This is a genomic window from Arthrobacter oryzae (genome assembly GCF_037911235.1).
GTDB lineage: Bacteria > Actinomycetota > Actinomycetes > Actinomycetales > Micrococcaceae > Arthrobacter > Arthrobacter oryzae_E.
Window position 1 is genome coordinate 1 of the sequence record NZ_JBBLYW010000018.1, and the last position, 55,375, is coordinate 55,375.

Below are 55,375 nucleotides of genomic sequence, written 5' to 3' on the forward strand. Positions count from 1 at the left end.
CCCAAAACCCCCGGGAAAACGGAAGAAAAAGGATGCAAAATTTGAAACCAGCTGTAAAAACCAGACCACACCACGGGGTGGCACAATCCAGTCAATTCAACCAATTAATAATAAATTGGTATCAACAAACTTGGCACACTATTGAGTTCTCAAACAACAGACACACCCGGCACCACCACAACCAACATCCAGCCAGTCGCAGCTCGCTCCGGAGCAACTTCCCAAACTTACCTGAACTCAAGACTCAAAGCAAATTAGCGTTTCCGCGATCTGCCGGTCATCGAGACCATCCCCGCCTTCACACAGCACGCCAAGTGGCGAACCGTTTTTCAGGCTGTTTAGAAGGGGTTTTGGCCGCCTTCGGTAACCAGCGTCTCGCCGGCCCCCTCTCGGCGACTTAGAAAACAATACACCCACTTTGGCTTCACCGCAAACCCTCCCCCGTATGGCCGCCAAACCCCGCCAATCCGGGCCAAAACCGGCACCCGAGGCACTTTCCGGGGCGCCGACGTCGTACTTGGATTCTGTGTGCTGCATCACCGCACGGATCCAGGGGGAACACCCGAGCGGTTAAACGCAAGAAGGGCCGGCAACCGTGAGGTTGCCGGCCCTTCCTAGACCACTGGCATCAGCAGTGCTGGCTTAGCAGCAGTGTTGAATTACCAGGAAGACTTGGTGATGCCCGGGAGCTCACCGCGGTGAGCCATGTCGCGGAAGCGAACACGGGAGATACCGAACTTCTGGAAGGTACCGCGGGGACGGCCGTCGATGATGTCGCGGTTACGCAGACGTACCGGGGAGGCGTTGCGGGGCAGCTTCTGCAGGCCGAGGCGTGCAGCTTCGCGTGCTTCGTCGGTTGAGTTGGGGTCAACCAGGGCCTTCTTCAGTTCGAGGCGCTTTGCAGCATAGCGCTCGACGATGACTTTACGCTGTTCGTTCTTAGCGATCATTGACTTCTTAGCCATAGTGCTTAGCGCTCCTCTCGGAATTCGACGTGCTTACGGATGCGGGGGTCGTACTTCTTCAGAACCATGCGGTCCGGGTCGTTACGACGGTTCTTGCGCGTGACGTAGGTGTAACCCGTGCCAGCGGTCGACTTGAGCTTGATGATCGGACGTACGTCCTTGTCCTTTGCCACTAGAGCTTCACTCCTCGTGCCAGGATGGCGGCTACGACAACGTCGATGCCACGTACGTCGATGGTCTTGATGCCACGTGCAGAGACCTGCAGGGTGACATTACGGCGCAGGGACGGAACCCAGTAGCGCTTCTTCTGGATGTTCGGGTCGAACCGGCGCTTGTTGCGGCGGTGCGAGTGCGAAATGCTGTGTCCAAAGCCCGGCTCGGCTCCGGTCACCTGGCAGTGTGCTGCCATGACGACTCTCCTCATGAAAATAAATGAAACGGTCCGCAGAGTTCCGCGTCCCGTGCGACAGGCGGCGTCCGCATCCAGCGTCCACATCAGGATGTCCGCAGGCGTGGACAGTCGGCGAAAGCCGGCTGTTTCCGTCCTTATGGGCGAACATGAGTGGCCACGAGTACCGGGCAGCGGAATCCACTGCGAAGTACCGGGATGCTGGGCGAATACAGGAGTGCACGCAACTTGAGCCCCTAACTACCGGCCTTGAGGACTGTCAAATTGAAGGACAGATCCCGCCAACCGGAGCAATTGCACACGCTCCGCGCCACCTAGCGCCTACCAAGTCTACGAGCTTGACTAATTAAAGGCCAATCGGGTAGCCGCGGTTGCCCGCCGCGGGTGTATAAGCGCTCAGGCCTCATCGTTCGAGGGCGCCTTGCTGAACATCTTTCACAGGTCACATCCGAGCCGCAGTCTTTTCACAGCAGAACGAAAGCAACGGGCCGCAACGTTGAAGCATGAACACACAACTCCTCCCGGCGCTGCCCGCCGGATCCCGGGACCCGGGTAAGGGCCCGGGCAGTTTCACGGCGCGGCACCGCCGGCGCCTGGTCCGTGCGGACCTGCTGACGACGGCGGCCTGGGCTTCCATTGCGGCCGCCGTGGCGTTGTGGCTGGCCGACGGCGGCGCAACCGGATTCTCGACACCCGCCGGAGCCTTCACCGCCTTGGGCGTTGTAGCCGGGCTGGCCGGCATGGACCTTGTCCTCCTGATGCTGCTGCTGGCGGCACGGGTTCCGCTCATTAACCAGACCGTGGGCCACGACCGTGCCCTGGAATTCCACCGGAAGCTGGGCAAACCGACGCTCTACCTCCTGCTGGCGCACGGCATCCTGATCGCCACGGGCTACGGCCTGGCCGAGGGGCTGGATCCGTTCAGCGAAGCGGTGTCCCTGTGGGTGCTGGTGCCGGACATGTGGCTGGCCTATATTTCCATGGCACTCTTCATCGCAGTTGTGGTGACGTCACTGGTTGCCGTCCGCCGGCGCTTTCCCTACGAGTTCTGGTACGCCGTGCACCTGCTGACGTACGCCGCCGTCGTCACTTCACTGCCCCACCAGTTCAGTGTGGGCGGGCTGTTCGCCGAGGGTACCTGGCAGCGCTGGTACTGGCTGGCCGTATGCATCGCCACGGGTGTGGCGCTCCTGCATTACCGCGTCCTGGAGCCGCTTGTCGCAACATTCCGGCATCAGCTCACCGTCAGCCGCGTGGTCCAGGTGGCGCCCGGTGTGGTCAGTATTGAGATGCACGGGCTGCGGCTCAACGAGCTGGCCGGAACCGGCGGGAGGTTCTTCATCTGGCGCTTCCTGGCTCCCGGCCTGTGGTGGCACCCGCACCCGTTCAGCCTCTCCGCCGAGCCGCTGCAGTTCGATGCGTCAGGGCGGGGCTTGTTGCGGATCACTGTCCGCAACCTAGGGCGGGGATCTGCCCAGCTTGCAGCGCTGAAGCCCGGGACGAAGGTCGCGGTGGAGGGACCGTACGGGATTTTCAGCACTGCGGCGCGCAGCCGGGACAAGGTGGTGATGATCGGTGCCGGCATCGGCATCACGCCGCTCCGCGCCCTCCTGGAATCGACGCCTTTCGCACCGGGAGAAGCCACCGTGATCCTCCGGGGCCGCAGTGAGCAGGAACTGTACCTCGGCGACGAAATCCTGGAACTCGCCCGGAACCGGGGCGCCACCGTGTTCCATCTGACGGGCGCCCGCTCGGCCCGGCAGACGGGAAGCTGGCTCCCCGGCAGTGCCACCGACGCCGGCTATCGGCTGACGGATTATGCCCCCGACATCGCCGGCGCGGACGTCTATGTCTGCGGCCCGGCGGCGTGGGCACGCAGCGTCCTCGACGATGCCCGCGCCGCGGGTGTCAGGGAAGAGCAACTCCACTACGAAAGGTTTGACTGGTGAGAATACGGGCAGCAGTATCAGCGGCACTCGCCTCCGCGGGCATCCTCCTTGCCGGGTGGCAATCAGGAATCCATGTGGAGAACGCGGGGAGCGCCGCGGCCGGTACGTCGGCCGGGACCACCGGGACCGCCGGCGCCGCGGGTTCCTCCGGTTCTTCGAGCTCCAGTTCGGGAACCAGCGCCGGATCAACGACTGGATCGACCGGATCCGGCGCCACCGGGACAGGCTCGGGCGCGGCCGCAGAACCCACAACCGGTGCCGCCGCTAAGGCCGGCGGGACCTACGCCGGAAGCGTGGTCCAGACCCGTTTCGGCGCAGTCCAGGTCCAGATCACCGTGAAGGCAGGGGCGATCACCGATGTGGAGGCCCTGCAGCTGACAGATGACGACCGCAAGTCCATCCAGATCAGCAACCGGGCGGCGCCGCTCCTTAAGGCTGAAGTCCTCGCCGCCCAGTCAGCCGACGTCCAGACCATCGGAGGCGCCACTGTCACCAGCGACGCCTACCTGAGCTCCCTCCAGGCGGCCATCGATGCAGCGAATCTCTGATCACCGAACCCCGGCTGAACCCCTGCCGCTGAGGCCTGCCGCGTTGCGGGCCAGGACCTTCAACTGCATGGGGACAGTGGTCAGCCTGACCCTTCCCTCAACCTCCGGCGCGGACGAGCTGGTAGCGGCCACCGCCGTCGTCGAACAGCTTTTCGCGGGGCTGGACGAGGCGTTCAGCCTCTACCGCCCGGACTCGGAGGCCAGCCGGATCGCGCGGGCCGAAATCATGTTGCCGGATGCGTCCGAGGACATGCGCCGGCTTTACGCCGACGCCGCGGGCTGGCGGCTGGTGACCGAAGGAGCCTTCACCCCGGAACGGCCCGACGGCGTCCTCGACCTCTCCGGGATCGTCAAGGGACATGCCATCCAGGAGGCGGGCACATCCCTGCTGGCGCTGGGCCTCCGTGACTGGTGCCTGAACGCCGGCGGCGACGTGCTTGTCCATGGATCGCCCGCACCGGCGAGCGCGGGAGACGGGACCACGGAATCCGGCTCCCCGGCACCTGGGTCCGGTCAGCCGTGGCGGGCAGGGATTGTCGATCCTGCGGACCGCCGCACCCTGATTGCCGGTTATCCGCTGGGCGGCCGCCCGGAGGCGAAGCTGGCGCTGGCGACCTCCGGTTCCGCCGAACGGGGGGACCACATCTGGACGGCTGGCGCAGGGCGCGGATCGGGCCGCGGGTCGGGCACCGTCGCAGGCGGCGGCCGGGCAGCTCCGGCGTTCCGCCAGGTTTCCGTCGCGGCGGCGAACATCGTGACTGCTGACGTGCTGGCGACGGCGATTGTGGCCGGCGGGCTGCCAATGCTGAACCGCGCCACGGACGGCTGGGACATCGAAGTGCTGGCAGTCCGGACCGGCGGCGAACTGCTCGCGACGCCGGGCTTCCGGCGCTAGCTGGCGCCGCGATCCCCGAGAGGTCACGCCGTCCCTTTGGGGGTCACGCCGTCCGTCAGCCGTCCCCGGCGGGGTCAGAGGCGGGTGAGGTGGCGGTACCGCGGCTGGAGACCGTCGCCCGAGGACTTCCCGGTGACCCGGCGGACCACCCAGGGTCCCGCGAACTCCCGCACCCAGCGCGCATTCGCCCGGATGGCGTCGGCCCGGCTCAGTTCAGGCACAGGAGTCATCGGCGGCACATCGATGGAGTGATCGTGCTCCAGTACCGTCAACACCCGCTTAGCCATGTTCGCGTGCCCGGCGGCGGACATATGCATCCGGTCCTTGGCCCACATACCCCAGTCGTAGTATTCGCTGAAGCGCCAGTAGTCCACCAGCAGGGCGCCGTGGTCGCCCGCGATGCCGCGCACCAGCTCGTTGTAGATCGCTGTACGGCCGCGCATCGTGCCGAAAACCTTGGAACCCCGTGCGTCAAAGCCCGTGAACATCACCACGGTGGCGCCGGTGGCACTCAGCTTACGGATGCCGGCGTCGTACTCCGCCAAAAGGTCGTCAATGTCGATCTTGGGTCGGAGGATATCGTTGGCCCCCGCATAAATGGTCACCAGCGTGGGTTTAAGTTCGACGGCGGCATCCACCTGCTCTGCCATGATCTGCCGGAGCTTCCGGCCCCGGATGGCGAGGTTGGCGTAGCCGAAGGACGGGTCCGCGGCGCTGAGCTGCTCAGCCACCCGGTCCGCCCAGCCCCGGACTCCATTCGGGCGGGACGGGTCGTCATCGCCGACGCCCTCCGTGAACGAATCCCCAAGGGCTACATAACGGGCGGAAAAATCCATATCGATAGTCTGCCACCCCGTTGCCGGGAGCAACAAAGCGGCGGCTGCCCGTGGATCCGTCAGGCCGGTCAGGACTCCCGCAGGATCCAGTGGTCGGCATCCAGGCGGCCCACGATTTTCTCCCCGATCCGGGCAAGGTCCGCGACGTCGCGCTCAGTCAGGGCATCGAGGAGCAACGACCGGACGGCTTCCACGTGGCCGGGCGCCAGCTCCACGATGGTGGCCATGCCGGCGTCGGTCAGGTGGGCGGTGGTCACGCGTGCGTCGCGCGGATGCGGGCGGCGTTCCACCCAGCCGCGGTTCTGCAACTTGGTGACCACGTGAGACAACCGCGACAGCGAGGCGCTGGTCCGGGCGGCGAGCTCGCTCATGGGAAGGAAGCGGCCTTCCGCTTCAGAGAGCATGGCGAGTACGTTGTAGTCGAAGAGGGAGAGCTTGCCCGCTGCGTGCATTTTGGTGTCCAGTGCCGCCGGCAGCAAGGTGTTGATGCTCAGTTGGGCAAGCCAGGCGCGGCGCTCATCGGCGTTGAGCCAGCGGGGTTCGGTCATGAATACATCCTAAGAGAAAAAATCATTGACAGTTCAAGCCACGGCTGTCCGAACGGGAGGAGGCGTCATGACGGACATCACGATCATTGGCACGGGCAACATGGGGGCCGGCATCGCCGCCCGGGCTGCCAGCGCAGGCCGCAGCATCCAGATCCTCAGCCGGGATGCCGTGGCTGCCTCCGCGCTGGCTTCCGCAATGAACGCCTCCGTCGGAACTACCGGGAAGGAAATCGAGGGCAGCATCGTTATCCTGGCCACCCATTTCGAGGTGTCCAAGGAAATCGTCAGCCGCTACGGCACGGCGCTGGACGGTAAAACGATTGTGGACATCTCCAACCCCGTGAACACGGAAACTTATGACTCCTTGACCGTGCCCGCCGGAAGCTCCGCAGCCGAGGAAATCCAGGCGCTGGTTCCCGGCGCGAACGTGGTCAAGGGCTTCAACACGGTCTTTGCCTCCACCCTGGCTGCCGGGGAGGTGGCCGGGCAGACGCTGGATGTCCTGCTGGCCGGTGATTCCAACGAGGCCAAAGCCGCCGTCGCCAGCTTCATCAACGATTCCGGTTTACGTGCCATCGACGTGGGGCCGCTGCGCCGCGCGCGGGAGCTGGAGGCCTTCCAGCTGCTGGTGGTGGGGCTCCAGCGCGGCGACGCCCACCCCGGGTACAACTGGAACAGTGCGCTCAAGCTCCTTCCTTAGCCGCCCCGGGCCGGTCCGTGGTAACTCTCGCGAGGACGATTCTGGAACGGGTAGGCTGACCGCATGTACGTAGTCTCCCTGACTTACAAGGTCCCCGAAGAGATCGTCGATTTTCACCTCAAAGCCCACGTTGAGTGGCTTCAGGATGCTTTCGACCAGGGCATCTTCATTGTCGCCGGCCGGAAGATCCCGCGCACCGGCGCACTGCTGCTCTCCAACGCGGACCGCGCCAGCCTGGACGCGTCACTGGTCAAGGACCCGTTCTACACGAACGGGGTGGCTGAGTTCGACGTCGAGGAATTCCATGCCGGCAGGGTGGCTCCGGGCTTCGAAAACCTGCTGGACAGCTAGTTCTCCCGGGGTGCCGACCCGGGCATCTTCTTTACGAGTTTCTTCAGCCCGCCTTTCCGGGGCACTCTCACCGGTTCAGGCCAACGCGGGCTGAGCCTATCCCCGAGGGTCACGCCGCGGAGCTTGCGTCCAAAAAGCGGAAGCACCCAGTCGCGCACCCAGCGGCGTTGCAGCTGTTCCCACTCCCGCAGGCTCAGTTTGGACGGCGGATCCCATTCCAGCGGGCTGATCTTATGCGGCACGCCCAAATGGTCCAGGACCTGGGCGGCGAGGTATTTGTGGCCGGCCTTGGACATGTGCAACCGGTCGGAATCCCACATCCGCCGGTCGTGGAACGCATCGAAGCACCAGTAGTCCACCAGCACGGTGTTGTACTTGGCGGCGATTTCCCGGACGCGGCGGTTGTAGGCGGTATTGCGCTTCCTCAAGGGCTCCAGGACAGCGGACACCTTGACATCGAACCCGGTGAACAGCACCACCGTGGCGCCCGTGGCGGCCAGCCGGGCCACGAGGTTTTCGTACTGGGCCATGAGCACATCCACATCGGTGCCGAAATCGAGGATGTCGTTGCCCCCGGCGTACAAGGTCACCAGCGTGGGTTCCATCGCCAGCGCCTGTTCCAGCTGTTCGTCGATGACGTGGCGAAGCCTCTTGCTGCGGATGGCGAGGTTTGCGTACTCCCAGCCCGGTTCTGCCTTGGCCAGCTTCTCGGCCACGCGGTCGGCCCAGCCGCGCACCCCGTTGGGCAGCCGCTTGCTCCGGTCCCCCACGCCTTCGGTGAAGGAATCCCCCAAGGCAACAAACCGCCGTCGCCCTCCCCGGTCCGGAAGTAAAGGAAATGAACCCATCCCCGCACCCTATTCAACCCAAAAAGCCGTCAGGGAAAGGGAGGGTTAACCGGAGGTGAGATGAGGCACCGCCGGCGGCGCTGCTTTGCATGGAGCGCATCGCCGACAGGAGCCGAGTAAGGCCGCCAGCGGCCGAACGAGGCGAAGGGAGGTGTCTAAGCGACTGCAAAGCGGCGCCGACGGCGCACCAAGCCAACCAAAGGAACTAAAGCTCCGCTTTGCCCTGCCGCCAGTACCCCATGAAGGCGACCTGTTTGCGGTCGATCCCGACGTCGCGCACCAGGTACCGGCGCATCTCCTTGATGACTCCCGCTTCGCCGGCAATCCAGGCGTAGAACGGCATGGCGCCTGCGGGCATTCCGGGGTTTTTCGTGGCAGCAATGGCTGCGGTTTCCATCCTCGCGGGCGTCTCCCAGAGGATGTCCTGGTCCACGTCCACGTCTTCCGGTTCCGGACCGGCCCCGCCGGACACGGCCTTTATGCCCACCCAGCCCGGCTCGGGAACAGCGGCGCGGACGGCCTCCTGGAGCAGTTCACCGTGCGGTCGCGACCGTCCGATCGAGGCGCCGCGCGCCAGCCAGGTGATTTCGACGTCGGCGTCCGACTTCAGGTCCAGGAAGTCGCCGGCTTCGGGGACCTCAAGGAATGCGTGCCCGCTCATGTACGGCGGGAGGCTTTCCAGGATCGCGCTGATGGCGGGAACAGCGGTTTCGTCGCCCGCGAGAAGCACGCGCTGGGCCAGGCCCGGCCGCCATTCAATGCCGGAATAGATCTCGGCCGTGACACAGTGTGCGGCCCGGTTGTTGGGGCCGATGATGGTGAGGGCGTCGCCGGGTTTGGCGTTCAGTGCCCAGTTGGCGGCCGGTCCCCCGTTGCCCTCTGCGTCGAAGTGCATCACGAAATCCACGTCGATCTCGGGGTAGACGGCGTCTAGCCGTTCCTGCCGGACGGTGTAGGTCCGCATAGACCCTCGCGTCGCCGGGTCCATGGCGAGCCATTCCCGGTACCAGCCCGACTGTTCCATCTGGAAGACCGGCAGGGGCAGCTGGGTGCCGTCCGCGGCAAGGGACGGGATCATCAGCTTCACCCGGAGGTCCAGGGTGCCGCCGTGGACGCCGAAATCGCGCAGGGAGTAGCCGCCGAAGGTGATGCGGCGGAAGTTGGGGCTCAGTTCCTGCACGGCGGTGACCGTCACGTTGAACGCCAGGGTCATGGGTTCGGTGGTGGCAATGTCACGGGTTTTCATGAAACGAGCTCCAGTTCAGTTGCAGTGGTGTGGTGCCGGCCGAGCGGAATGATCAGCGGCGTGCCGGAAACGGGGTCGGGAAGCACCCGGGACTCCAGGCCGAAGACGTCCCGGACCAGGTCTTCGGTGACCACATCGGTGGAGGCACCCTCGGCCACGATCCGGCCGCCCTTCATGGCGATCACGTGGTCCGCATACCGCGCGGCGAGGTTCAGGTCGTGGAGGACGATGGCGACGGTGGTGCCGCGCGTGCGGTTGAGGTCCGTGATCAGGTCCAGCACCTCCACCTGATGGGCCAGGTCAAGGTAGGTGGTGGGTTCGTCCAGGAGCAGCACGTCGGTCTCCTGAGCTAGGGCCATCGCGATCCAGACGCGCTGGCGCTGGCCGCCGGACAGTTCGTCCACGTTGCGCCCGGCGAGGTCCAGCGTTTCGGTGGCTTCAAGCGCGCGCTGCACGGCGGCGTCGTCGTCCACCGACCACGACCGGAAGAAGCCCTGGTGCGGGTACCGCCCGCGTCCCACCAGGTCGCGGACCGTGATGCCGTCCGGGGCGGTGGGATGCTGGGGCAGGAGGCCCAGGGTCCGGGCAACGTCGCGGGCGGAGCGGGCGTGGATGTCCTTGCCGTCCAGTGTCACGACGCCGGCCGCCGGCTTCAGCAACCGGGACAGTCCGCGGAGCAGCGTGGACTTGCCGCACGCGTTGGCGCCCACGATCATGGTCACTTTGCCTTCGGGGATCTCCGCCTGCAGCCCTTCAACCACAGTGCGCTGGGCATACTTAAGGGTGAGGTCCGTGGCGCGTAGAACAGCCATTTCAGGCATCCTTTCGGTTGGAAGTGACCAGCAGCCACAGCAGGAACGGGGCGCCGAGTGCGCCGGTGATAACGCCTACCGGCAGGACGGTGCCGTCCAGCAGCAGCGGTGCAATGTTTGCGGCAAAGTAGTCCGCGGACAGCACGATCAGTGCCCCGACGAAGGCCGACGCCGGGAGACTGGCTTTCGCAGTGAAGCGGCGGGCGATGGGACCGGCCAGGAAGGCGACGAACGCAACCGGACCGGCTGCCGCCGTCGCCACTGCCGCGAGTGCCACGGCGACGACCACCACGGCCAGACGGGTGAAACCGACCCTGATGCCGAGACCGGCGGCGGCGTCGTCGCCCAGTTCCAGGATGCGCAGGGGTGCGGACAGCGCGGCGGCGGCCGGGACGAGGACCAGGAGCGCAAGGGCCAGGAAGCCGGCGCGGTCCCAGCTGGCGGAGTTGAGGGAGCCGTTGAGCCACACCAGGGCGTCGGCGGCGGTGCGGATGTCTGCCCGCGTCATGAGGAAACTGACCAGGGCGTGGAGCGCGGCGGCTATGCCCACGCCCGCCAGGATCAGCCGGCTGCCGGCAGCATTGCCGCTGTTTCCGCCGCCCGATCCCAGGGAGCCGCCGCGGGAAATGGCGTAGATGAGCGCGGCGACACCCAAGGCACCGGCCAGGGCGGCACCGGAGACCGCGGCGCCGGACGCACCGAAAACGACGATGGCCGTGACGGCGGCGGCGCTGGCCCCGTAGCTGATGCCGATGACATCCGGGCTGGCAAGCGGATTGCGGAGCATGGTCTGGAAGAGGCCGCCGGCGAGGCCGAACGCGGCACCGATCATGGTGCCGATCACCGCCCGGGGCAGTTTGCTTTCCATCACGATGAAGCTTGCGCCGGGGATTTTCTGGCCGCCGGTGAGGTGGGCGAACAGGATCTTGAAGAAGTCGGGGATAGTCACGGTGTAGCTGCCCAGCAGCACACTGACGGCGAACAGGACCACGACGGCGAACGCCAGGACGGCGGTCCGGTTCAGCGCGATCCGGTTCAGCACGGTTGTGGTCAGCACACCAGCGCGAACGGGCAGATAATGCCCTGTTTTCGCGGTTTTGAGGGCATTATCTGCCCGTTCGCGCCCGGCACCGCGCTCAGCAACAGGCCCGGCGCCGGGGGCGTTGTCACCGAGTTCGCGCCCCACGTGGGCCAGGTCAGACCTGCTCACAGCCCGGCCCCCTTCCCGCGGCGGACAAGCCACACGAAGACGGGGGCGCCGACGAGGGCCGTCATGATGCCTGCCGGGACTTCGCCGGGCAGGAGGACCACGCGGCCCAGGATGTCGGCGGACAGCAGGAGCACCGGCGCCAGGACGAGGGAAAACGGCAGGATCCAGCGGTAGTCGGGGCCTGTGAGGAAGCGGACGGCATGGGGAATGACGAGCCCCACAAAGCCGATCGGTCCGGCCAGTGCCGTGGCGGAACCGCACAGCAGCACGATGCCCAGGGCGGTGATGCCGCGGACCAGGCCCACCCGCTGGCCGAGCCCGCGGGCTATGTCGTCGCCCAGTGCGAGGCTGTTGAGGATCCGGCCCGTTGCCAGCACGATGCCTGCGCCAAGAATGAGGAACGGCACCCCGGGCAGCACCACGGACCAGTCGCGCCCGGCAATGCCGCCCACCTGCCAGAACCGGAACCGGTCCAGGGTGTCCTGGCTCGAGACCAGGATGACGTTCATCAGCGAGTACAGTCCGGCGCTCAGGGCGGCACCGGCGAGGGCGAGCTTCACCGGCGTCGCACCGTCCCTGCCCAGCGAGGCGACCAGGTAAACGAGGGCGGCGGCCGCCGCAGCGCCGATGAACGCGAACCAGATGTAGCCGGTCAGCGAGGAGATTCCAAAGACGTAGATACCGGTGACCACGGCCAGCGCGGCTCCGGCGTTGACTCCCATGATGCCGGGATCGGCCAGCGGATTGCGGGCCACTCCCTGCATGGCGGCGCCCGCCAGGCCGAGAGCCCCGCCGGCAAGCAGGCCCAGGACAGTGCGCGGGATGCGCGCGTGGACCACCGCGTGGTCGCCGTTGGCCGGATCGAACCGGGCCAGCGCCTCCCACACGGTTTCGAGGGGAAGTCCGCGGGCGCCGACGGCCAGCGATACTGCAGAAACAAGAACAAGTACGACGACGGCGGCCAGCAGCCACGCGGCCCGCTTCCCGGCAGCGCGAACGGGCACTTGCGGCCCTTTACCGGCCGCAGCTTCGGCCGCTTGCGGGGCCTCAAGTGTCCGTTCGCGCTGGGCGGGACGGCTGGAAGGCGAGCTCAACGCATGGTTCGGACCCGCCGCCGTCGTCGTACTTGTTGTCATAGCGGGGTTCTTACTTCACTGCATCCGCTGCGCTGGCCAGCTGCGGCAGGAACGTGTCCAGCGACCACGGCAGGCTCAGGGGCGATGACGCCGAGATGGACAGCGTGAGCGTGTTGTCCGAGTCGGCCACCAGGGCACCGTTCTTGATGGCCGGGATCTGGCCGAGCAGGGGGTCGGCCTTGATGGAATCAGTGTTGGCGGCGTCAGGGACCCAGGTTACGAAGATGTCCGATTCGAGCTCGTTGGCCTTTTCAGCGGACCACGGGATGAAGAATTCCTTGGAGCCCTTCGAGTTCTCCTCCACAACGGGAGCCAGCGTCATGCCGATCTCCGAGAGGAAGCGCGGACGGTTGTCGTTGGCCGTGTAGACGTTCACGCCGTCGCTCTTGGCAGGTTCCAGGTTGCCGTAGATGAAGCTCTTGCCGGCCAGCTGCGGGTACTTGGAGACCTTGTCCTTGATGGTGGCCTCGGTGTCAGAGACCAGCTTGGCGGCCTCCGCTTCCTTGCCCAGGGCCTTGCCGATGATGCTGGTGGAGTCCTGCCAGGACGTGCCGTAGGCGATTTCGGGGTGGGCGACAACCGGCGCGATTTCGCTGAGCTTCTTGTAGTCCTCTTCCGTCAGGCCGGAGTAGGCGCCCAGGATGACGTCCGGGTTGAGCTTGGCGATCTCCGTGAAGTTGATGCCGTCCGCCTCGGAGAACTGGACCGGCGCCTTCTCGGTGCCGAAGCCGGCGCCGAGCTCTTCCAGCTTGGCGTCCTTCCACGGCGTGGAGCCCTTGTCGTTGCCGCCCCACTCATTCTTGGGAACGCCCACGGGAACAACGCCCAGCGCGAGTGCGACGTCGTCGTTGACCCAGGACACCGTGACGACACGCTGCGGCTGGGACTCGATGGTGGTCTCACCGAAGACGTGCTTGATGGTGACAGGGAACTGCGAGCCGGCAGACTGGCTGGCCGCTGCGGTGCCGGCGCCGGATGCCGCCGGTCCGGTGGAGCAGGCGGAGAGCGAAAGGGCGGCGGCGGCCAGGACGGCCGTTGCCTTGCCGGCGGTCTTGAGCAGCAGGCGCCGGGACGGGCCGGCGGCCAGGCCGCTGCGGCCGGGGCCGGAGAAGAGGGGGGAAGTCACGGAACTCCTTAGGTCAATGATGCGAACCCAAGTAAGGCTAGCCTATCCTTCTGTGAATTACGGAAGGTTCGCGTAACGTAATTGTCTCAATCGGCCCCGGGAGGCCGGATGTGCATCAAAAGTGAGGAGATGCACGCCGGATATTGTTGATTGCGCGGGGTGAACAGTGGTTCACTTTTATGAGAGTAAACACGCGTTCACCCGTGGTGGCCGCCTCAGACCCCGAAGGTTCCATGCCCCAGTCCCGCAACAGATCCCTGTCCCCCGGCGCCATCACGGCGGTCCTCGCGCTGAGCGGCACCGTGGTGGCGTTGATGCAGACCCTCGTGGTGCCGCTCCTTCCGGATTTCCCCGGGATCCTCCGCGTAACGGCCGACGACGCCTCCTGGCTCGTCACCGCGACACTCCTCTCCAGCGCTGTGGCCACCCCTATCGTGTCCCGCAGCGCGGACATGTACGGGAAACGGAAAATGATGGTGATCTGCCTGGCCATCATGGTTGCCGGTTCCATCGTGGCAGCGGTCGGGGGAAGCTTCCTCTGGCTCATCGTCGGCCGGGCGCTGCAGGGTTTCTCCTCGGCCTTGATTCCCGTGGGCATCAGCATCATGCGCGACGAACTGCCCAAGGAAAAGATGGGCTCCGCCGTCGCCCTGATGAGCGCCACTCTCGGCATCGGCAGCGCCCTGGGCCTCCCGCTCGCCGGGCTGCTCTACGAAAGCCTCGGCTGGGAATCCATCTTCTGGGTATCCGCCGCAGCCGGCACCCTGCTGCTCGCCGCCGTCGTCCTGGTGGTCCCCGAATCCAAAGTGCGCACGCCGGGCCGGTTCGACTACCTCGGCGCAGTGATTCTCTCCGGCGCCCTGGCGGCACTGTTGCTAGCCATTTCCAAAGGCGGTTCGTGGGGCTGGGGTTCGGAACCGGTACTGCTGCTGTTCCTGGCCGCCGCGGTCCTCCTTGCCGCCTGGCTGCCATACGAACTGAAGGTCAGCCAGCCGATGGTGGACCTCCGCACGTCCGGCCGGCGCCCTGTCCTGCTGACCAACCTGGCGTCCCTCCTGGTGGGCTTCGCCATGTTCGCCAACATGCTCCTGACCACCCAGCAACTCCAGTTGCCCGCCTCCACCGGTTACGGGTTCCAGCTGAGCGTGATCACCGCGGGCCTCTGCATGGTCCCGTCCGGCCTGGCCATGGTGGTTTTCGCTCCCGTTTCGGGCGGGATCATCCGGCGCTTCGGCGGGAAGTCGGCGCTGATCGCCGGTGCCGCCGTCATGGTCGTCGGCTACGTGGGCCGCGTCTTTTTCTGGGATTCCATTGCGTCGGTGATCATCGGCTCCACGGTGGTGAGCATCGGCACCGCAATCGCCTACGCCGCGATGCCCACCCTGATCATGGGCGCCGTGCCCATCACGGAAACAGCCTCGGCCAACGGCCTCAACAGCCTGGTGCGGTCCATTGGAACTTCGACGTCGAGTGCCGCCGTCGCCGCTGTCCTCACCTCTGTGAGCATCACCGTGGGATCCGTCCGGCTGCCGTCCTTCGAGGCGTTCAAGGACGTCTTCTGGATGGCGGCCCTGGCGGCCGCCGCTTCCATGGTGGCGGCCGTGTTCATTCCGCGGGCCGCGGCCGCCGCCAAGGCAGCGCTCCCGGCGCCGGCCGCCACCGAGCTCGTGGTGCAGGGACGCGTACTGACAGCCGACCGCCGCCCCGTCACTCCCGCCGTCGTCACCGTCCTCCAGACCGGCGGCGAACCGGTGGACTGGAGCCGGGTGGACAGCGAGGGCAACTATTCCGTGGCGCTGCCCGGCGCGGGCAAGTACCTCATGGTGGCCAATGCCGCCGGCTGGGCGCCGATGGCGGAGGTATTCGACTTTGACGGCCGCACGCTGCAGCAGAACTTCCACCTGGAGGACCGCCTTGAACTCGCCGGAACCGCCTCAGCGGGCGGCCTTGTGCTTCCGGACGCGGTGGTGACGCTGCTGCAGGCCTCCGGTGAACATGTGGCTACCGTGCGGACCGATTCAGAGGGCCGGTATTCGCTGCCGCTGCCCTTGGCCGGCCGCTACATCGTGACCCTGCTGCACCCGGCGACGCACCAGGCCATGGCCCGGAAACTCGCGGTGGACAACCGCTCGGTGTCCGCGGACCTGGCCATGGACGCCCCCGCCGGGCAGCTGGTGGAAGCATGAGCGCGGCCGGGATGTCCAGCCGCGATGCCGTCCTGGATTCCGCCGGGAGGCTGTTCGGCGAGCGCGGCTACCGCGGCGTCACGGTCCGCGACATCGCCTCCGACGCCGGAGTTTCGGCGGCGCTCGTGATGAAGCTGTACGGCTCCAAGGAGAAACTGTTCGCCGCCGCCAAACCGGACGAATCGTTGCTGTCCGAACTCGACGTCCCGGCCGCGGAGCTGGGCGCCACGCTCGTGTTCCGCGTGCTGATGCGGCGGGAGCGCGGGCTGCAGGAGCCCTGGGCCATGCTCCCGTTCACCATCCAGGACTCCCCGACGCCCGACGCCGCCCGCGCGGACACGCGTGAACGGTACCTTGCAAGCATGGCCGGGCTCCTCGAAGACCCGACGCCGGACCGGCGTTACGCTTCCACGGTGGTGGCGCTCATGACCGGTTTTGGCGAGGCTGTACGCACGCTCGGCATGTTCGAAGGCTGGGACTTCGACGAGCTGGTGGCCCACTACGGGGCGATCGTCCAGTCCCAAATCGACGCCTGCCGGGCAGCCCGTCCCTGACAGGCTGGCCGGCAGCCGGACCTTCGGCCCGGCAATCAGCTGTACGACATGCTCAACAACAGCGCCTTGAGAGCCTGGCCCTCGGCGCCTTCCAGCCACAACCTGGCCGCCTCGTCGCTGGAGAAGGGCTTCTCGATGAACCGGACATCGGCCACCAGGACCTTTTCGCCAACCCGGATGATCCCGTCAACCCGGGAATCCTCCCCGGCGGGAGGCGCCCCGGCCGTCAGGTGCATGCGGTAGGTCGGGTTGCCATCCATCCGGTCCACATAGAAGGAGTAGTGCGCGGCGGGAGCGGGCTGCTGACTTAGCCCCGGCACGGGCTCGGACTCGAAGACGGTCCTGGCCACCCGGTGGCTGACAGCATCCGCCGCCTGCCCGTAATACACCGTTGCCTGCTCGGTACCACTCGCGTCGAAGACGGTCGCCGTACCCGACAGTGAAGGATCCCCTGCCCCGGTGAACAGGTCCACCCGCCAATCCGCCGGGTGCTGGAACGACAAGCGCCCGTCCGGGAACGTATACGTCGCGACGCCGGCAGAAGCGGGAGCGGACGACGACGGCGGGGTGCCTTCCGCCGTCGAACTCGGCGTGGCGGGGGCAGACGTCGCACCCCCCGATTCCGAGGGAACGCTGACGCCTGACGGCGATACTCCGGAGGAGGCCTCAGTGACGCCCAAACCGCAGCCGGACAGGCCGAGGACGGCCGCGGCAGCGAGGGCGGGGATGAAGGGGACGCGACGCGCAGAGCGCATTATGGTGCCTTTCCCGAAAGGCCGTCAGCTCGGTGGGACTGGCTTCCGGCCTGCCGTTGGGGCAGTGGCTCGCGGCGACCCTGAGGGAGCGTGTGGCGATGTGTTGTGCTCTACAGAATCGCACGCACAGCCACGGCCCCTCCAGAGGATTCGCAATAAATCCATCGATTTGTTATAAATTACCGCAGCGACGCCTGGCCCGGTGAAAAGTGAGAGAGCGTCGGCCGAAAGGGCTCAGGAAGTGAGAGAGCGTCCTGAAGGGTCTGGGGTTGATGGGCGGGTGAGGTTAGCGCAGGACGATGTCCACCGGGTTCGCCTCGGACCTCCACTGACCCTCCGTCCCCGCCCGCGGCCCGATCACAGGGGCCGTGAGCACACCGGAGCGGTTGGTGCGCTTGTCCCGCAGGATTTCCGTCACGGAGCCGAGGTGCCTGGACAGGTCGATCACGTTCTCCGGCGCCGCCAGCAGCAGCTGGAAGCCGAATTCGTGCAGCGCCTTGATGCCCGCCCCGGCGAACTCCTCCGACGCGAGGACAAACGCCTCGTCCATCATCACAGTGCCGTAGGTGGTAAAGCCCTGCTCGGCAATGCCCAGCTGATAGCTCAGGGCAGCAGCCATGATGAACGCCGTGAACCGCTGCCGTTCGCCGCCGGACATGGAGCCGGTGTCCGCGTGCATGAACACGTCGGTCCGCTTGCTGCCGCGCGGGCCCTGTACCTCCCGGTGCTCCTTGCATTGGATGAAAAGGTGCCCGCGCACGTCCAGCACCTCCGCCCGCCAGCGCCGGTCCTCCGGCGTCTGGGAGCCCAGACGCTTCACGAGCGTTTCCAGCGACTTGTAGCGGGTGGTGAGCTCGGCGTCGTCGTCCGGTTCCGGGCTGGAGGCGCCGGAGCCCGTAGCCGCCGCACCCGCGGACCGTGAGGGCCGCGTATGCCGGATTTTCAGCGCGTTCTGGATGGCGTCCTTGAACTGCTTCGCGCTGGGCGGCAGGGTCTGCTTGATGTCCAGTTCCAGGAAGCTGCCCTCGTGGAAGTTGACCTCGGACAGGATCCCGTTCAGCGGCAGGATCCGGCTGGTGATGGACCGGCGCTCCTCGTCCAGCAGGTGCAGCAGCGTGCTGAACGATTCGTGCGTGCGCTGGTTGAAGAACTGCCGGAACTCGGCCTCCTGCGCGGGCAGGCCGTCGCTGACAATGGCGTGGTACCGGGCCTCGAACTCCCCCGCGGCGCCGATGGACGTGCCGTGGTCCGCGGAGATCGCCGTGCCCCATTCCCGCACGAACCCCTCGAACATCCGGGTGAGCCGCTCGGACGTGGCCTGGCCGCGGGACTCGGCCGCGTGCAGCTCGGCGAGGAGCCGGGTCCGCACCTGGTGGGCCATGTTGTCCAGCTCGTGCATTTCCGTGATGTCTCCAACGTCGCCACCGCCGGCAAAGTAGGGTTCCAGCGCGGCAACGGTGGCATCCGACGGCGGCGCCTGGCCCAGGCGCGTCCGCGCGGCGTCCAGCAGCGAATCCGCGGCGGTGAGCTGCTGGTCCAGCGCCTTGTATTCACTCTGCAGGACGGCTGCTGCCTCGGTGCTGGATTGGTGCTTCTGCCGGGCCGCTTCAATGTTTGACCGCAGCGGTTCGAGGTCGGCCTGTGCGGCAAGGGCATCCTTGAGGCGCTGCTCGATCTTTCCGAGCTCGTCCTGCGCCACCGCGGCGGATACCTGCTCCCAGGGCCGGTGGTCCTCGGCGATCCGGCGCAAGGCCTCCAGCTGGCGGGTCATTCCCTGGTGTGACTCTTCGCGGCTTTGGGCGAGTTCGGCGGCTTTGGCCAGTTCCTGCTGCAGGTCCTCCACCTGCGCGGCCACGAGCTCCAGCTTCGAGGCGTTGTCGAAGCCGAGGACGTAGTCCTGCCTGCCGGTGAAGCGGTCGTCCTTCTCCACCGTGTGGCGGTTGCGTTTGACCACGCCGCCCAGGCTCAGGCCCTTGTCCAGCGCAGCCAGGTCGTCCGGGTCCTCGACGCAAGGGTAGGCGAAATCGACGGCGATCCGCTCACGGATCCACTGCCCGGCGTCGCCCGCCGTCCCGGTGGTGAGGATGTCCAGTTTGGTGAGCAGGTCGCCGTCGGCCACGTCCTCCACGGCCAGGGCGCCGCCGGCGAGCGGCTTGGACACGTCCACGGCGCGGAGCGCGCCGCGGACGGAATGGCCGTTCAGGTAGCGGGTGACGGCGGCGAAGTGCTCGCCGGGAACCAGCAGCGTGGTGGCGAGGTTCCGCAGCGCGCGTTCGGCGGCCGGCCGCCACTGCTCCTCCCCCTCTGCGAGGTCGATCAGCTCGCCGCCGAACGGCATCAGCTCCTCCGGCACGCCCGTTGCAGCGGCGATCGCGGTCCGGTTTTCAATGCTCGACGGCGGCAGCAGGGACTTGCGCGTTTTCAGTGAGAGGAGTTCCTGCTGGGCCGCCGCAAGCTCACGTTTCTTGGTCGCATGGCCGTCGAACGCCTCGAAGCGCAGTTCCTTGAGCGCTTCGGAGTCGTCCTGCAGTTCGGCAGACCGTGCGGCCGCCTGGGTGTGGGCCTGCTCCCAGCCCTCGGAGGTCCACTCGAGATCCAGTCCGGCACCGGCCAGGGCCTGCCGCGCCGACTCCTCGACCTGCTGGCGGAGCTTCAGCCCCACCCGGGCGTTGTCCAGCGACTGCTCGATCGCGGAGATCGCGTTGCCGCCCTGGTTGTTGTAGTCCGTCTCAAGCTGCCGCAGGTCCTTGGCCAGGCCGTCCCGGACCGCGCGCTCGGCGCCGAGCTCCTTGGCTTTCGAGTGGGCGAGCTCCTTGAAGCGGGCCAGGGTCTTCTCGTGGACAGTCACGGCGAGCTGCTGCCGGAACGCGTCGAACTCTTCGCCGGCAAGCTCACGGAGCCGGTTCGCATCAAGCAGGGACTGCGCGTACTCCTTGTTCAGTCCGGGCACCGGAGCGAGCTGGTCGCGCTGCTGCCGCACGTCCTCCAGCCGCTGGCGGATGGACATCAGGTTGCTGAATTCCTCGACGACGTCGTCCGCCGCGGCCAACGTGGCAGGCGCATCGAGCACCTGGTCACGGAAGAAGGTGTTGACGCTGCCGCCGAGGCCCTTGCCGGCCTGGATCACGCGGAGCAGCGGCAGGGCCTGGTCCGAATTGATGCCCAGCAGGCGGCGGAACCGCTCGGCGAACGCCTTGTGCACGTCGAAGACCTGCGCGTCCGGGAAGATCGCATCCAGCGCGGCCTTGGTGAAGCGCTTCTCCGCAATGCCCTCGATCGCGGCAAGGTCCAGCGGCTTGTTGTCGATCAGGTAGTAACGCCCGACGCTCGACTCCGTGCCGTTCTTCGGCAGGTCGAACAACGCGGACACCGTCACCTTCGTACCGGCCGCATTATCGAACGTCAGGGCAACGGCGGACCATGTGGCACCGGGCCGCTGGAAAGCACTGGCCGACCCCTCGCCCACGGCCTTGTCCCCCACCTTGCCGCGCATGTACGTGAACGTGGTCCGCTTGTCCTCCACCGCACCGGAGCGCTGGGCCGCGGCCTCGTTGGAGCGTGGCCTCGCATCGAACACGCGCAGCATGGCGTCAAACAGCGTGGACTTGCCGACGCCCGAGTTGCCCGTCAGCAGGGTGCCGTTGCGGTCCACGTGCATCGTGTGGGCCCCATGGAACGTGCCCCAGTTGACCACCTGCACCAGCGCGAGCCGCATCTGGCCGGGGTTGGTGAGTTCGCCCATCGGCAGCATGGTTGCGATGCTCACTTGGCTTCTCCGTTCGTGGCCGCGGTTGCGTTGGACGACGACGGCGATGCCGCCCCCGCCCCTTCGCTGGACGGCTCTGCTGCAAGCAGCAGGCCGTCCGGCTCCGACAGGCCCGATGCCACTCCCGGGGCGGCATCGCCGTCGTCTTCGCTATTCAGGTCACCGTCTGCGTCGTCTTCAGTGTCGTCATCCGAGCGAACGGGATTCTCGCCGTCGAGCTCCAGCAGCGCTTCGGTGCCGGTGGGGTCTGCTGTTGCCGCCACGAGGGCCTCGATTTGGGCGGGGATGTCGCCGATGTTTTCGAAGGGGAGGGCCAGCGGGAGGGCGTTGGAGATGGTGTAGACGTCCTCGAGGCCGGTGGTGATGAGGAGCTGGCGGGCCAGGAGCTTGGTGATGGCGCGGTTCACGACGTCGGAATCGCGCAGGGCGTCCTGCTGGCCGGACGGCTGGTAGTGGGCCACGAGCTCGGCGATTTCCTCGCGCGTGATCGTGGGGTCGGTCTGGGCTGTGACGTGGCGGTCCAAAAGGAGCCGCAGGCGCAGCAGCACGATGGTCTCAACGCGGCTGAGCGCCCGCTGCTGGCGCAGGATGCTGGAACGGGTGCTGCCGCCGATGGCGTCCGGGTCCACCGGGCGCAGCACTGCCACCTTCCGTTCGTGGTCCAGCTGGAGCGTCAGGAACAGCTCGGAGAGGCGGCTGCGGAGGATCAGCTGGTTGTCCAGCAGCGTGGTCCAGAGCTTTTCGTCCCGGCCGCCGTCAATGTACGGACCCTTCAACAGCTTCACCAGGGCCTGGCGGACCTTCATGGGCAGCACGCCGGTGTCCCCCGGGAACAGCGCGGCGCCGTCGACGAAGGTCTCCCGCGGGGTCACCCCACTGGTGACTGAACTCGTCGAAATCCCGGCATCATGGGACTCGACGGGCTCGACCACCGGGGCTGCCGCCGCTGCGCTCGTTGCGTTAATAACGTCAGTCATCGTCAATCCTTTGTGAGGGTGACCACCGGCAGGAATGCCTTGCGGGTGGTGCCGTCTATCTGTTCGAAGTCGATGGCGTCCCAGCCGGCGCGGTCGAAACCGGCGCCGTCCTGCAGTGCGTGGGACAGCAACGCGCGGATGGAGTTGATGTGGCGTTCCTCCGGCGGAAGCTGCTCCCATGCCTCCGGGAGCGTCGCGGCCCCGGCGAGCGCGGCGCGGATGGCTGCCGGCTTTGCCTTCCCGGTGCGCGGCGAGCGCACGCGGTCCGAATCGTTGAAAGCGATGGGGTCAGCAAGCTTGGGCGGCGCTGCGAACTCGTCGGGGTCGAAGAGCTTGACCATGGACAACGACTCGAAGCCCGCATTGAAGAGCACCGGCCCGGGCACCAGGCCCGGACGTTCCCGTTCGTAAGGCAGCGAGCGGATGGCCTGCTCGGCTTCGCGCAGCACCTTGCGCAGCCGCACGGACTGGCGGAAATCGTCGCTCTGCACGTAGGTGTTGAGACTTTCACTGAGCTTGCCGTAGATCCGCTGGATCTGGCTGTGCTGGGTCCGGAGTTCGGCCACCAGGTTCTTCAGCGTCTCCCGGTCCTCGTGGCTGAGGTCGTCCGCGAACTGGCGGCTGAGCACCTCGCCGATCGCGGAGCGGAAACGCAGCTGCTGCTGGGGATCCTCCAGGAACGCGGTGAAGGAACGGAACGTCCTGCCCTCAGGGCTCTGCCGGAGCCGTTTGTCCGCCTCCAGCACCTGCGCCATGGTGGCACCCTTGCTGAGCGATTCCTCGATGATCTGGTTGCGGAGTTCGCCCACCAGTTCCTCGATCCGGTCGCGCATCTTCTTGTAGTCCGCCGGCAGGCTGGCCGCGAGGTCCAGGATGTTTCCGGCGGCCTCCACGGCCTCGTCATCGTCCAGCAGGCCGTCGAAGTCGCCGGAGCTGATGTCTTCGATGAGCTGCTGCCGCTCCTCGATCTCGTCCTCGAGCGATTCCAGCCGGGCGGTCTGGTCCGGATTGGTCTCATTGGCGAGCTTTTCGACGTCGCCCAGCAGCGTCCCCAGCCGGGACCCGTTCAGGGTGGAGCGTTCGCTGGAAAGGCTGTCCAGGAAAGCGAGGACCCGGGCCGCGGGCTCCGTGACTTCGTAGACGATCTGCCCCGACTGGTTACGGCGGGTCAGGAAGTTCTTGCGGGTCCATTCATCGCCGAAGGACTTCCCGTTGGCCATCCCGCCCAGCCCGGGGTCCTGGCGGCGGAGCTGCTCAAGGAAGGCGTCGACGTCGGCATGGAACTCTTCCAGCGGAAGCTGCGGGCGGGTTCGGGTGAAGGAGGCCTGCAGGACTGCGATAACCCAGGGCGCGGACCTGGTGAGCGCCCAGGCCGGGCCCTTGGTCAGGAGTTCGAGGTCCCGGAGCCGGGCACTGATCGCGTCCGAGGAGGACGGGGCGGATCGGGACACACACTCTCCTTCAGCTGCCGCAAGACTCGTCGGGCAGCGGAAAACCCGAAAACTGCCAACTACAAGGTTAACGCAGTGGCCCGGGCGGGCAGTCCGGACCATGGTCGGAACGAAATCGGAGTGTTACGTGTGTGACTGATGGGGTTTCAGTGACCTCACCGTGACCTACGCTCCGGTAGCATTTCGATCCCGTATCAACCCCTGCGCCACGGCCCGGCGGGGCTGGTTGGCGGCCCCGCCCGCACCCTACGCTCGTGCTACTTGATCTATCCAGGCAATGACGCAGGGGGAAACCATGCAGTTCGATCTCAGCGCAGTTGAAACAGGCACTTTGGTGTTCATCGGAACGCTGGTGTTTGCAATGCTGATTGTGGGTTTCATGATGACGGCCGCCTTCCTGGCCATGGTGCTCCTGGGGGTGGGCCGGTTCGCCTGGTTCATCGTCGCCGGCACCCTGCTGGGACTGGTCCACGGCATCAACCACTTGTGGGACCGACTGGTGCACCATGCCTCCACCGTGGAACTCCCCGGCGACTTTCAGGGCCAGCCTGCCCCTAGCACGGGAACTTACCCGCGGGTAGCATTGAGGGACAGCTGAAGGGTTCTCCACCCGAGGCGGACCCAGGGCTCGAGCCGGCCACCCCGGTTAGAGGAGATGCCCCGTGAGCTCTGCCACTGACAGTCCCGCCGCCGACGTTCCCGTCGCCCCTGAAAAGATCGGGCCCGAGGCCACAGAAGCCGATGCCCGGGCCATCACCGAGGCCGCCCGGGAAACTTCCTGGGACCGGCCCAGCTTCGCCAAGGGGCTGTACCTGGGCAGCTTCGACCTCTCACTCATCCATCCCTGGCCCGAGGCCCAGGTCGAGGACGTGGAGCGAGGCGAAGAGTTCATGGCCCGCCTCACCGCTTATTGCAGGACCATGTCCGGCCGGGTGATCGAGCGGGACGCCAGGATCCCGGACGGATACCTCGCCGGCCTGGCGGAGCTGGGCGTCTTCGGCATGAAGATACCGCGCGAATACGGCGGCTTGGGACTCTCCCTGGTGTACTACGGCCGGGCGCTGGCCCTCCTGGGTTCGGTGCATCCGAGCCTCGGCGCCCTGCTCTCCGCCCACCAGTCCATCGGGGTGCCGGAGCCCGTCAAGGTGTTCGGCACTGCGGAACAGAAACAGGAATACCTTCCCCGCTGCGCTGCCGGCGCCATCACGGCGTTCCTGCTGACTGAACCCGACGTCGGGAGCGACCCTGCCAGAATGGGCAGCACCGCAGTTCCCACGGACGACGGCGACGCCTACATTCTGGACGGCGTGAAACTTTGGACCACGAACGGCGTGATCGCCGAGCTGGTTGTGGTCATGGCTCTGGTGCCGGAGCACACGGACTCGGACGGGACCGTCCACAAGGGCGGCATCAGCGCCTTCGTGGTGGAAATGGACTCCCCCGGCGTCACGGTGGAAAACCGCAACGCCTTTATGGGGCTGCGCGGCATCGAGAACGGGGTGACGCGCTTCCACCAGGTGCGCGTGCCCGCGGCAAACCGGCTCGGCCGGGAAGGCCAGGGCCTGAAGATTGCCCTCACCACGCTCAACACCGGAAGGCTTTCCATCCCGGCCCTCTGCGTGGCGTCCGGCCGGTGGAGCCTGAAGATCGCCCGTGAATGGTCCAACGCCCGCACCCAGTGGGGCCGGCCGGTGGGCAAGCACGAAGCAGTGGGCAAGAAGATCGCCTTCATCGCCGCGAGTGCCTTCGCCCTGGACGCAGTCTTCGAACTGTCCGCCGAAATGGCCGACGCCGGCCAGAAAGACGTCCGGATCGAAGCGGCCCTCGCCAAGCTCTGGTCCACGGAGATCAGCTGCCGCATAGCTGACGAGCTGGTACAGATCCGCGGCGGCCGCGGCTTCGAGACGGCGGATTCGCTGGAAGCGCGCGGCGAGCGCGCCGTCCCGGCCGAACAGCAGCTCCGGGACCTCCGGATCAACCGGATCTTCGAGGGTTCCTCGGAAATCATGCGGCTCCTGATTGCCCGCGAGGCCGTGGACGCGCACCTGGCCGCCGCCGGGGACCTTGCCTCCGCGGAGGCAAGCCTGTCCGACAAGGCGAGGGCCGCCGTCGGCGCTTCAGGTTTCTACGCAAAGTGGCTGCCCAAGCTGGTGGCGGGCGCCGGGATGGACCCGCGGTCCTACTCAGAATTCGGCAGGCTTGCTAGGCAGCTGCGGTTCGTGGAACGGTCCTCACGCCGGCTTGCCCGCCAGACGTTCTACGGGATGGGCCGGTGGCAGGCCAAACTGGAGCACAAACAGGCGTTCCTGGGCCGGATCGTTGACATCGGCGCCGAGCTGTTCGCCATGGCGGCGTGCTGCTCGCGGGCTGAAGGCATGCTTCACACATCACCCGAGCAGGCGGCCACCGCCTATGAGCTCGCCGAAGCCTATTGCGAGCAGGCCCGGGTCCGCGTTGACGAATACTTTGACCAGCTGTGGCGGAACACCGACGACGCCGACCGCGATCTGACGGAAAAGGTGCTCGCCGGCGATTACACCTGGCTGGAAGCGGGAGTCCTGGACCAGTCCGAAGGCACCGGACCATGGATCGCCGATGCGTCCCCGCGCGCGTCCGTGAAGGAGAACCTGCACCGAAATTACCGCTAATTCTCGCCGTTTTTCGACCCGCCGGAGATACTAAGCACCCTTGCTACCACTGGCATGCCGTGGTTAGGTGGAGATGAGACCACCATGCATGTCTCCGCATAGCAGCGGTGGCCGGCCCAAACAATGGGCGCGGTTCAATCGATGAAAGCGAGAACGCCTGATGAGCAGCACAGCAGGGCCCGAAGACAGACATTCCCGCCGCACCGCCCGCGGTGCAGGCGCAGACGGCGTCGACGCCACCCGCATGGACAGCGGCCGGGTGGAAGACAGGCTGGAGGGCCGGCGCAGCTACCCTGACGCTCCGCAGGCCAGCCGCAATTACGACGCCGGCACGGACTATGACGACGACACCCGCGCCTACCCGGTGCCGCCCGCGGGCGAGCACGCCTTGGCAGCCGACCCGAATGCCGCCACCCGCGAGACCGTGGTTGCCCGCGAGAAGGAGCAGTTCGGCGGGATCAAGATCGGCTCCGCCTTCTTTGGGTGGCTGGCCGCGACGGGAATGGCCGTCCTGCTGACCGCCCTGGTCGCAGCGGCCGGAACGGCGGTGGGGCTCGCCACCAGCACGGACGTCACCGAGGCCGTGAACCAGGCCTCCTCCGACCAGAGCGTGGGCTTGGTGGGCATCATCGTGCTGCTGGTCATCCTCTTTGTGGCCTACTACTGCGGCGGCTACGTTGCCGGCCGCATGGCGCGGTTCAACGGCGCCAAGCAGGGAGTCATGGTGTGGGTCTGGGCCGTGATCTTCGCAGTGCTTGTTGCAGTGCTGGCGATGATTGCCGGCGAGCGCTTCAACATCCTGGCCAATCTGAACAGCTTCCCCCGCATTCCGGTGAACGAGGGTCAGTTGACCACCACCGGCATTATCGCTTCCGTCGTTGTGGCCGTGGTGGCCTTGATCGGCGCCGTGCTGGGCGGACTGGCCGGGATGCGTTTCCACCGCAAGGTGGACCGGGCCGGCTTCACCCCGGTTGAGGCTGACGCTGACCGTTAGCGCATGACTGTTTCCACAGATTGAAATCTAGGAAATCACGGCGTCGAGGTAGTACCAGCGGCGGTCCACGCGCACAAACCTGCTAGTTTCGTGGTGGACCGCCCGCTCGCCGTCGCGCCGGAAATGGGCTTTGAACTCCACGGTTCCCTCCGAGTCCAGCGGGCCGCCGCGGCGCGTGGAAACGATGTCCAGGCGGCGCCACTGCATGGCCGGATCAAATTCGAGCTCAGCGGGCCGCGTGTCCGGGTGCCAGGTGCGGAGCAGGTAGGCGGCATCCTGCACCACAAAGGCGCTGTACCGGGAACGCATGAGTTGTTCCGCCGTCGGCGCCTCTGCGTCGCCGCGGTGGAACCGGCCGCAGCAGTCCGCATACTGCTCACCGGACAGGCACGGGCAGTTTCCGTTGTGAAGCACAGGGGTTCCTTTCGGGACGGCTGGCGGGCCCGAACAGGTCCGTTTCCGACTATAGGGCCAGTCCGGCCGGAAACGGCTGTGTCATATGCGATAACAGCTTCGACACAACCCCGGTCTGGAGCCGAATGCGGGCGTGTTGCCCGGCGAAAGTCCGTATTGTTAAGGGGTGCCGATCGCCGGGTGATGACTGCCCTGCCCAAGCACTGCAGGCCGTGAGGAGAGGTAAATGGAAGATCCCACCACCATTGCCCTGAACCTGACCTTTTTTGGCACGCTCGGTGTGGCCTTTGTCATGTTCATCGGACTGTTCCTGGTTTTTGTGGCCACGCTGCTGATGGCCGGGCTGGGCAGGCTGGTGGGCGTCACGGTGATGGCGCTGGTCGGGCGCCGCCCCGCGAGGTCTTCCCGACCCGCCGGCTCGTCCCGTCCCGCGGTGTCGTCCGCGACAATCCCCGGCCGCGGTCCACGCCGGCCCAAACCCCGGACGCAGACCCAGCCCCAGGCGCGCGCAGGTACCGTCCGCCACGAGGCCCCCGCCCTGTCCCAGGACTGGACTGCGGCCGTTGCCCGTGCCGACGCGCGCGCCGACGCCCGCGCCAAGGCCGCTGCGGCGCCTGAAGTAAAGGTCACGGTCCGCGATCTCCCCAGCCCGGATGCCCCGGTGGAGGAGGTCACGGCGATAGCGCCCCTGGTGGAGTCCGCCACGGACCAGCACGCCACGGTGAAGGCAATCCCGCGTTCCTTCGAGAAGCCCCCGGCACCTGGACGGATGGCCATGCTGGACACCGGCTCCCTGGTTTCCCTGGCCGGGCATCCCGGCACGTTGAAAGGCACCCTCCCGGCCGAGCAGCGCCGCGCCGGCTGATTCACAATTCGTCATCGAAGCCCGCTGCGTTACTCCGGACTACGCAACGCTAAGAAGTGCTTCGCCCGGCGGCCTCCAAACGGCCTATTTTGGGTAGCCTCGTGACGATCCACAGTAATCAGCCGTGGGAGTCAAACGTGAGGAAACCGGGAATGAGCCTCAACCAGCTTCGCGTGTTCGGGCGTAGCGGGACACTGATCAGTCCGCTCACGTTGGGCACCATGAACTTCGGCGAGGGCACAGCGGCTGCCCCGGAGGTCCCAGGCCCCGGCGGCGCGGCCCGGGGCTATGCGCCCACCGGCGCCGATGAAAGCATCCGCATCATCCACGCAGCGCTGGACGCCGGCATCACGGCGGTGGACACCGCGGACGTCTATTCCCAGGGGCAGAGCGAGCAGGTGGTGGGTCGCGCCCTGAGGGGCCGCCGCGACGACGTCTTCATCGCTACCAAATTCCACGGCCAGATGAGCGCCAACCCGGCGCACTCCGGCAACTCAAGGCGCTGGATCATGCAGGCAGTGGAGGGCAGCCTCCGCCGCCTGCAGACGGACCGGATCGATCTTTACCAGGCGCACCGTCCGGACTACAACACCGACGTCCTGGAAACCATCACGGCGTTGAACGACCTCATTCGCCAGGGAAAGATCCTCTACTACGGAACATCCGTATTCACCCCGGCGCAGCTGGTGGAGGCCCAGTGGCTGGCCACCACGAACCATCTCATTCCGCCCGTCGCCAACCAGGTCCCCTATTCGATGCTGGTCCGCGGCACTGAGCGCGACGTCCTTCCGATCGCCCAGCAGTATGGCCTGGGTGTACTGGCCTACGGTCCGCTGGCCGGGGGCTGGCTCTCCGGAAGTTTTGTCCTGGACGCCGGGAAACCGCCGACGCGGGTCCACTCCCTTCCGGGCCGATACGACATCTCCGGCCCGGCGAGTGAGCGCAAGCTGCTCGCCGCCGATTCCCTGGCCCGGCTGGCGGACAAGCTGGAACTGCCGCTGGTGGACCTGGCGGTGGGTTTTGCGCTGAACCATCCGGCCGTCAGCAGCGTGATTGTCGGCCCCCGGAGTGAGGAGCATCTGCGGGCCTATCTGAAAGCCGCTGACACGGTTCTGGACGAAGCCGTGCTGGACGCGATTGACGATCTGGTGCCGCCCGGCACCAACTTCGTGGAACGCGACGCCGGCGCCGTGGTCCCCTCCCTCGAGTACGCGGAACTGCGCCGCCGGTAAACCGAAGGTAGCTGGCGGAAAGCCCTTATCCCGGGCAACCAAGTGGGCTACGGTGAAACCCATGGAATTCAGATACCTCGGCAACAGCGGCTTCAAGATCTCCGAAATCACGTTCGGCAACTGGCTCACGCACGGCTCCCAGGTGGAGAACGACGTCGCCACGCAGTGCGTGCGGGCGGCGCTCGACGCGGGAATCAGCACCTTCGACACCGCCGACGTCTATGCCAACACGGCGGCGGAGAAGGTATTGGGCGAGGCGTTGAAGGATGAGCGCCGCGAGTCCCTGGAGATCTTCACCAAGGTGTTCGGCCCCACCGGGCCCAAGGGCCACAATGACGTGGGGCTGTCCCGCAAGCACATCATGGAGTCCATCAACGGTTCGCTGACGCGCCTCCAGACCGACTACGTGGACCTGTACCAGGCGCACCGCTACGACTATGAGACGCCGCTGGAAGAGACCATGCAGGCCTTTGCGGACATCGTCCGGCAGGGCAAGGCGCTGTACATCGGCGTGAGCGAGTGGACGGCCGAGCAGATCCGGGACGGCCACGCCCTGGCCAGGGACCTGGGATTCCAGCTGATCTCCAACCAGCCGCAGTACTCCATGTTGTGGCGGGTCATCGAAGCTGAGGTGATCCCCGCCTCCGAAGAGCTCGGCCTGTCCCAGATCGTCTGGTCCCCCATTGCCCAAGGTGTGCTGAGCGGCAAGTACAAACCGGGGAAGCCCGCCCCGGAAGGAAGCCGCGCCACGGACACTAAGGGCGGTGCCAGAATGATCGAGCGCTGGATGTCCGACGAAGTGCTCACCGGCGTCCAGGCGCTCAAGCCGATCGCGGCGGAAGCCGGTCTCACCATGGCCCAGCTCAGCATCGCGTGGGTACTGCAGAACAAGAACGTTGCCTCCGCCATCATGGGCGCGTCCCGTCCGGAGCAGATAGCCGGCAACGTGGCAGCGGCCGGCGTGAAGCTGGACCAGGCCATCATGGACAAGATCGATGACGCCATCGGGTCCCTGGCCGAGCGCGACCCGGCCCAGACCAAGTCACCGGCATCCAGGGAGGCCTAGCCGTGCAGCCCGGCCCCCTGCCCGATCTGGCCGTCACGGGATCCACCGGGAACCTGGGCGGACTTGTCGCCAGGATCCTTGCCGACGCCGGGCAGCCGCAGCGGCTGCTGGTGCGCGATGCCGCGCGGGCACCCGATCTTCCGGGCGCCGTTCCGGTGGTGTCCACGTACTCGGACCCGGCGCTGGCGAAGTCCTCGCTGGCCGGGGTGCAAACCCTGTTTATGGTGTCCGCGGCGGAGGCTGAGGACAGGCTCCGGACGCATTACGCTTTTGTGGATGCGGCTGCCGGCGCCGGGGTTGAGCACATCGTGTACACGTCCTTTTTCGGAGCCTCCGCCGACTGCACGTTCACCCTGGGCCGGGACCATTACGCCACCGAGCAGCGGATCAAGGCCTCGGGGATGAACTACACGTTCCTGCGGGATAACTTTTACCTCGACTTCCTGCCGCTGCTCACCGGAGAAGACGGCGTGATCCGCGGCCCCGCGGGCGACGGCGTGATGGCAGCCGTGGCCCGCGGGGACATCGCCCGCTGCGCTGCGGCGGTGCTACGTGATGCGGTGTTGCACGTGGGCCGGACCTACAACCTGACCGGCCCGGAGGACATTTCCCTGCAGCGGGCCGCGGAACTACTCACTGAGGGCACCGGCCGGACCGTCAGTTTCCACAATGAAACCGTCGAGGAGGCCTATGCCTCCCGGGCCTCCTACGGCGCGCCGGGGTGGCAGGTGGACGCCTGGGTCAGCACCTACACGGCCATAGCTAACGGCGAACTGGCCGGCCCGACGTCGGACGTTCACGCCCTCACAGGCAGGGAACCGCTGGGACTCGCGGACTTGCTCAAGGAGGCGCACCACCTCTAGGGGCCTGGCGCTTGACGCCCCGGCAGCGGCGGCGTAGACCAGTGCCATGACGAAGCAGATTTCCCGGCGCCGTCAGTCCGCGAAACCCACGGCGCATGCCGGAGAACCCACGCACGGCCCGCTCACCGCAGAGGAACTGCAGCTGGCGGTCCGTAACCATTCGATGCCGCTGGAAGCCTTGCGGGAGGACACCACGCCGCCTGGGCTGCACTACGTCCTGACTCATTTCGATATCCCGTTTATCGACGCCGACTCCTGGCACCTGAGGATCGGCGGCGCGGTGCAGCGGGCGGTTGAAATCAGCCTCAGGGCCCTCCGCCGGGACCCGACCATCAGCATCCCGGTCACGCTGGAATGCGCCGGCAACGGCCGCTCGCTGCTGCATCCGCGTCCGCTGAGCCAGCCTTGGCGGCTCGAAGGCGTGGGAACAGCGGAGTGGACCGGGGTTCCGCTGGCGTACCTGCTGGCCCAGGCCGGCGTTGACGAGGACGCCGTCGAAGTCGTGTTCACCGGCGCCGATGCCGGCATCCAGGGCGGAGTTCCGCAGAAGTATGCGCGAAGCCTGTCCATCAAGGAGGCGATGCGCCCTGACATCGTCCTGGCGTATGAGATGAACGGCCGCGAACTGCCGCCTCAGCACGGCTACCCGCTGCGGCTGGTGGTACCCGGCTGGTACGGCATGGCCAGCGTCAAATGGTTGGAATCCATTCACGTGGTGGCCCACCCGTTCGAGGGATTCCAGCAGGCAGTGGCGTACCGCTACCAGAAGGACGCGGACGACGCCGGCACTCCGGTCTCCCGGATCAGGGTCCGTTCGCTGATGATCCCGCCGGGCGTCCCGGACTTCTTCACCCGCAGCAGGGTCCTGTCCCCCGGCCCCGTGATGCTCCAGGGCCGGGCCTGGTCCGGCGAAGGCTCCGTGGTCCGCGTGGAGGTGGGCATCGACGGAAAGTGGGTGCCCGCGCATCTGGGACATCCGGCCGGGCCGTTTGCCTGGTGCGAATGGACGCTGCCGTGGGTGGCGGACCGGGGCGAGCACGAGCTCGCCTGCCGGGCCACCGACGCCACCGGATCAGTGCAGCCGCTGGAGCAGGTCTGGAACTACCAGGGCATGGGCAATAACGTGGTGCAGCGCGTGAAGGTGACTGTCGAGTAGCAGGAGCACCCCGGCCCCGCGTCAGCAGCCTTCGAAGTCGGTCAGCACTTTGACCTTGCCCGCCGAGGCGGACGAGGGGTCGAAGGTGTAACCGAGCCATTCCCGGGCCAGCCTGCGGGCAAGTTCCACGCCCACCACGCGCTGGCCCATAGTCAGGACCTGGCAGTCGTTGGAGAGCACCGAGCGTTCCACCGAGAACGAGTCGTGGGCCGTGGCTGCCCGGATGCCGTCCACCTTGTTCGCGGCGATGGCCACGCCGATACCGGTGCCGCAGAACAGGATGGCCCGGTCCGCGAGGCCGTCCTTGATCATCTCCCCGGCGGCAATCCCCACGTACGGGTACGGGGTGGTGAACTGCTCGGGGGCATCGCTGCGGTTGACGCCGATGTCGATGATTTCGCTGACCCGGGGATCGTTCCGCAGGTCCTCCGCGATCCGGTCCTTGTAGTCCACGCCGGCTTCGTCGGCGCCCAGGATGAGTCGTATGCCCATGGGCTGTCCTTCCATTGTCATGACGTTGTTCCGGCGGGCTGACGGCCTGCCGGCACCGCTTCGGCAGCAAGCCGGGCAGCTAGGTGCGGGCCCATAACGGTAAAGATCATCGCCAGGGACGTGGCCCCGGGGTCCGCGGTGCCCACGCTCTTTTCGGCGAGCGGCCGGGCGCGGCCCTTGAGCGGACGCAGGGAGGCGGTGGCTTCCGCCGCCGTTGTTGCGGCGGAAGCAGCTTCGGCCCACGCCGCTGCCGCAGGCTGCCCGCCGCCGTCGGCCACCCGCCGGCTGAACGTTTCGGTGAAGGGCAGCAGGGCGTCCACCATGGTCTTGTCCCCGGTTTCCGCCTTCCCGAGGCCGGTGATCCTTCCCGAGAACGCCGCGACGGCCGCGGCCAGTTCCGTGGGTCCCGGAGCCAGGTGGTTGCCGAGGGCTTCGCCGAAGGACCGCAGCCCGGCACCCCACAGCACGCCCGAGGTACCGCCGGCTTTGTCCGCCCATGCATCCCCTGCGGCAGCCAGGACAGCTCCCGCTCCGGCCCCGTGGCCAGCTGCATCCTCGGCCGCAGCCACGGCGGCGTCGATGCCGCGGACCATTCCGCGGCCGTGGTCTCCGTCGCCGGCCACGGCATCCATGTCACCGAGGCGCGCTTCGGCGTCGTGCAGGGAATCCCGGGCGGCAGCGAGGGCAGCGAGGCAGTTTGCCGCATAGGCGCGCGACTCCCCGCTTGCTTCGAAAGCATCCGGTGCGGCGGCGCCGTCGGACTCTTCCTCTGCCGAGGCGTCACCGGACTGGAGGGCGGCGTTGCCCCTGCGGTAGGCCGGTGTTTCGGCCGGCGCGGTCCAGAGCGGTTCCAGTTCGTCGTCGAGCCAGGTGATGGTGAGGGAGACGCCGGACATGTCAAGGCTGGTGACCAGTTCGCCCACTTCCGGCATCACCAGCGTGTAGCCGGCGGCGCGGAGCAGCGGGGCAATGGTGAGCCAGAGGACAAAGAGTTCCTCGTGCTTGGTGGAACCGAGGCCGTTGAGGATGACGGCGATGCGGTCGCCGGCTCCGTGCGGGGTCTCGGCCAGCAGCCGGGAGACGAATTCCTGGCCCAGCTCCTTGGCGGGCGGCAGCTCGGTGTCGAACAGGCCGGGTTCGCCGTGGATGCCCAGGCCCAGCCCCATCTGCCGGTCCTTGAGGGTGAACAGCGGGGTTTCGGCGCCCGGGAAGGTGCAGCCGTGGAAGGCGCTGCCGATGGTGCGGGTCAGGCTGTTGGCTTTGCGGCCAAGGCGCACGACGTCGGCCAGGTCCGCACCGGCTTCGGCCGCCGCACCCATGATCTTGAAGACGGTGAAGTCGCCCGCGATGCCGCGGCGTTTCTCCGATTCCGACGGCGGGGCGCTGGCAACGTCGTCCGTCACCAGGACGTTTTCCACCTGGATCCCCTCCGCAGCGAGCCGCTCGCTGGCCATGCGGAAATTCAGCACATCCCCGGCGTAATTGCCGTAGGTGAACACCACTCCGGCGCCTGACTCCGCGGCCTTGGCCACGGCATAGGCCTGCTGCGCGGAAGGCGAGGTGAAGATGTTGCCCACCACGGCGCCGTCGGCCAGTCCGGTGCCGATCAGGCCGGCGAAAGCCGGGTAGTGTCCGGAACCGCCGCCCGCGAGGACAGCCACTTTGGGCTTGGCGGGGCGGCGCCGGCGCACGGCCCCGCCGGTTACCTGGCGGACCAAGTCGGCGTGGACGTCGCAGAACCCGGCGAGGGCTTCCTCTGCGAAGTCGGAGGGATCGTTGAAAATTCTGGTCATGGTGGGCTCTCTGGGCTGCTCTCGGTCTTCTGGGTGGCGGAGGCTGCTAGTGGATGTGGCTTCCGCCGTTGATGTCGATGGTGGTTCCGGTGAGGTAGGCCGATTCCTCGGAGGACAGGAAGGTGATGACGGCGGCGATCTCTTCGGTGGTGGCGTTGCGGCCCAGCGGGATGCCGGCGTTGATGGCGGCTTCCTGCTCCTCGGTGCTGCCAACGCGGATGTTGGTGTCCACGGCGCCCGGGGTGATGGCGTTGACGGTCACGCCGGTGGCGCCGATTTCACGGGCCAGGGCCTTGGTGAAGCCGAGGATGGCGGCCTTGGCGGCGGAGTAGGGAACCTTGCCGAAGACGCCGCCGCCGCGCTGCGCGGACACGGAGGACATGTTGACGATCCGGCCCCAGCCGCTGGCGATCATGTCCGGCAGGAACGCCTTGGTGACGAGGTAGGTGCCGGTGGCGTTCACGGCCATGACCTTGTTCCACAGGTCCAGGGTGGTCTCCAGGAACGGCACCGGGGAGGTGATGCCGGCGATGTTGGCCAGTGCGCCCACCGGGGGAAGATTGCCGGCGCTGACTTCTGCCTTGACGGCTGCGTAGGCGGCGCTGACGGAGCCCTCATTGGCGACGTCGATCTCGTGGCCGAAAGCCGGGACGTTGAATTCGTTGCCGATTTCGGCGGCGACCTTGGCGGACTTCTCGCCGTCGAGGTCCAGGATCACCACTCCCCAGCCCTGGCTGGCGTAGCGGCGTGCGGTGGTGATGCCGATGCCGCGGTCCGAGGTGGCCCCGGTGAGGACGGCGGTGCGCTGGATGGTGCTCGTCATGATGATGCTCCTTGGAGTTGGTTGTGGGCGGTGCTGAAGAAGTGGTTCAGATGAGGTCGGTGATGAAGCTGGCTGCCTTGGCGGCGGCCGCCGGGCGTTCGTCGTGCGTGACGTCCCGGGTTTCCAGTTCCAGCGAGAAATGGCCGGCATAGCCGCGGGCCGCGAGTGCGCGCAGTCCGGCGGCGAAGTCCGCCTGGCCGTTTCCGATGCTGAGGTTGATGTTGCCCGGCACTGCGTCCCTGAGGTGCACATGGGCAATGCGGCCGTCATGGCGTTCGAGGTATTCCAGCGGGTCCTCGCCGGCGGCAACGATGTGGCTGAAGTCCATGACGATTCCCACCCCGGAGCCGGCCAGCCGGTGCGCCAGCAGTTCCGCCCGCTCCAGGTTCCAGCAGAACCTGAGGAAGTGCAGGGATTCGGTCCAGAGTTCGACGCCGAATTCAGCCGCCCGCTGCCCCGCATGGATGAGCTGGGCGGCGACGGTGTCCAGGTCCTCGTCGAGGCCCCGGACCGGATCGTGGCCGAGGGCGCCGCACGGAAGGACCAGCGCCTTCGCGCCGGTATTTGCCGTGAGGGTGAGCAGTGCCTCCAGGTGCCGTTCGCGGGCGGCCTGCCGGCCGGCGTCGAGCACTGCATTGAGGTCCCCGATATCCCCGTTGACTGAGCGGACCCGCAGCCCGGAGGCGGCAACTTCCGCGGTAACTGCCTCGACGGCCTTCCCATCGAGCTCATACGGGACGTGGTCGCACACGCCGGGAAGGGCGCCCAGGTCGATTTCGTCGAAGCCCAGGGAGCTAATGGTCCGCAGCGCGGTGCCGAGGTCCTGATGGCGGAAGCTGATGGACGAGCAGCCGAGTCGGGAGTTGAACATCTTCATTGATCCTCTGAACGAGCGGGGTGATGCGTATCACTGTAAGGTGCTCGACTGTCAACAGTCAACCTCCAACATTGACTGTTGACAATGAAGCATGACACGGGTCACACTGGCATATCATTTGTTAACAGTCGACAGCGGCGGTGCGGAAGCGTTGCCCGCTCTTCGAAAGGGATTCAGCAATGAGCAACGAAGCTCTGAAAATGCGCGGCCACGTGCATGGCACCAAGGACGCGAAGCGCGTCGCTATCGGGTCCGGTGTCGGCGCCGTCATCGAGACTTATGACTTTATCGGCTTCGGCACCGCCGCGGCCCTGTACTTCGGTACGGCGTTCTTCCCCACCGGTGACCCGGTCACGGGAACGCTGGCAGCCTTCGCCACTCTCGGTGTTGGCTTTGCAGCCCGCCCCATCGGCGGCATCATCGGCGGACACCTCGGCGACAAGGTTGGCCGCAAGCCCGTTCTGGTGGCGTCCCTGATCCTCATGGGTGTGGCCACGTTCCTCATCGGTCTCCTGCCCACCTACGAACAGGTGGGCCTGCTGGCTCCCGCGCTGCTGGTCTTCGTCCGCGTTGTCCAGGGCCTCGCCTTCGGTGCTGAGTGGGGCGGCGCCATCCTGATGAGTTACGAACACGCGCCCTGGAAATCCAAGGGCAAGTACACCGGCATCGTGCAGGCCGGCTTCCCCGTTGGCCTGCTCCTGGCCAACCTCGTCTTCCTGGTCAGCGTGAACCTGGGCGGCGAACTCGCCTGGCGCGTTCCGTTCCTGGCCAGCATCGTGCTCGTCGCAGTCGGCCTGATCATCCGCTCCAAGGTTCCGGAATCGCCGGTCTTCGACGAGGTCAAGGAGAGCGGCTCCATCGTGAAGTCGCCCATCATCGAGGTCATCAAGACGGACTGGCGCAGCATCGTCCGCGGCATCGGCCTCCGCATTGCCGAGACCGCCGGCTACGCCGTGTCCATCACCTACATGATTTCCTACCTCCACACCCAGCAGCTCGCCGACAAGACCCAGACCCTCGTGGCCCTCTGCATCGCGTCCTTCATCGGCATCTTCGCCACGATGGCATGGGCCCGCCTCACCGACAGGATCGGCCGCCGCCCCCTCTACGTCTGGTCCACCGCCTTCGCACTCCTGTTCGGCATCCCGATGTTCCTGCTGGTCAACACCGGAATGTTCATCTTCATCATCGCCACCATCGTCATCTCCTACGCCGTCTGCCAGAACTCCCTGGCCGGCGCCCAGGGCGCGTGGTTCCCCGAACTGTTCCAGGCCAAGACGCGCTCCTCCGGAGCCTCACTGGCCTACCAGATCTCCGCCATGGTCTCCGGATTCACGCCCTTCGTCACCACCCTCCTCTTTGTAGCCCTGGGCTGGATGGGCCCCGCCCTCCTCTTCAGCTTCTACGCCGCCATCGGTCTCTGGGCCGCCCTCGTCACCCGGGAAACCTGGGGCAAGCGCGAACGGCAGCTGGCCGATGAAGCCACCAAAAGCACCCCCCAGGCAGTGAACGTCTAATGACCGCCACGGAAGTAGTACAAATGACCATCACGCAGGAAAACATGGCACCCACCACGGAACGCCTCGAGCGGGTCTCCGCAGCCGCCTACCGGATCCGGCACCACGCCCTGAACATGGGTGAGGTCCAGGGCCAGGGCTATGTGGGCCAGGCCCTCGGCGCGGCAGACATGCTGGCCGCCGTCTACGCGGACCAGCTCCGCTTCCAGGCAGCCGACCCCGAGTGGGAAGGGCGGGACCGTTTCCTGCTCTCCACCGGGCACTACGCCATAGGGCACTACGCCGCTTTGGCCGAGGCCGGCATCGTTCCGGTGGAGGAACTGGAGACCTACGGCTCGGACGACTCCCGGCTGCCCATGTCCGGAATGTCCACCTACACCCCGGGCATGGAAATCTCCGGCGGCTCCCTGGGCCACGGCCTCACCATCGCCGTCGGCATGGCACTGGGCCTCCGCTACCAGGGCTCCGCAGCGAGGGTCTACAACTTCCTCTCCGACGGCGAGCTGGACGAGGGCTCCACCTGGGAGGCCGCCATGGGCGCGCACCACCACCAGCTGGGCAACCTCACCGCCATGGTGGATATCAATGCCCTCCAGGCCGACGGGAAAACGGACGCCGTGCTCCGCACCGAGCCCGTGACCGAGAAGTGGGAATCCTTCGGCTGGTACACCCAGCGGGTGGACGGGAACGACGTCGGCGCGCTATTGGCGGCGTTCGACAACGCAGCCGCCCAGGCGGCCGCCGTCGGACGTCCTTCCGTGATCCTGTGCGACACGAAGGTGGGGCGCGGAGTGCCCCTGCTGGAGGAGCGCGAGAAGGCGCACTTCATGCGCATCGAGGAACACGAATGGCAGCAATGCCGCGAACAGCTGACCGCAGGATTCGAAGGAAAGGCAGGCCGATGAGCACCACCGCTCTCAAGGGCAGCGCCCCCAAACTGAAGACATCGGCCATGATCGCGTCCTTCGCTGATCCCGGCCAGAAAACCGCCTCCGCACCGTTCGGGCACGCCCTGGTGAAGGCCGCGCAGGAGAACGACAAAATCGTCGGCCTCACCGCGGACCTGGGCAAATACACGGACATGCACATCTTCGCGCAGGCCTTCCCGGAACGCTTCTTCCAGATGGGCATGGCCGAACAGCTCCTCTTCGGAGCAGCCGCGGGATTGGCCGAGACCGGCCTGGTGCCGTTCGCGTCCACCTACTCGGTGTTCGCCGCGCGGCGGGCCTACGACTTCCTCTGCCTGGACAGCGCCGAACCGAACCTGAACGTGAACATCGTGGGCGGCCTGCCGGGCCTGACCACCGGCTACGGTCCCAGCCACCAGGCCACCGAGGACATGGCGATTTTCCGTGGCATGCCCAACCTGACCATCGTGGACCCCTGCGACTCAATCGACATCGAGCAGGCCGTCCCCCAGCTCGCGGCCAGCGAGGGGCCGACGTACCTGCGGCTGCTGCGCGGCAACGTGCCCACCGTCCTCGACGAATACGGCTACACGTTCGAACTCGGCAAGGCGAAGGTCCTGCGCGGCGGGAATGACGTCGTGTTCATCTCCAGCGGGCTGATGACCATGCGGGCGCTGCAGGCCGCCAAGGCGCTGGCCGAACACAACGTGGACGTCGCCGTCGTCCATACCCCCACCATCAAGCCGTTCGACGCCGAAACCGTCCTGGCCGAGATCAACACGGACCGCCTCGCGGTCACCTTGGAAAACCACAGCGTGATCGGCGGGCTCTTCGAGACCGTCGCCTCCGCCGTCGTTACCGCGGGGGTCGGTAAGCGGGTGGTTCCCGTGGCATTGCCTGACGAGTTCCTCGACGCCGGCGCCCTGCCCACCCTCCACGAGCGCTACGGCCTATCCGTCCAGCGGATCGTAGCCAAGGTCCTCGCCGAACTGGGCTAGCGCACCGAGCGGAATCCCGCTAACGGCGGAAGCGCGGGCCGGACACGAGACGGTTCCGCGCTTCTGCCGTAACATCAACAGTTAACACATCGACTGTAAACAGTCGACCACTGACATTGAGGAAGTGCCACGATGGCCGGAGCAACAGCACCCCTGTTGGGACTGCAGAAAAAGAGCCTCCGTGAGCAGGCACTGTCCGCGCTGCGAAGCGCCATCACCAGCGGAGAGCTGGCACCCGGCCGCCACCTGGTGGAAACCGAACTTTCGGAAATGCTCCAGATCAGCCGCGGAACCCTGCGGGAAGCGCTGCGGCAGCTTGAGCAGGAAGGCCTGCTGTCAGCGGGCCCGCGCGGCCGCCTTTCGGTCCGGCATCTCGACGCGAAGGAAATCCGCGACATCTACTCCGTGCGTGCGGCCCTGGAATCACTGGCTGCCCGCACCCTCTGTGAACTTCCGGACCGACAGCACGTGATCGGCTCGCTGCGCGCGGCCATTGACGCCATGGACGCCGCGACCAAGGGCAGCCTCGAGGAGCGGATCGAATCGGACCTGGAATTCCACCGCACCCTGTGCCGCCTGACCGGCAACGAGACGCTGCTGCATTCCTGGGAATCCCTGGAAGGCTCCATCCGGATGTCGATCATGTTTGCCGGGCTGGAAAAGGGCGTGTCGAACATGAGCGTTGACCGGCACCACGACATCGTGGCCGCCATCGAAACCGGGGACGCGTCGCTGGCACGCAAGACCATCCGCGAACACATGGACACCGCCGCGGACAATCTGGTGGCGTAGTTCCTGGTGGCTTAGGAGCCCCCAAGCGGCAGCACTCAGTAGTCCACGATCGCGCCGCAGGAGATGTTCACGGTGGCGTCCGTAATGGCGGCGGCCCGGTCCGAGGCGATGAAAACGGCCACGTTGCCCACGTCCTCCAGCGTCGCCGTCCGGTTCAGGTGCGCGGTCCGGGCGATTTCCTTCACAATCTCTTCACGGCCCTCGGTCTGCCACGGAATGGTTTCCACGATCCCGCCCGTCACCATGGTGACCACCCGGATGCCGTTCTTCCCGACTTCCAGCGCCCACTGCCGGCGCTGCCCCTCCATGGCGTCCAGCGCGACCTTGAACCCGCCGAGCCCGTGCAGGGTCTGCGGCCCGGAGCCGCCGAACATCAAAACGACGCCGGAGCGCTGCCTGATCATGTGCCGTGCCGCGGCACGCGTGGTGAGGAAGTGGGTCCGGGTCGCGGCGTTGATGGGCTGGCTGAAGTCCTCCGCGGAAATGTCCATCAGCGGCTGCTGGACGTCGCCGTAGGAGATCAGGTTGAAGGAGATGTCGATCCGCTTGGTCTTTTTGGCGGCCTGGTCCACGAACGTGTTCACCTGGGTTTCGTCCAGGGCGTCGACGACGGCGGTGTCAGCGCTGCCGCCCGCCTCACGGATGTCCCGGGCTACTTTGGCGAGGCTGGACTCCGTTCGTCCAGCAAGGAAGACATCTGCGCCTTCCGCCGCAAAGGCCCGCGCTACGGCGCCGCCGATTGGACCGCCGGCCCCATAGACCAGGGCAGTCCGGCCCTGCAGCAGGCCGGTTGGCCCGGTACCGTTGTCCAGCAGCATTGCGGGCCTCCTGCCCGGAAGTGGTCGGTTCCTCCCACTATCTTCCTGCGCGCGGCAGGTGGCAAGGGCGCCTTGGTCCCAGCCTTGACAGTGCGGTTGCCCGGGAGCAGATTCGGATCATGGTGCAATCAGGATTCCCCATCCTCGTCACGCCGGACCTCGACCGGTCGCTCGGCTTCTACCGGGACCTGCTGGGCGGGAAGATCTCCTACGCATTCCCGGAGGAGGGGCCGCCTGTATATGTCGGCCTGCAGCTTGGTTCGATGACCCTGGGCATCGGCGAGGACAGCGCCACGAAGGAAGGACCGGACAGGCAGCGGATGTCTTTGTGGTTCTACGTTGACGACTGCGATGCGACCGTGGAGTTGCTGCGCCGCGGCGGGGCCACCATCACGAAGGAATCCCAAGACCAGCCGTGGGGCGAACGGGTGGCGTATCTGCAGGACCCGGACGGAAACCTGGTGGTGGTGGCCACTGGCTCCTAGGGACTCCCGGAAGGTGCCAAGTCCGGCTCCTTCCCGCTGCTGCTGGCGGCGATGAGCGCTGCGTCCTGAATCAGGCAGGCACCGCCGTGACAACCACATTGTCACCATAGTCCTGTTGTTCCTCCAGCCACCGGCCGCCGCAGGTCACGAGCTTCAGCCCGGGCGGGCCGTCGCGCCGGAAGATGGACGCGCCGTCGAATGCGTCTTTGGCCATGAGTTCCACTCCGGTCACCCGGAAAGTCACCGGTGCCGCCCCGTCACGCTGGACGGTCACGAGGGTGCCCGGTGCGAGCGATTTGAGCTGGGAGAAGGGCGCCGAATCGGAGGTGGTGTCCACGTGCGCAGCGACCACCGCGGTGCCCGCGGCGGCTCCGGGGGCAGGTCCAAAGCGGTACCAGCCGGCCTCGTTGAAAGGCTCCGGGATCTCCATAGCCCCGCCAGCGCTGACTCCCACCTCCACGATCGGCATGTTGATGGTGGTGCCTTCGACAGTGAGGAAGCGAGGCGCCGGGTCCTTGGGCGCCCGGGCAACCGGCGTTGCCGGACGGACCGGGACGGCCGACGCCGGGACCGGAGTCGGGTTTGCCTGCCCCGGCGGCCGGGACTGCGATGACGATGTGCCGGGACCGGCGGCTTCAGGAGCGGCTGTCTCCGTAGGGCCTTTCCCCGTGACCGTCGCCTCCGAGGCCCCGGACTGCGGAGAAGTGGTGTCCCCGGTCGCGGCGCAACCTGCAATCAGCAGGCACGCAGTTACACCGGCAACCGACCTCCAGGCGGCGGACCAAGGCACGGCAGCCGGCCGGTACGGGACCGGGGGCCGGCGGGGGCCCTCCGCCGTCGTCGTGCGATGCATCTCAGTCCTCCTCTTTTGCCGGTGGATGTCAGGGGCCGGCCGCCCGGGGTGACCGGGCGGCCGGGGTGTGCGGTTGCGGCCTAGCGGGTCCGGCGGAGCGCCAGCTGCCTGCGGGACACAGCGACCCCGCCGGCGAGCAGCAGGAGTGCCGCGGCGCCGATGCCCACGGCGGCGGCTGATGCGCTTTCGTTGTCAGCGGCGCCGGAACGTCCACCGGGAACTCCGGCAGGGGCGGAGTGCAGACCTTCAATGTTCTGCACGGCCAGCTGCAGGTTGTTGTCCGCAAGGCTGCCCCAGGCGTACACCACCGTGTGCGTGCCTTCCGCCACTGTGACATCGGCCGGGCCGATGACCGGAGCCGTGGTGCCGGCGGCAGCAACCGCAACGGACAGGGTGCCGGGATCCAGCGTCAGCATCTTCTCGTTGGGGTTGGCCAGGCCGGAGATGACGGGGGCACCGCCGGCGAGGATGTCCACGGCCGGCGCCGCTGCCGTGTGCCGCACCGTGAGCTTGCCCTTGCCGGGGTCGATCTGCGAAACGTCGTTCGTGAAGAAGTTGGCAGTCGGTTTGCCCTCTGCATCGAGGTTGGCGACGGCGGTGTAGTTGCCGCTCGCAGCGAGGGTGACCTTCACGGGCCCGATCACAGGAGCGGAAGCGTCCGCGGCGTCGGCCGCGGTGATTGCCAGATCGTAGTCCCCGGCCGGAAGGGCCAACGGACCGGCCAGAGTGCCGGGGGTGAAATCGTCAAGGGTACGTTCGCCGTTGACCCACACGTCGACGGTCAGTCCCGGGACCCCATGGAGAACGGAAAGCTGGGCATCGGACTCGGCCGCCTGGGCGGGGCCGGCAAGGGTGAGAGCTGCCGCAATTGCCACGGCGCCCGCTGTGAAAAGGCTGGTACGCATTTACATCTCCTTCAACGGCCCGCCAGGCGGGCGATTTTTGCTTACACCCCTATTACCGGCGCACGGGGCTTTCTGGATGCACATGCATGCAAATATCTTTTTCAGGGGATGGACATAGCTCGCGGGGCTGCGCAAAGGGTGGCCACAGCGGAGCGGCCGGGCGGTCCTGTTGGACTGCCCGGCCGCTGCCGGGATATTCGGAGGTTGCTAGACGCGAGGCGGCCCGGCGGGGCCGGGTGGCGGTGCCGTCGGCGGCGGCTGCACCGGTGGCGGTGGTGGCGGCTGCACAGGCGGCGAGGGTGGCGGCCCGGCTTGCGATGCGGGGACCGGCGGCGGCAGGTAGCCTTCAGGCGGAACATGGCCGGCGGGCGGAACGTCGGCTGGATCGGCCGGGCCCATGTCGAGGCGGAACGGCGGGTATTCGTCGCGCATCAGCGCCACGTAAGCAATGACGCGGTAAATCCAGCGGTCCAGGCCGATCAGCAGGTCAAAAAGCCTCCGGCCGAAACGGCCAGTGAACAGCAGGCTGAAGCCTGCCACGAGCACCAGCAGCCCGATCAGCGAGATCCCCCCGCCCCCGCCGTCGTATCCCACCCAGGTTCCGTCAACCCACCTGCCGTCAACCCATCTCCCGTCAACCCACATACGCCGGTTGCCCCAAGTGCTCGCTGTACCTGAGAAGGCGGCCACGATCAGGAGTTGGGGAAGGGCCAGCAGCCACCACTTGATCAGCACCAGGCCCCGGGCGAGCTGCTCGGGGTAGTCGACGTCGAAGTCCGCCGGGTAGTCGGTTCGCGCCAGCGTGAAGGGCGGGTAGCGGTCTGTCCCGATCGCTGCGTAGGCGTAGAACGCAACCCGCCAGTTCCAGCGCAGGACGCCCACATTGAAGTTGAACAGCGAGCGCGGGTAGCGGCCGGTGAAAAGGATGGCGAAGCCGGCCACGATGGTGGTCACGAAGAACGCGAACCACAGGAAGAAGAGCACGATGTAGTGCGGGATCGCCAGGAACCACTTGATCAGCCACATGCCGCGGGAGAGTCGCGGGTCGAGGTGACCGTTCAGCCGCACGGGGTACCGGGACGTGTCCGAAGGCTGCGGGTCCGTGGGCAGCGGCATGCCACCGCCGGGCGGTATCGCCGCAGGTGCTGCACCATAGGGGGCCGCACCATAGGGGCCGGCACCGTAGGGGGCCGCTCCGGATGGGGCTGCACCGTAGGGTGCTTCGGCCCCTGGTCCCACGGACCCTGCCGCAGGGACCATGGGTCCGGCTGCCGGCCGGTGCGGCGGCGGCCCGTGCCTGCCGAGTCCGGCGGCACCGGCGACGATCAGCGGGACCCCCACCACCAGCAGGACGATGCCGCCGATCAGGAGCCCGATGAACACCGGCCAGAGCAGATCGGAACGGACGCCTGCCTGCAGGTCTACGGAAACCGGAGCCGCGCCGTCGGCGTTCATGACCACCACTGCCCAGCGGCCGCTGCGCAGGTCCCATTCAATTTGCTGGGTGCCGCTTCCCTGGGCGGACGTGGACCAGAACGGCTGCGCCCCCGGGGCTGCGGGTTCGGCGTCGCCGGGGACCTCACGGTACTGGACCCGGAACGGGTAGGATTTCAGCTCGGTGATTTCGGAATGCCGGACGTTGGCAAGGTAGCGGGCAACGTCCTCCTGGGGTCCGATGCCGATGAAGATCTCCTGCCCGGTCGCTGACGTGCCGCGCAGCAGCATCCGGCCCGCGCTGTCCACCGGCAGGACGTCCGGCAGTTCCTCGTCCACCAGGACGTCCAGGCCCGGCGAAGTGATGGCACGGGTGGCCACGTCGTACCGCTCGGTGGGCGTGGTGAAGTACCCGTTGTCGCGTTGCTGGAAGTTAACCCATCCGACGCCGGCGGCGGCTATGAGCAGTCCAAGCCCCATCAGGGCGGCGAGGGTGCCGAGCACCAGCATGACTATCCGGCCTGGTTTCATGGCCGCAGTCCTTTCTGCCTCTTGCCTGGCCCCCCGGCGGCTATCTACCCACTCTTTTGAGCAGGTCAGCGGCCCATGCGGCCGCCTTGTCGAGTTCCCCGCTGCGGAGCGGGCCCTCGCTGCCTTTTACGTAGAAGGCCATGGGCTTGGAGATGATCTCCGCGCCGCCGGTTTTAAGCGATTCGGTCATCTTCTTCGCCGCGTCGCCGTGGATGAAGAGCCGCACGCGGGTGTCGAAGGCCGCCGCTTTGACGCCGTGGAGCCGGCCGTCGCCGAGGGCATCCAGCAGCTCGGTGATCTTCGGCGTCGGCCGCCAGCCGTTGATGGGACTTCCGACGACGAGAAGGTCGCCTTCTGCGAGCGCGGGTGCCTTGAACTCCGTCACGGAAACAGCCTGGGCCTGCAGCGGCCCGAGGGCGGCGACGATAGCTTCAGCCACCTGCCGGGTGTTGCCGTAGGCGGAGTCGTAGACAACCAGCGCTTTCACGCCGTGATCACTACCTTAAGAGCTTTGGTTTCGGCGGCGCGGGCAAAGGTGTCGTAGGCGTCCATGAACTGGTCGAACGTGAAGTGGTGGGTGGCAAACTTCTCCGCCGGAACCTTCTTCTGGGCCACCAGCTTCAGGAGCATCGGCGTGGTGTTGGCGTTGACCAGGCCCATGCTGATGTTGATGTTCTGGATCCAGAGGTTTTCCACGTGCAGCTCCACGGACTTGCCGTGCACGCCCACGTTGGCCACGTTGCCGCCGGGACGAACGATGTCCGCGCACATGGTGAAAGTGGCAGGGATGCCCACCGCTTCGATGGCCACGTCCACACCCTGCCCGTCCGTGAGCGCCAGCACCTGTTCCTTCCAGTCCGGGTCGCCGGAAAGGACGACATCAGTGGCGCCGAACTCGCGGGACTTTTCCAGCCGGTTCGCGTCAAGGTCGATCGCGATGATGGTCGCAGCGCCGTACAGCCCGGCGGTGGCGATTGCTGCCAACCCGACCGGTCCTGCGCCCACAACCGCCACGGTGTCCCCCGGTTTGACCCGCCCGTATTGCACGCCGATTTCGAAGCCGGTGGGAAGGATGTCGGAGAGCATCACGGCTTGGTCGTCGCTGACCCCTTCGGGCAGCAGATGGAGTGAGTTCTCCGCATACGGGACGCGCACGTATTCGGCCTGGGTGCCGTCGATCAGGTGTCCGAAGACCCAGCCGATCCCGGCTGCCCCTTCCTCGCCCATGCAGTGCGAGTAAAGGCCGGTCTTGCAGTTGGCGCAGTGGCCGCAGGACTTGATGCAGGAGATGATGACCCGGTCGCCCACTTTTAGGCTGGTGACCGAGGAGCCCACCTCGGTGATGGTGCCCACGCCTTCATGGCCCAGGATCCGGCCCTTCTGCACCGCGGGCACGTCCCCCTTGAGGATGTGCAGGTCCGTTCCGCAGATGGTGGTGGTGTCCACCTTGACGATCACGTCGCTGGGGTTCTGGATGGTGGGATCCGGGACATCGGTCCATGATTTTTCGCCGGGACCGCCGTAGACGAGCGCTTTCATGCGTACTCCTTCACTCTGTGGATGAAACCGGGGTCCACGATTTTCACGGAGCACGGCACAACCGAACGGTCCACTCCTGATGCCAGCCGGGACAGGCGGGCGCATTCGTGGAGTTGCTCGAGGACCGTATCGGTCACCCGGGCGTGGGAGAGATCGATAGTGAGTTCTTTGCCGTGCAGCAGCGACGTTGTTCGCCGGGCCACCACATACAGCGCGCGGAGGTTGGCGCCCGTTACAACCCCACGGACTTCGATGCTGGCGGCGGCCAGGTCCGCTTCAATGCGGACCACCACCTTCAGCCGGTGGTCGGAATGTTCGTAGTGCGTGGTAGACGGGAGCCCGTGACGAGCGAGGGCGGAGGGTCGGGGACCCAGGACAGTTCGTGCGTGCTGGTTCATGAAACCGGGTCTCCTGCTGTGTTCGGGAGGCGCAGTGCGCCAGCCCTTCCCCAATGTTGTAGCGAGACCTGTTTGCTGCTCGGCGAAGCATTTCCCTCCCCCAAGGTGCGTGCGTGAGTAACGCAGGCGTGAAATGCCCCACAACAAGGATGGCCGGTCCGCGCAGCAGGGGTAAGGGACGAAAGTCCCGTATACCGGGGCCGGAATGCATGCCGCGTGGACCGGCCCCGGGGCTTATGGCCCGTGACAGGGTGCTCGGCGGTCTGGAGAATTGCCCGATGACGAAGCCACAAAACATCAAACAGCTCTCCAAGCCCGCGGTGTTGGCCTGGCTGGTGGCAGCGGGCATCCTGTTCCGGCGCTTCCAGTTGCGCTGGGGTGCCACCGTTGCCGAAGCCGACGGCGGCCTGCCGGGCGATGATTTTCTGGCCGCTCCCAACCTTCAGTCAACAAGGGCGATCACCATCAAGGCCCCGGTGAATGCAGTGTGGCCCTGGCTGGCGCAGATGGGTCAGGGACGCGGCGGACTCTACAGCTACGACTTCCTGGAAAACCTCGCCGGCCTGGACATCCACAGTGCCGACCGGATCCACCCGGAGTGGCAGGACATCAAAGTAGGCGATCGTTTTCATCTGGCACCGGCTGCTTCCGCGGACCTGGAGGTGGGGTTGGTGGACCCGGGCAGCGCCCTCGTGCTGCGCGTTCCTCCCGGTTCACCGCCAGGGCCGTTCGACTTCACCTGGGCATTTGTCCTGCAGCCACAGCCCGACGGCACCACCCGGCTGCTGGTGCGGGAGCGGTACGCCTACCTGAAGTGGTGGGCCCGCTGCCTGGTGGAGGCGGTGGAGGTTGCCAGTTTCATCATGTCCCGGCAAATGCTCCATGGGATCAGGAGCCGTGCAGAGCGGAACTCTTAGTAGCCTGTCCGTATGCCTGAACCCGGAGCACCCGACCTCGTCCTTACCGCCGTCCGGCAGCCCGGTGACAAGGGCTCTTCGAACATTCACCTGGCCGGGGGTGTTGTCACCCGGATAACGGCGGCGAATGAGCGGCCGGTGGGCACCAGCGCTTTTGACGGGGCCCGCGTTGTTGACTTAGCCGGCCGTTACGTCATCCCGGGCCTGTGGGACGAGCATGTGCACATGACCCAGTGGGCCATGGCCGCCAACCGGATCGACCTGTCGCACGCCGCGTCGGCGGGTGACGCCGTCGAGGTCGTCGGTTCGGGTATCGCCGCCAGCCGCGGCAGCGGCCGTATGGATGCGGACGACGGCGGCAGCAACCCGACGCTGGTGGGCGTCGGCTTCCGCGACGCGGGCTGGGCGGACGTTCCCAGCTTGGCGATGCTCGATGCCGTAACTCACGGCGTGCCTGCAGCGCTGATCAGCCACGACCTCCACTGCGTCTGGCTGAACAGTGCGGCCGCGCGACGCTACGGGGTTCAGGTGGACGCCGGCGGCCTGCTGCGGGAGGAGCCGGCGTTCGCCCTGACCCGCGAGCTGGGCCGCCTGCCTGATGCAGTAGTTGATGCCTGGGTCGATGAGGCCGCGCGGAAGGCAGCCGCCCGGGGAGTGGTGGGGATCGTGGACTTTGAAATGACCTGGAACCGCGAGGTGTGGCTCCGACGTGTTAGCGGCGGTTTTGGTTCCCTGCGGGTGGAGGCCGGCGTCTATCCGGAGCATCTGGAGCGTGCCCGGGATGAGGCCATGCGCACAGGGCAGGACATTCCCGGCGGGAACGGCCTGCTCCGTGTGGGCCCGCTCAAGGTGCTGATCGACGGCTCGCTCAACACCCGGACCGCCTACTGCGTCGACCCCTATCCGCATGGCGGGCGGGGCCTGCTCACCGTCAGTGAGCTGGAACTGGTGGAACTGCTTGTCCGGGCCAGGGAAGCCGGCTTCGTTCCCGCAGTCCATGCGATCGGCGACGCCGCGAACCAGGTGGCGCTGAACGCCTTCGAGGCCGCCGGCATCGCAGGGCGGATCGAACATGCCCAGTTTGTCCGGCAGGAGGACTTCGCCCGTTTTGGCCGGCTGGGACTGACTGCGAGTGTGCAGCCGGCGCACGCCCTCGACGACCGTGACGCCGCCGACGCCAACTGGGGCGAGCGCACCGACAGGGCGTTCCCGCTGCGGTCGCTGCTGGCGGCCGGGGCCACACTGGCCTTCGGTTCGGACGCTCCGGTGGCGCCCCTGGATCCGTGGACCGCGATGTCGGCCGCGACCACCCGGTCCGGCCGGGACGGACGCGCACCGTGGCACCCCGAGCAGGCGATCACCCGGGAGAAGGCCCTGGCGGCGTCCTCCCGGGGCCGGCGCCGGATCAGGGTGGGCGACCCGGCGGACATCGCGATGCTCGATGACGACCCGCTTGGCGTCCCGGACGAGGTGTTCGCGTCCATGCCCGTGGCTGCGACCCTGGTCGCAGGCAGGTTCACGTACGACGGCGGCGGGGCCGTTGCGTCCGGAGGGTGACCACGCGCGAACGGACACTTGCGGCCCCAAGCCGCCACCGCCGTCGTGCGCTCGAAGCGCGAACGGACACCTGCGGCCCTAAGCCGCCCCCGCCGTCGTCGTTGTGGAGCTGCACAGGTCAGCGCAGCTCCTCTTCCGACTCCCGAATGCGGGCGAATTCCTCCTCCGGCGCGCCCGCCACCAGGTGGTGGCGGCTGTGGAAGGCAAAGTAGAGCAGCCCGACGACGAAGATGCCGGCCGTCATTGCCGCGGCCTGGATGTCGACGAAGAAGGTGGCAACCACCGCGATGATCGCAAGAACAAGTCCGACGCCGGTGGTCACCACCCCGCCGGGCGTCCGGTAGGGACGGTGCAGCTCGGGTTCACGTTTGCGCAACACGATGTGTGAGAGGTTGAGCAACACGTAGGACACGGCTGCGCCGAAGACGGCGATGTTGATGAGTTTGTCACCGTCACCCACTGCGGCGGCCAGGATGAAGCCGATGATGCCGGGGACGATCAGCGCCCAGGTCGGTGTCTTCCGCGAGTTGGTGCGGCTGAGCCAGGTGGGAAGATAGCCGGCACGGGACAGCGCGAAGAGCTGGCGGGAGTAGGCATAGACGATCGAGAAGAAGCTGGCCACCAGCCCGGCGAGGCCGGCGTAGTTCACGAAGACGGCCAGGCCTTCATTGCCGACGGCGCGCAGCGCATCGGGCAGCGGGCTCGCGGACGTGCTCATCAATGCGCTGCCGGCCCCGCCCGGTGCCAGGATCAGGACGGACAGTCCGGTGAACGCCAGGACAGACATGGCCACGATGATGGCACGGGGCATGTCCCGTTGCGGGTTTTCTGCCTCTTCGGCGGCCAGCGGAACGCCCTCCACAGCCAGGAAGAACCAGATGGCAAAGACCAGCGCGCCGACGATGCCGCCGAAACCGTTGGGCAGGAAAGCGCTGGCACCGGCGGCATCACTTACGGGAATGTCGAACAGCCTGGTGGCGTCGAAGTGCGGCACCATGCCGACGACGAACGCGATGAGCGCCACCACCGCGATGCCCGTGATGGCGAACATCGCCTTGAGCGCCTCGCCGACGCCAACGAGGTGGATGCCGATGAACAACGCGAAGCAGACGAGGTATACCGGCCAGCCGTCCGTGATGCCGAACAGGCCCAGGCTCTCCACATAGCCGCCGATGAAAACGGCGATCGCGGCCGGAGCTATCGAGTATTCGATGAGTATCGCGAGTCCGGTGGCAAAACCACCCAGGCGGCCCAGTGCGCGGCGGGCGAAGCCGTAGCCGGCGCCTGCCACCGGAAGTGCGGAAGACATTTCGGCGAGACCGAAGACCATGCAGGCGTACATAACGCCCATCAGCACGAAGGCGATCAGCAGGCCGCCCCAGCCGCCGGCTTCGAGGCCGAAGTTCCAGCCGGAGAAATCGCCGGAAATCACATACGAGAGGCCAAGGCCGGCCAGAAGGAGCCAGCCGGCGGCACCCCGCCTGAGGGTCCGCTGTTCAAAATAGGCTTTGTCGACGGCGCGCTGTTCCGCGGCCGGCAGGGTTTCAGTCATGGGAGTCTCCGGGAAAGGTGGGAGTGAAGTTTGGGCATGCAGGGAAGGGGCCGGGCGGGCCCGGTTGCAGAGCGGGGGAACTAAGCGAAGACTCAGCCGAGAGCCGGGCTTAGTCGAAGAGCCAGGTGGGCGATGCCAGGTAGCGCTCGGCGACGGCCACGGTGCCGGGGATCTGGGCGTCCCAGAGTTCGGCCGGCAGCGCGTCGGCGCGGTGGGTGGTGGTCCAGCCGAGCATGGTCAGGCGCCGGATCATGCTGAGCGCGGCGGCGTGGGCCAGGTCCGTGTCGGTGAGCGGGCGGACGGTCCGGTAGCCTGCCACCCAGCTTTTGGCGATGTCCGGCGCGTAGGGCTCGTGCTCGATGAAGGACAGCGCAGACGCGAAGTCGTACAGCAGCCAGGAGAAGCCGCAGTCGTCGAAGTCGATCACGGTGAGGGCGCCGCCGTCGATCATGATGTTGGACGGGCGCAGGTCCGCGTGCACCAGGCCCCAGTTGTCACCGGAGACGGGAAGGCCGTCCAGGGCCGTGACTGCTGCGAATTCGGCACGGCCCAGCACGGCCGCCTGTTCGGGCGTGAGGCCTGCGCGACGCCAGTCCCCCCACCTGCTCGTTTCACCAAGCATGTCGCTCAGCTGCCAGGAAAAACGGGTGAAGTCGGCCGGCAGCGGCCAGCGCCTGACCTGCTGGTGCAGGCGCGCCGTCGTGGCGCCGATTTCCGCATAGTAGGGCCGCGGATCGGCGAAGTCCTCCAGGATGTCCCCGGCGACGAACGCAAACGCTACGCAGTGCCATTCGGACCCGCCCGGATCCGTGAAGGTATGCAGGAGGGAACCGCTGGCGGTGGGCACGACGTCGGGAACGCGCACTTCCGCTTCTTCCGCCAGACGCCGGACCCAGGTGAGCTCGCCGGCGATCTGGCGGGCATCCCCCACGTGCCCGGGACGGTGCACGCGCAGAACGGACACGGGAACGCCGTCGACCTCGATCCGGAACGTAGCGTTCTCCGAGACGGCAATCAAAGTGATCACGGTCCGGTCCGGGGTCAGGCCCCAGGCGGACATGACGGCGGTGCCGATCCATTCAGGGGCGGGTTCCCCGCGGCGCAGGCCGTTGAAGACGGCGAGTGGGGAAGTGTCGGTCATGGTGTTCATGGATGCTCCTCGGAGGCGAGGAGGGTTGGGCTCCAGTAGCGAGTATTGCACGGCAGAACCGGCGGAACCGTGCCGATCCGGAGGAATTTACCGCCTCGAAACAAAGCCGCGACTCGGAAACAAACCGTTCAATTTGCGGCCGCTTTTAGTAACGCCGGCTTAATTTGCGGGAGGTTTTCGGCGGCGCCGCCCAAACATACTGGAAGGACAGAAATTCGATTCGAGGGTTGGGCCCGCACGGACGAAACTGCACGCACCGATCAGCAAGGAACCAGCCATGGTCATCCGTTCCACCATTATGGACACCAACAGCTTCCGCACGGACGACGCCGCCGGCCTCGACCCCGAGACGCGGCTGCTGACCGAGCGCCGGGACACGGTCCTCGGCGCCTCCTACCGGCTCTTCTACCGCAACCCAGTGCACCTGGTCCGCGGCGAAGGGCAGTACCTGTGGGACGCGGCCGGCCGGAAATACCTCGACGCCTACAACAACGTGGCCAGCCTGGGCCACTGCCATCCGGCCGTCACGGCAGCCGTGACCGCGCAGATGCAGCAGCTGAACACGCACACCCGGTACCTGCACGAACGCATCCTGGATTACACGGACGATCTCCTCTCCACCATGCCTGCCGAGCTCGACAAGGCCATGTACATGTGCACCGGATCCGAAGCGAACGACCTCGCCATCCGCGTGGCCAAGGCGTACAGCGGCGGCGAGGGCATCATCGCCACCACGGAGGCGTACCACGGCACATCCGAGCTGACCTCGGGAGTGTCGCCTGCGCTGGGAACCGGGCAGCCGCTCGCACCCACCGCGCGCCTTGTTGCCGCGCCGGATGCCTACCGGCTGGGTGCCGAGGCCGGTGCGGACGGCGCGGAGCTCGGCCGCTGGTTCGCCAACAAGATCCGCGCTGCGATCGCGGACATGGAGGCGAACGGCATCAAGTTCGCCGGCTTTATTGCGGACTCGATATTCTCGTCCGACGGCGTCCTGCCGGGCCCCGCCGGTTACCTGCGCGAAGCAGCCGACGTCATCCACCGCGCGGGCGGCATCATCATCGCGGACGAAGTGCAGCCCGGTTTCGGGCGGACCGGCCAGGCGTTCTGGGGGTTCCAGCGCCACGGAATAGTTCCCGACGTCGTCACACTCGGCAAGCCGATGGGGAACGGGATTCCCGTCTCCGGGCTGGTGGCCAAAGCCGACGTCCTAGCCGCATTCAGCGACACGATCCCTTACTTCAACACATTCGGCGGCAATCCGGTGTCCATGGCAGCTGCCCAGGCTGTTCTCTCCACCATCCGTTCAGAGGGGCTGCAGGAACACAGCCGCGTGGTCGGAGCGCACTTGCTTTCGGCGCTTGCCGGTTTGGCGGGCACCCATGAGTCGGTGGGGGATGTGCGGGGCGCCGGTCTGTTCATCGGCTTCGAGCTGGTCAAGGACCGCAGCACCCGTGAACCGGACCGCGAGCTCGCGCTGGCCGTGCTGGAACAGCTGCGGGAACGCGGCGTGCTGACGTCCGTTGCAGGGCCGCACGGGAATGTTTTGAAGCTCCGCCCGCCGCTGGCCTTCCAGCCTATGGACATCGACTGGCTGGTGGGGGCCCTTGACGAGTCGCTGAATGCGCTCGGCGCCTAGTTTGTATATTTTGGGACGATGGCAATGGGCGCAGGCGGAGAGCAGCCGGACAGAATGACGGCCGCCGATGCCGCCCACGCGGCACTGGCCCGGTTCGCGCGGGCGGAGATGTTTCGCCCGGGCGAGCTGATGGGCAGTGAACGCGCCTTGGCCGAGCGGCTCGGAATCGGCCGGGCCGTCCTTCGGCAGGCGATCGACCGGATGGAGGCCGAGGGCACCGTCCGTCGGGTGTTGGGCCGCTCGGGCGGGGTGTTCTTCAACGACGGCCGGATCCAGCGGCACCTGAACACCGTGGAGGGCGTGCCCCAAATGGTGCTGCACCAGGGCCGCGCCATCTCCACCACCGTGGTGCGCGCCGAGATGGGCCTGCCGCAGCCAGACGAGCGGCGGAACCTGTATTTGAACGGCGGAGATGCGGTGCTGCGCATCCAGAGGCTGCGGCTGGTGGACGGGACCTCGTGGTCACTGGACCTGTCGGTGCTGCCCGCAGCCCGCTTCCCGGGACTGCTCACGCATCCGTTGACGGGCTCGCTGTACCACCTGCTGACGACCGAATACGGGCTGGAACTGGACCGGGCCGATGAGACGGTGGAGGCGGTGCCTGCCACGCAGGAGCAGGCAAGCGTGCTGGATGTTCCGCCCGGATCGGCGTTGCTGGAAATCCGCAGGGTGGCTTGGGACGTGCATGGAACTCCTGTGGAGTTCGCCCGCGACTTCTTCCGTGCTGACCGGACTCGCGTCCATATGCAGAAGTACGGAACCAACTGGAAGCGGACAGTCCGGCTGGGCCGCGACTAAACAGCGCGAACGGACACTTGCGGCCCTATCCTTAGCCCTTGAGCCGGGCCTGGACCAGGTTGGCGAACGGGAGGCGGCCGTAGGTCTCACGGAAGT

54 protein-coding genes (1 of these 54 cut by a window edge) are annotated in these 55,375 nt (G+C 66.8%); 24 read left to right on the forward strand and 30 right to left on the reverse strand.

All coding sequences use genetic code 11. From position 1 onward, the window contains the following. Positions 1-659 precede the first annotated feature (659 nt). The 3 genes from rpsN to rpmB are packed head-to-tail and all read right to left on the reverse strand — an operon-like array spanning position 660 to position 1,374. Positions 660-965 carry a 30S ribosomal protein S14 gene (gene rpsN, locus WMN78_RS05485; protein ID WP_043485315.1) on the reverse strand — a complete coding sequence of 102 codons (306 nt, stop codon included), beginning with the start codon at positions 963-965 and terminating at the stop codon, positions 660-662. Between the two features lie 5 nt (positions 966-970). Then, on the reverse strand, positions 971-1,138 hold the full coding sequence (rpmG, locus tag WMN78_RS05490) for a 50S ribosomal protein L33 (RefSeq protein WP_011693743.1): 168 nt from the start codon (positions 1,136-1,138) through the stop codon (positions 971-973). Further along, positions 1,138-1,374: a 50S ribosomal protein L28 gene (gene rpmB / locus WMN78_RS05495; RefSeq protein WP_011693744.1), complete on the reverse strand. Its 237-nt coding sequence runs from the start codon at positions 1,372-1,374 to the stop codon at positions 1,138-1,140. The genes rpmG and rpmB overlap by 1 nt, the downstream gene beginning before the upstream one ends. Positions 1,375-1,877: 503 nt before the next feature. Between rpmB and WMN78_RS05500 the strand changes: the two genes are divergently transcribed. From WMN78_RS05500 to WMN78_RS05510, 3 genes are all read left to right on the forward strand, one after another. Beyond that, positions 1,878-3,323: a ferredoxin reductase family protein gene (locus WMN78_RS05500; protein ID WP_340532507.1), complete on the forward strand. Its 1,446-nt coding sequence runs from the start codon at positions 1,878-1,880 to the stop codon at positions 3,321-3,323. Beyond that, the gene (locus tag WMN78_RS05505) at positions 3,320-3,871 is read left to right on the forward strand and encodes an FMN-binding protein (protein ID WP_340532509.1); all 552 of its coding nucleotides are present in this window, start codon (positions 3,320-3,322) and stop codon (positions 3,869-3,871) included. The genes WMN78_RS05500 and WMN78_RS05505 overlap by 4 nt, the downstream gene beginning before the upstream one ends. A gap of 67 nt (positions 3,872-3,938) precedes the next feature. Continuing rightward, a complete protein-coding gene (locus WMN78_RS05510; RefSeq protein WP_340532591.1) occupies positions 3,939-4,766 on the forward strand; it encodes an FAD:protein FMN transferase in 828 nt (275 codons plus the stop codon). 74 nt (positions 4,767-4,840) lie between these two features. On the opposite strand, the gene WMN78_RS05515 is transcribed toward WMN78_RS05510, so the two are convergent. Both WMN78_RS05515 and WMN78_RS05520 read right to left on the reverse strand, forming a co-directional pair. Beyond that, positions 4,841-5,602: an SGNH/GDSL hydrolase family protein gene (locus WMN78_RS05515; protein ID WP_340532510.1), complete on the reverse strand. Its 762-nt coding sequence runs from the start codon at positions 5,600-5,602 to the stop codon at positions 4,841-4,843. A 68-nt stretch (positions 5,603-5,670) separates the two neighbouring features. After that, positions 5,671-6,150, reverse strand: a complete 480-nt coding sequence (locus WMN78_RS05520; protein ID WP_340532511.1) for a MarR family winged helix-turn-helix transcriptional regulator — start codon at positions 6,148-6,150, stop codon at positions 5,671-5,673. A gap of 67 nt (positions 6,151-6,217) precedes the next feature. On the opposite strand from WMN78_RS05520, the gene WMN78_RS05525 reads away from it, so the two are divergent. Together WMN78_RS05525 and WMN78_RS05530 are read left to right on the forward strand one after the other, a co-directional pair. After that, positions 6,218-6,850, forward strand: a complete 633-nt coding sequence (locus tag WMN78_RS05525; protein WP_340532512.1) for an NADPH-dependent F420 reductase — start codon at positions 6,218-6,220, stop codon at positions 6,848-6,850. Between the two features lie 63 nt (positions 6,851-6,913). Beyond that, positions 6,914-7,201, forward strand: coding sequence for a YciI family protein (locus WMN78_RS05530; RefSeq protein ID WP_307052215.1), 288 nt, complete (start codon positions 6,914-6,916; stop codon positions 7,199-7,201). On the opposite strand, the gene WMN78_RS05535 is transcribed toward WMN78_RS05530, so the two are convergent. From WMN78_RS05535 to WMN78_RS05560, 6 genes are all read right to left on the reverse strand, one after another. Next, positions 7,198-8,049, reverse strand: coding sequence for an SGNH/GDSL hydrolase family protein (locus WMN78_RS05535; protein WP_340532514.1), 852 nt, complete (start codon positions 8,047-8,049; stop codon positions 7,198-7,200). The two genes, WMN78_RS05530 and WMN78_RS05535, sit on opposite strands and share 4 nt — an antisense overlap. A 205-nt stretch (positions 8,050-8,254) precedes the next feature. Beyond that, positions 8,255-9,295, reverse strand: coding sequence for a siderophore-interacting protein (locus WMN78_RS05540; RefSeq protein ID WP_340532515.1), 1,041 nt, complete (start codon positions 9,293-9,295; stop codon positions 8,255-8,257). Beyond that, positions 9,292-10,107: an ABC transporter ATP-binding protein gene (locus WMN78_RS05545; RefSeq protein ID WP_340532516.1), complete on the reverse strand. Its 816-nt coding sequence runs from the start codon at positions 10,105-10,107 to the stop codon at positions 9,292-9,294. Before WMN78_RS05545 ends, WMN78_RS05540 begins: the two co-directional genes overlap by 4 nt. A gap of 1 nt (position 10,108) precedes the next feature. After that, positions 10,109-11,182 (reverse strand): FecCD family ABC transporter permease, encoded by a 1,074-nt coding sequence (locus WMN78_RS05550; protein ID WP_425341118.1) that lies wholly within the window; start codon positions 11,180-11,182, stop codon positions 10,109-10,111. Positions 11,183-11,313: 131 nt separating this feature from the next. After that, positions 11,314-12,453 carry a FecCD family ABC transporter permease gene (locus WMN78_RS05555; protein WP_340532517.1) on the reverse strand — a complete coding sequence of 380 codons (1,140 nt, stop codon included), beginning with the start codon at positions 12,451-12,453 and terminating at the stop codon, positions 11,314-11,316. 10 nt (positions 12,454-12,463) lie between these two features. After that, positions 12,464-13,579, reverse strand: coding sequence for an iron-siderophore ABC transporter substrate-binding protein (locus WMN78_RS05560; protein WP_340532518.1), 1,116 nt, complete (start codon positions 13,577-13,579; stop codon positions 12,464-12,466). A 179-nt stretch (positions 13,580-13,758) separates the two neighbouring features. Between WMN78_RS05560 and WMN78_RS05565 the strand changes: the two genes are divergently transcribed. Both WMN78_RS05565 and WMN78_RS05570 read left to right on the forward strand, forming a co-directional pair. Then, on the forward strand, positions 13,759-15,765 hold the full coding sequence (locus tag WMN78_RS05565; RefSeq protein WP_340532519.1) for an MFS transporter: 2,007 nt from the start codon (positions 13,759-13,761) through the stop codon (positions 15,763-15,765). Then, complete coding sequence (locus WMN78_RS05570) at positions 15,762-16,319, forward strand: TetR/AcrR family transcriptional regulator (RefSeq protein ID WP_340532520.1); 558 nt, start codon at positions 15,762-15,764, stop codon at positions 16,317-16,319. Before WMN78_RS05565 ends, WMN78_RS05570 begins: the two co-directional genes overlap by 4 nt. A gap of 35 nt (positions 16,320-16,354) precedes the next feature. Here the strand turns inward: WMN78_RS05570 and WMN78_RS05575 are convergent, their stop codons facing one another. From WMN78_RS05575 to WMN78_RS05590, 4 genes are all read right to left on the reverse strand, one after another. Further along, complete coding sequence (locus WMN78_RS05575) at positions 16,355-17,074, reverse strand: hypothetical protein (RefSeq protein ID WP_340532521.1); 720 nt, start codon at positions 17,072-17,074, stop codon at positions 16,355-16,357. Positions 17,075-17,360: 286 nt separating this feature from the next. Continuing rightward, on the reverse strand, positions 17,361-20,840 hold the full coding sequence (locus tag WMN78_RS05580) for an ATP-binding protein (RefSeq protein ID WP_340532522.1): 3,480 nt from the start codon (positions 20,838-20,840) through the stop codon (positions 17,361-17,363). Beyond that, positions 20,837-21,817, reverse strand: a complete 981-nt coding sequence (locus tag WMN78_RS05585; RefSeq protein WP_340532524.1) for a DUF4194 domain-containing protein — start codon at positions 21,815-21,817, stop codon at positions 20,837-20,839. Before WMN78_RS05585 ends, WMN78_RS05580 begins: the two co-directional genes overlap by 4 nt. Before the next feature lie 2 nt (positions 21,818-21,819). After that, positions 21,820-23,268 carry a DUF3375 family protein gene (locus tag WMN78_RS05590; protein WP_340532525.1) on the reverse strand — a complete coding sequence of 483 codons (1,449 nt, stop codon included), beginning with the start codon at positions 23,266-23,268 and terminating at the stop codon, positions 21,820-21,822. Between the two features lie 295 nt (positions 23,269-23,563). On the opposite strand from WMN78_RS05590, the gene WMN78_RS05595 reads away from it, so the two are divergent. The 3 genes from WMN78_RS05595 to WMN78_RS05605 all read left to right on the forward strand — a co-directional run bounded on the left by WMN78_RS05595 (position 23,564) and on the right by WMN78_RS05605 (position 26,910). Then, positions 23,564-23,866, forward strand: coding sequence for a hypothetical protein (locus WMN78_RS05595; RefSeq protein ID WP_340532527.1), 303 nt, complete (start codon positions 23,564-23,566; stop codon positions 23,864-23,866). A 64-nt stretch (positions 23,867-23,930) separates the two neighbouring features. Then, positions 23,931-25,916: an acyl-CoA dehydrogenase family protein gene (locus tag WMN78_RS05600; protein ID WP_340532529.1), complete on the forward strand. Its 1,986-nt coding sequence runs from the start codon at positions 23,931-23,933 to the stop codon at positions 25,914-25,916. Between the two features lie 160 nt (positions 25,917-26,076). Continuing rightward, positions 26,077-26,910, forward strand: a complete 834-nt coding sequence (locus tag WMN78_RS05605; protein ID WP_340532530.1) for a YrzE family protein — start codon at positions 26,077-26,079, stop codon at positions 26,908-26,910. A gap of 27 nt (positions 26,911-26,937) precedes the next feature. On the opposite strand, the gene WMN78_RS05610 is transcribed toward WMN78_RS05605, so the two are convergent. Then, positions 26,938-27,324 (reverse strand): YchJ family protein, encoded by a 387-nt coding sequence (locus WMN78_RS05610; RefSeq protein WP_340532531.1) that lies wholly within the window; start codon positions 27,322-27,324, stop codon positions 26,938-26,940. Between the two features lie 226 nt (positions 27,325-27,550). On the opposite strand from WMN78_RS05610, the gene WMN78_RS05615 reads away from it, so the two are divergent. From WMN78_RS05615 to WMN78_RS05635, 5 genes are all read left to right on the forward strand, one after another. Continuing rightward, positions 27,551-28,189: a hypothetical protein gene (locus tag WMN78_RS05615; protein WP_340532532.1), complete on the forward strand. Its 639-nt coding sequence runs from the start codon at positions 27,551-27,553 to the stop codon at positions 28,187-28,189. Positions 28,190-28,341: 152 nt separating this feature from the next. Next, a complete protein-coding gene (locus tag WMN78_RS05620; RefSeq protein WP_340532534.1) occupies positions 28,342-29,421 on the forward strand; it encodes an aldo/keto reductase in 1,080 nt (359 codons plus the stop codon). 61 nt (positions 29,422-29,482) lie between these two features. Next, positions 29,483-30,487 carry an aldo/keto reductase family protein gene (locus WMN78_RS05625; protein WP_340532536.1) on the forward strand — a complete coding sequence of 335 codons (1,005 nt, stop codon included), beginning with the start codon at positions 29,483-29,485 and terminating at the stop codon, positions 30,485-30,487. A gap of 2 nt (positions 30,488-30,489) precedes the next feature. Continuing rightward, complete coding sequence (locus WMN78_RS05630; protein WP_340532538.1) at positions 30,490-31,350, forward strand: SDR family oxidoreductase; 861 nt, start codon at positions 30,490-30,492, stop codon at positions 31,348-31,350. A 46-nt stretch (positions 31,351-31,396) separates the two neighbouring features. After that, a complete protein-coding gene (locus WMN78_RS05635; protein ID WP_340532539.1) occupies positions 31,397-32,506 on the forward strand; it encodes a sulfite oxidase in 1,110 nt (369 codons plus the stop codon). A 21-nt stretch (positions 32,507-32,527) separates the two neighbouring features. Here the strand turns inward: WMN78_RS05635 and WMN78_RS05640 are convergent, their stop codons facing one another. Genes WMN78_RS05640 through WMN78_RS05655 form a run of 4 tightly spaced genes read right to left on the reverse strand, consistent with a single transcriptional unit; the run spans position 32,528 to position 36,485 of the window. Continuing rightward, the gene (locus WMN78_RS05640) at positions 32,528-33,019 is read right to left on the reverse strand and encodes an RpiB/LacA/LacB family sugar-phosphate isomerase (protein WP_340532540.1); all 492 of its coding nucleotides are present in this window, start codon (positions 33,017-33,019) and stop codon (positions 32,528-32,530) included. After that, positions 33,016-34,791 carry a dihydroxyacetone kinase family protein gene (locus WMN78_RS05645; protein ID WP_340532542.1) on the reverse strand — a complete coding sequence of 592 codons (1,776 nt, stop codon included), beginning with the start codon at positions 34,789-34,791 and terminating at the stop codon, positions 33,016-33,018. The genes WMN78_RS05640 and WMN78_RS05645 overlap by 4 nt, the downstream gene beginning before the upstream one ends. 46 nt (positions 34,792-34,837) lie before the next feature. Further along, entirely contained in the window at positions 34,838-35,614 is a 777-nt protein-coding gene (locus WMN78_RS05650; protein WP_340532543.1) for an SDR family NAD(P)-dependent oxidoreductase, read from the reverse strand. A 46-nt stretch (positions 35,615-35,660) separates the two neighbouring features. Further along, positions 35,661-36,485: a sugar phosphate isomerase/epimerase gene (locus WMN78_RS05655; protein ID WP_340532594.1), complete on the reverse strand. Its 825-nt coding sequence runs from the start codon at positions 36,483-36,485 to the stop codon at positions 35,661-35,663. Positions 36,486-36,670: 185 nt separating this feature from the next. Here WMN78_RS05655 and WMN78_RS05660 point away from each other — a divergent pair, with 185 nt between their 5' ends. The 4 genes from WMN78_RS05660 (at position 36,671) to WMN78_RS05675 (ending at position 40,706) form a co-directional block, all read left to right on the forward strand. Continuing rightward, positions 36,671-38,008, forward strand: a complete 1,338-nt coding sequence (locus WMN78_RS05660) for an MFS transporter (RefSeq protein ID WP_340532545.1) — start codon at positions 36,671-36,673, stop codon at positions 38,006-38,008. A gap of 23 nt (positions 38,009-38,031) precedes the next feature. Then, a complete protein-coding gene (locus WMN78_RS05665; RefSeq protein WP_340532547.1) occupies positions 38,032-38,913 on the forward strand; it encodes a transketolase in 882 nt (293 codons plus the stop codon). Further along, entirely contained in the window at positions 38,910-39,914 is a 1,005-nt protein-coding gene (locus tag WMN78_RS05670) for a transketolase family protein (RefSeq protein WP_340532549.1), read from the forward strand. Before WMN78_RS05665 ends, WMN78_RS05670 begins: the two co-directional genes overlap by 4 nt. A gap of 132 nt (positions 39,915-40,046) precedes the next feature. Beyond that, on the forward strand, positions 40,047-40,706 hold the full coding sequence (locus WMN78_RS05675; protein ID WP_340532550.1) for a GntR family transcriptional regulator: 660 nt from the start codon (positions 40,047-40,049) through the stop codon (positions 40,704-40,706). A 35-nt stretch (positions 40,707-40,741) separates the two neighbouring features. Here WMN78_RS05675 and WMN78_RS05680 read toward each other — a convergent pair whose 3' ends face one another. Beyond that, a complete protein-coding gene (locus WMN78_RS05680) occupies positions 40,742-41,524 on the reverse strand; it encodes an SDR family NAD(P)-dependent oxidoreductase (RefSeq protein WP_340532552.1) in 783 nt (260 codons plus the stop codon). 119 nt (positions 41,525-41,643) lie between these two features. Here WMN78_RS05680 and WMN78_RS05685 point away from each other — a divergent pair, with 119 nt between their 5' ends. After that, positions 41,644-42,009: a VOC family protein gene (locus WMN78_RS05685; protein WP_340532554.1), complete on the forward strand. Its 366-nt coding sequence runs from the start codon at positions 41,644-41,646 to the stop codon at positions 42,007-42,009. Positions 42,010-42,079: 70 nt separating this feature from the next. Here the strand turns inward: WMN78_RS05685 and WMN78_RS05690 are convergent, their stop codons facing one another. The 6 genes from WMN78_RS05690 to WMN78_RS05715 all read right to left on the reverse strand — a co-directional run bounded on the left by WMN78_RS05690 (position 42,080) and on the right by WMN78_RS05715 (position 47,669). Further along, positions 42,080-42,862, reverse strand: a complete 783-nt coding sequence (locus WMN78_RS05690; RefSeq protein WP_340532555.1) for a class F sortase — start codon at positions 42,860-42,862, stop codon at positions 42,080-42,082. Between the two features lie 80 nt (positions 42,863-42,942). Further along, positions 42,943-43,767: a DUF4397 domain-containing protein gene (locus tag WMN78_RS05695; protein ID WP_340532557.1), complete on the reverse strand. Its 825-nt coding sequence runs from the start codon at positions 43,765-43,767 to the stop codon at positions 42,943-42,945. A 207-nt stretch (positions 43,768-43,974) separates the two neighbouring features. Then, on the reverse strand, positions 43,975-45,732 hold the full coding sequence (locus WMN78_RS05700; protein ID WP_340532559.1) for a DUF4389 domain-containing protein: 1,758 nt from the start codon (positions 45,730-45,732) through the stop codon (positions 43,975-43,977). Positions 45,733-45,772: 40 nt separating this feature from the next. After that, the gene (locus WMN78_RS05705; RefSeq protein ID WP_340532560.1) at positions 45,773-46,219 is read right to left on the reverse strand and encodes a flavodoxin family protein; all 447 of its coding nucleotides are present in this window, start codon (positions 46,217-46,219) and stop codon (positions 45,773-45,775) included. Beyond that, positions 46,216-47,271 (reverse strand): zinc-dependent alcohol dehydrogenase family protein, encoded by a 1,056-nt coding sequence (locus tag WMN78_RS05710; RefSeq protein WP_340532562.1) that lies wholly within the window; start codon positions 47,269-47,271, stop codon positions 46,216-46,218. The genes WMN78_RS05705 and WMN78_RS05710 overlap by 4 nt, the downstream gene beginning before the upstream one ends. Continuing rightward, positions 47,268-47,669: a hypothetical protein gene (locus WMN78_RS05715; RefSeq protein ID WP_340532563.1), complete on the reverse strand. Its 402-nt coding sequence runs from the start codon at positions 47,667-47,669 to the stop codon at positions 47,268-47,270. Before WMN78_RS05715 ends, WMN78_RS05710 begins: the two co-directional genes overlap by 4 nt. A 278-nt stretch (positions 47,670-47,947) precedes the next feature. Here WMN78_RS05715 and WMN78_RS05720 point away from each other — a divergent pair, with 278 nt between their 5' ends. Both WMN78_RS05720 and WMN78_RS05725 read left to right on the forward strand, forming a co-directional pair. Further along, positions 47,948-48,586 (forward strand): SRPBCC family protein, encoded by a 639-nt coding sequence (locus tag WMN78_RS05720; RefSeq protein ID WP_340532564.1) that lies wholly within the window; start codon positions 47,948-47,950, stop codon positions 48,584-48,586. A 12-nt stretch (positions 48,587-48,598) separates the two neighbouring features. Next, positions 48,599-50,143 (forward strand): amidohydrolase, encoded by a 1,545-nt coding sequence (locus WMN78_RS05725; protein WP_340532565.1) that lies wholly within the window; start codon positions 48,599-48,601, stop codon positions 50,141-50,143. A 118-nt stretch (positions 50,144-50,261) separates the two neighbouring features. Here WMN78_RS05725 and eat read toward each other — a convergent pair whose 3' ends face one another. Together eat and WMN78_RS05735 are read right to left on the reverse strand one after the other, a co-directional pair. Beyond that, positions 50,262-51,695 carry an ethanolamine permease gene (eat, locus tag WMN78_RS05730; RefSeq protein ID WP_340532567.1) on the reverse strand — a complete coding sequence of 478 codons (1,434 nt, stop codon included), beginning with the start codon at positions 51,693-51,695 and terminating at the stop codon, positions 50,262-50,264. Between the two features lie 109 nt (positions 51,696-51,804). Then, entirely contained in the window at positions 51,805-52,845 is a 1,041-nt protein-coding gene (locus tag WMN78_RS05735; RefSeq protein ID WP_340532569.1) for a phosphotransferase enzyme family protein, read from the reverse strand. 277 nt (positions 52,846-53,122) lie between these two features. On the opposite strand from WMN78_RS05735, the gene WMN78_RS05740 reads away from it, so the two are divergent. Further along, positions 53,123-54,481, forward strand: coding sequence for an aspartate aminotransferase family protein (locus tag WMN78_RS05740; RefSeq protein ID WP_340532571.1), 1,359 nt, complete (start codon positions 53,123-53,125; stop codon positions 54,479-54,481). Positions 54,482-54,499: 18 nt separating this feature from the next. Continuing rightward, positions 54,500-55,279 carry a GntR family transcriptional regulator gene (locus WMN78_RS05745; RefSeq protein WP_340532573.1) on the forward strand — a complete coding sequence of 260 codons (780 nt, stop codon included), beginning with the start codon at positions 54,500-54,502 and terminating at the stop codon, positions 55,277-55,279. A gap of 31 nt (positions 55,280-55,310) precedes the next feature. Here WMN78_RS05745 and WMN78_RS05750 read toward each other — a convergent pair whose 3' ends face one another. Further along, a protein-coding gene (locus WMN78_RS05750; RefSeq protein ID WP_340532574.1) for a hypothetical protein crosses the window boundary here: on the reverse strand, positions 55,311-55,375 show its end. Its footprint extends 442 nt past the window's final position; only the last 65 of its 507 coding nucleotides appear in the window; its start codon lies off the right edge, out of view; it ends in the stop codon at positions 55,311-55,313.

What these genes read in the sequence shown, in the direction of transcription:
- WMN78_RS05500 (WP_340532507.1), top strand. Translation starts at nt 1,878, where the DNA reads ATGAACACACAACTCCTCCCGGCGCTGCCCGCCGGATCCCGGGACCCG.
- WMN78_RS05530 (WP_307052215.1), top strand. Translation starts at nt 6,914, where the DNA reads ATGTACGTAGTCTCCCTGACTTACAAGGTCCCCGAAGAGATCGTCGAT.
- WMN78_RS05605 (WP_340532530.1), top strand. Translation starts at nt 26,077, where the DNA reads ATGAGCAGCACAGCAGGGCCCGAAGACAGACATTCCCGCCGCACCGCC.
- WMN78_RS05525 (WP_340532512.1), top strand. Translation starts at nt 6,218, where the DNA reads ATGACGGACATCACGATCATTGGCACGGGCAACATGGGGGCCGGCATC.
- WMN78_RS05735 (WP_340532569.1), bottom strand. Translation starts at nt 52,845, where the DNA reads ATGAACACCATGACCGACACTTCCCCACTCGCCGTCTTCAACGGCCTG.
- WMN78_RS05555 (WP_340532517.1), bottom strand. Translation starts at nt 12,453, where the DNA reads ATGACAACAAGTACGACGACGGCGGCGGGTCCGAACCATGCGTTGAGC.
- WMN78_RS05520 (WP_340532511.1), bottom strand. Translation starts at nt 6,150, where the DNA reads ATGACCGAACCCCGCTGGCTCAACGCCGATGAGCGCCGCGCCTGGCTT.
- WMN78_RS05620 (WP_340532534.1), top strand. Translation starts at nt 28,342, where the DNA reads ATGAGCCTCAACCAGCTTCGCGTGTTCGGGCGTAGCGGGACACTGATC.
- WMN78_RS05700 (WP_340532559.1), bottom strand. Translation starts at nt 45,732, where the DNA reads ATGAAACCAGGCCGGATAGTCATGCTGGTGCTCGGCACCCTCGCCGCC.
- eat (WP_340532567.1), bottom strand. Translation starts at nt 51,695, where the DNA reads ATGACTGAAACCCTGCCGGCCGCGGAACAGCGCGCCGTCGACAAAGCC.
- WMN78_RS05585 (WP_340532524.1), bottom strand. Translation starts at nt 21,817, where the DNA reads ATGACTGACGTTATTAACGCAACGAGCGCAGCGGCGGCAGCCCCGGTG.
- WMN78_RS05695 (WP_340532557.1), bottom strand. Translation starts at nt 43,767, where the DNA reads ATGCGTACCAGCCTTTTCACAGCGGGCGCCGTGGCAATTGCGGCAGCT.
- WMN78_RS05565 (WP_340532519.1), top strand. Translation starts at nt 13,759, where the DNA reads ATGAGAGTAAACACGCGTTCACCCGTGGTGGCCGCCTCAGACCCCGAA.
- WMN78_RS05515 (WP_340532510.1), bottom strand. Translation starts at nt 5,602, where the DNA reads ATGGATTTTTCCGCCCGTTATGTAGCCCTTGGGGATTCGTTCACGGAG.
- WMN78_RS05615 (WP_340532532.1), top strand. Translation starts at nt 27,551, where the DNA reads ATGGAAGATCCCACCACCATTGCCCTGAACCTGACCTTTTTTGGCACG.
- WMN78_RS05660 (WP_340532545.1), top strand. Translation starts at nt 36,671, where the DNA reads ATGAGCAACGAAGCTCTGAAAATGCGCGGCCACGTGCATGGCACCAAG.
- WMN78_RS05595 (WP_340532527.1), top strand. Translation starts at nt 23,564, where the DNA reads ATGCAGTTCGATCTCAGCGCAGTTGAAACAGGCACTTTGGTGTTCATC.
- WMN78_RS05690 (WP_340532555.1), bottom strand. Translation starts at nt 42,862, where the DNA reads ATGCATCGCACGACGACGGCGGAGGGCCCCCGCCGGCCCCCGGTCCCG.
- WMN78_RS05675 (WP_340532550.1), top strand. Translation starts at nt 40,047, where the DNA reads ATGGCCGGAGCAACAGCACCCCTGTTGGGACTGCAGAAAAAGAGCCTC.
- WMN78_RS05715 (WP_340532563.1), bottom strand. Translation starts at nt 47,669, where the DNA reads ATGAACCAGCACGCACGAACTGTCCTGGGTCCCCGACCCTCCGCCCTC.
- WMN78_RS05745 (WP_340532573.1), top strand. Translation starts at nt 54,500, where the DNA reads ATGGCAATGGGCGCAGGCGGAGAGCAGCCGGACAGAATGACGGCCGCC.
- WMN78_RS05645 (WP_340532542.1), bottom strand. Translation starts at nt 34,791, where the DNA reads ATGACCAGAATTTTCAACGATCCCTCCGACTTCGCAGAGGAAGCCCTC.
- rpsN (WP_043485315.1), bottom strand. Translation starts at nt 965, where the DNA reads ATGGCTAAGAAGTCAATGATCGCTAAGAACGAACAGCGTAAAGTCATC.
- WMN78_RS05535 (WP_340532514.1), bottom strand. Translation starts at nt 8,049, where the DNA reads ATGGGTTCATTTCCTTTACTTCCGGACCGGGGAGGGCGACGGCGGTTT.
- WMN78_RS05640 (WP_340532540.1), bottom strand. Translation starts at nt 33,019, where the DNA reads ATGACAATGGAAGGACAGCCCATGGGCATACGACTCATCCTGGGCGCC.
- WMN78_RS05545 (WP_340532516.1), bottom strand. Translation starts at nt 10,107, where the DNA reads ATGGCTGTTCTACGCGCCACGGACCTCACCCTTAAGTATGCCCAGCGC.
- WMN78_RS05650 (WP_340532543.1), bottom strand. Translation starts at nt 35,614, where the DNA reads ATGACGAGCACCATCCAGCGCACCGCCGTCCTCACCGGGGCCACCTCG.
- WMN78_RS05570 (WP_340532520.1), top strand. Translation starts at nt 15,762, where the DNA reads ATGAGCGCGGCCGGGATGTCCAGCCGCGATGCCGTCCTGGATTCCGCC.
- WMN78_RS05635 (WP_340532539.1), top strand. Translation starts at nt 31,397, where the DNA reads ATGACGAAGCAGATTTCCCGGCGCCGTCAGTCCGCGAAACCCACGGCG.
- WMN78_RS05670 (WP_340532549.1), top strand. Translation starts at nt 38,910, where the DNA reads ATGAGCACCACCGCTCTCAAGGGCAGCGCCCCCAAACTGAAGACATCG.
- WMN78_RS05725 (WP_340532565.1), top strand. Translation starts at nt 48,599, where the DNA reads ATGCCTGAACCCGGAGCACCCGACCTCGTCCTTACCGCCGTCCGGCAG.
- WMN78_RS05720 (WP_340532564.1), top strand. Translation starts at nt 47,948, where the DNA reads ATGACGAAGCCACAAAACATCAAACAGCTCTCCAAGCCCGCGGTGTTG.
- WMN78_RS05685 (WP_340532554.1), top strand. Translation starts at nt 41,644, where the DNA reads ATGGTGCAATCAGGATTCCCCATCCTCGTCACGCCGGACCTCGACCGG.
- WMN78_RS05710 (WP_340532562.1), bottom strand. Translation starts at nt 47,271, where the DNA reads ATGAAAGCGCTCGTCTACGGCGGTCCCGGCGAAAAATCATGGACCGAT.
- WMN78_RS05655 (WP_340532594.1), bottom strand. Translation starts at nt 36,485, where the DNA reads ATGTTCAACTCCCGACTCGGCTGCTCGTCCATCAGCTTCCGCCATCAG.
- rpmB (WP_011693744.1), bottom strand. Translation starts at nt 1,374, where the DNA reads ATGGCAGCACACTGCCAGGTGACCGGAGCCGAGCCGGGCTTTGGACAC.
- WMN78_RS05540 (WP_340532515.1), bottom strand. Translation starts at nt 9,295, where the DNA reads ATGAAAACCCGTGACATTGCCACCACCGAACCCATGACCCTGGCGTTC.
- WMN78_RS05625 (WP_340532536.1), top strand. Translation starts at nt 29,483, where the DNA reads ATGGAATTCAGATACCTCGGCAACAGCGGCTTCAAGATCTCCGAAATC.
- WMN78_RS05680 (WP_340532552.1), bottom strand. Translation starts at nt 41,524, where the DNA reads ATGCTGCTGGACAACGGTACCGGGCCAACCGGCCTGCTGCAGGGCCGG.
- WMN78_RS05665 (WP_340532547.1), top strand. Translation starts at nt 38,032, where the DNA reads ATGACCATCACGCAGGAAAACATGGCACCCACCACGGAACGCCTCGAG.
- WMN78_RS05575 (WP_340532521.1), bottom strand. Translation starts at nt 17,074, where the DNA reads ATGCGCTCTGCGCGTCGCGTCCCCTTCATCCCCGCCCTCGCTGCCGCG.
- WMN78_RS05740 (WP_340532571.1), top strand. Translation starts at nt 53,123, where the DNA reads ATGGTCATCCGTTCCACCATTATGGACACCAACAGCTTCCGCACGGAC.
- WMN78_RS05510 (WP_340532591.1), top strand. Translation starts at nt 3,939, where the DNA reads ATGGGGACAGTGGTCAGCCTGACCCTTCCCTCAACCTCCGGCGCGGAC.